The following is a 57,671-nucleotide window of genomic DNA, read 5'->3' on the forward strand; positions in this document are numbered from 1 at the left end:
CCCCGGCCCCATGAAGGGATACACCGCCTCCTCGATCTCCACCGCCTTCAAGAGGTGATTTCCCCGTACGCGATACTCCCGTACGAAGAGATTTCCGATCTGTGACAGCGCCGTCGGCGGTGCCGCGGGCGTGGCCGCAGAAGCAGTGGTCGGGGCCGCCGCCGGGGGTGTCGTGGCCGCGCCGCACACCGCGCCCAGCCCCGCCCAGCACAGCAGCACGCAGAGGCCGCATGAGGTGCTGGAATTGGAAATGAGTTGCAGGAACAAGGGCGGCATTGGCGCGAGTTTCAGAGCGATCTCTTTTTCCTTCGCCGCGGCCCTCTCACAAGCTGGCCGCTGTTACGAATGCGTCACACGCTGCACCCCATCCCCGCCCTCCAAGAGGGAACGTTGTGTTTTTAAGTGACAGTTATGTCACCTGGGCTTTTGAGACACCCGCAAACAAGCCCTGTTAGAATGTGGTATTTTATCCCAAAACGGCTGCGAAACCACCCGAGTGGCCGTCTGGCTCCGCGAGATGAGTCCAGGGCGTCCCCCGTCTTCCCACGGTTCGCATCGCACATCTCCACCGAAAGGTTACAACGCACGCTTCACCCCGGAGGGAGAGATGACGGCGGTCTCTTTCACGTGCTCATTCCTTATTGAAGCTGTGTCACAGACTGACACGAAGGGAAAACGGCCGGGAGAATGTCCCGGCTTGCTTCCCAGACAAATGCCGCTGTACCAGGGTAGCCTCGCCGAGGCTCGGCAACCCTTCGCTGTGATGCGGAAGGCCGTTGGCCTTCAAGGCGAGTGTGTCAGTCTATTGTGCAAAGTTTATACCAAGAACCGTTGAAAGCGGGTTTGTTCATGCGCCAAACGCAGGCTGGCTCTGAATGTGGTCCGCTCAGTCCGCTGAGTGGAGCGCAGGCGGCAAAGCTGACGCATGCCTGCCCCCTGACACTTACAGTCCGAATCTCTTCTTTTCTGGCTTGGTAGCCACACGCTCGCTCGTTCCGCTCAGGGGACTGAGCGGGCTACTTTGCTGGCGCTCTTGCGCTGCCATGGGGGGCTAGGCTCCCTGAGGATGGGTCTCTAGCGATTCGCGAAACTGATTTCCGGCCAGAGAGGCTGGCGTTGCCTGGTTATCTTGGGCTTCGGCGGCGGCGGGCTGAGGACAGCCACGCCCTACCCACTTGCGCTGGGCCGGCGCATGCCCGGCGCAGATAGGGAGCTTGGTCCTCCAAGCGCGTCGAACGTCGCCAGACACTCGCTTGCCGGAAATCCGTTTTGGAAAACGCTCAATCATCCCTCTCCGGCTCCCTGCCGATCCTATGCGGCGGGGACGAAGACTCGTTTCAACTGTTTATGGTATTAAGGTGAGGCAAACCTCACGACGCAGGCCCTTAACCGAGTGCCATTCATGCTTGGATTCAGGCTAAGGTGAAATTTTAATACTCCACTTCCTTTTCGAGCAGCAGTCGGGGTTCGCCACCTTTCCAAGCAGTGGCCGCCTCTGCGACCCTCCCACAGAAATTGACCTTCCCCGACCACCTCCCGCTCCGGATTATCTATTTGCTATAATTTTCATATTAAATAGGTTTTCCACCAAATGCGCGCACCTCCATTCCCGTACCGGGCGGCCCCCTCCTGCCTGGACGCCTCCTTCTTCCTTTCACGCTCCCCTCAGTTGCGGGTGGTATCGGCCATCCTGCTCTTCCTCGCCTCGCTCCTGGACCTGCGCGCTGCGGATCCGCCCCCCTCCGGCACGTCCTCCGTGGGCGACACCGTCACCAATCCTGTGACGGGCACCTCCATGACCGTGTCCGCCCTCATCAAAGACCCTGCCGGCACGCCCACGGCGGGCAGCACCGCCTTTGTGCTCATGGGCGCCGCCCCTGGCACCGTCTATGCGGTCCTCGTCAAAAACGTGGGCGACTACGTCTATAACAACGACACCCCGCCGCTCGGCTTCAAGATCCTCAGCAAGGACACGACCGCCCACACCGTGACCCTGCAGAATCCGGCGAACACCTCGCTCACCGCCACGCTGTCTTATCAGGGCACGGACAGCGCCATCCTCGGCAGCTTTCAGGGGGCAGACACGGCCGGGGCCACCACGGCGCCCACGGTGGTGTCTGGGGCCACGGGCGCGATTGAGATCCACATCGGCCAGAACGGCTCCAATGGCCGCGATGGCGCTCTCTTCGTGCCGCCCAGATCCGGTGGCGACGGCGCCGTCGGACCGAACTCCAGCTACACCACGGGTTTCAACATCAGCACCACCAACCAGATCGGTCTGGTGGTGGGCAGCCAGGGCGGAAAAGGCGGCAATGGCGGCGACTCCTACCTCTCCTTCTGGGACGGCAAGGACGGGGGCAATGGCGGTGCGGGCGGCACGGTGACGGCCGTCAATTCCACCGGCATTCAGATCGCCACCACCGGGGCCGACATGTTCGGCATCTACGCCTACAGCCGCAGCGGCCAGGCGGGGAATGGAGGCAGCGGGTTTGCCGCCCCCGGCGGCGGCACCGGCGGGCATTCCAGTGATGGCGGCAGCGTCACCGTCACCAACAACGGCACCATCATCACCACGGGAGCCGGCGCCTTCGGCATCTACGCGCTGAGCGTCAGCAACAACGGCGGCAACGGCGGCGACACGTGGGGTTTCGTGGGCACCAGCGGCGCCGGAAACTACGGCGGCAACGGCGGCACGGTCACCGTGACGAACAGCGCCACCGGCTCCATCTTTACCTCCGGCGCAAATGCCCACGGCATCGTGGCGCAGAGCATCGGCGGCAGCGGCGGCTCCTCCGGCACTTCGTCCAACCTCCTGCTCTCCCTCAACGGCGCGGCGGACAACGGCGGCAATGGCGGCCAGGTGAACGTGTACAATTCCGGGCTCATCTCCACCACCGGGGGTGGCGCGCGGGGCATCATGGCGCAGAGCATCGGCGGCGGCGGCGGCGCTGGCAGCACCTCCACGGGGCTCTTTGCCCTGGGCGGGGCCGGGTCCAATGGCGGCAGCGGCGGCGTGGTGACGGTGGAAAACCGCCTCGGCGGCGTCATTCACACCACCGGCGGCAAGGCGGACGGCATCATGGCCCAGTCCGTGGGCGGCAGCGGTGGCAGCGGCTCGAATTCCTTTGGCCTCCTGGCTCTCGGCGGGGGCGGCAGCAAGGCGGGAAATGCGGCGGCCGTGACGGTTTCCAACCTGGGCACCATCACCACGGAGCAGGACGGCGCGCGCGGCATCGTGGCGCAGTCCATCGGCGGCGGTGGCGGCGATGGCGGCTCCTCCGGCGGCCTGGTTTCCGTGGGCGGCACCGGCTCGGGCGGGGGAGACAGCGGCCTGGTCACGGTGATCCAGGGCGGCACAATCACCACCGGCGGCAAGGACGCGCAGGGCATCCTGGCGCAGTCCATCGGCGGCGGTGGTGGCAATGGCGGCAGCTCCGGCTCCATCGGCCTCATGGCCGGCGTCAGCGTGGGCGGCGACGGCGGGAAGGGCGGCAAAGGCGGCGACGTGGCCATCACGCTGCAAGGAAAGAGCGGCACGCTGGACTCCCTCATTGGCACCACGGGTGCGCGTTCCCAGGGCATTTTTGCGCAGTCTGTGGGCGGTGGTGGTGGCAATGGCGGCGGTGCGGTCACCGTGACGGCGGGCTTTGAAGCCTCCGCCTCCTTTGCCATCGGCGGGAAGGGCGGCAGCGCGGGGGACGGCGGCCTCGTCACCCTCGGCCGGGGCAACAGCGGCGCCAGCGATGTGACGACCTTTGGCGACAACTCCTCCGCCGTGTTTCTGCAGAGCGTGGGCGGTGGTGGCGGCAGCGGCGGCTTTGCCGTGGCTGTGGCGCTTTCCAGCGGCTACACCTCCGGCTCCCTGAGCGTGGCCGTGGGGGGAGATGGCGGTGGCGGCGGCAAGGGCGGCAATGTCACCGCGGGCACCTTCACTCCTGCGGGGGTGATGACAGCCAGCGGCTTCAAAGGCGACATCTACACCGGGGGAAATCAGTCCTTCGGCTTCCTGGCGCAGAGCGTGGGCGGCGGCGGCGGCAATGGCGGCCTGGCCGTCTCCGTGGCGGGCAGCACCAGCCTCGCGATGAGCGGATCGCTGGCCATCGGCCTCGGCGGCACGGGAGCGGGCGGCGGGGCAGGGGGCACGGTGCAGGCAGGCGTGGAGGGGACTATCACGACGATAGGCAACAACTCCACGGCCCTGCAGGCGCAGAGCATCGGCGGCGGTGGCGGCAATGGCGGCGGCAGCATCGCTGTGTCCCTGACTGCCAGCGGCGGCCCGGCTGGAGCCATGGGGCTTTCCATCGGGGGGGATGCCGGACCTGCCAGCAACGGTGGTGATGTGACCCTGGCCACGCGCAACAGCACCATTTTCACCCAGGGGGACAATTCCAAGGGCATCGTCGTCCAGTCCGTCGGTGGTGGCGGTGGCAATGGCGGCTATGCGATTTCCGCTGGCGCGGCGGGTTCCATCACCGATGCAGCGGCCGTGAATGTGGGCCTGGGCGGCAAAGGCGGTGGCGGCGGAAACGGCGGGACCGTGAAGGCCGACCTGCAGTCCAATGTGGAGACCTCCGATGTCGTGATCGCACGTGCGCAGGACCCTGTGACGGGCGAAGACATCCCGGCGCACTACGGCAAAAATGCCACGGGCATTCTCGTGCAATCCGTGGGCGGCGGCGGTGGTACGGGCGGCTTCAGCGTGGCGGCGGGCGGAGCGCTGGCGGGCACGGGCAGCGGTGCGGTCAGTGTGGGCCTGGGCGGCAGCGGGGGCACGGGTGGTACTGGCGGCTCCGTCACGGTGAGCTCGACGGGTACCATTCTTACCCGGGGCGACAGCTCCTCCGGCCTGGTGGCGCAGAGCATCGGCGGCGGCGGGGGCAGCGGTGGCTTCAGCATTTCCGTGGCAGGCGCGGGCTCCTCCACTGGCAGCGGAGCCATCCAGGTGGGGCTGGGGGGCAGCGGCGGTCCGGGGAACTTTGCCCAGGACGTGACCGTGAACACCTCCATCGGCAAGATCACGACCTACGGCAATGATTCCCTTGGCGTGCTGGCGCAGTCCATCGGCGGCGGTGGGGGAGCGGGCGGTTACAATGTGGGCGTGGCAGGCGCGGGAGCGGGCGGCGGCAGCGGGGCCATCAGTGTGGGCCTGGGTGGCAGCGGGGGCTCCGGCAGCTACGCGGGCACGGTGCGGCTCACGGTGAACAATGACGTCAGCACCGCGGGCAAAAACTCCTCGGGCGTGGTCGGGCAGTCCATCGGCGGCGGGGGTGGCGCGGGTGGGTATAATGTTTCGGCCTCCGGGGCGGGCTCCGGGTCCGGCAGCGGGGCCATCAGCGTGGGGCTGGGCGGCAGCGGGGGCTCGGGCAGCAACGGTGGCGAGGTCTATGTGACGGTGACCGGCAAGGTGGACACGCTGCTGGAGAATTCGTACGGCGTGCTGGCGCAGTCCATTGGCGGCGGCGGTGGCGCGGGCGGGTACAATGTCAGTGTGGCAGGAGCGGGTGGGACGGGCGCGGGGGCGGTCAGCGTTGGTCTGGGCGGCAGCGGAGCGGGTGGGGGGAATGGGATGAAGGTGGAGCTCAATTCTAGTGGGTACGTTCACACGATCGGCAAGGGGGCGGCGGGGCTTATGGCGCAGTCGATTGGCGGGGGTGGGGGCAGCGGGGGGTTTAATGTGAATGTGGCGCTGGCGGTTGGGGCGTCGGGAAGCGGGGCGATTTCTGTGGGGCTGGGTGGTTCTGGTGGGGTTGGTGGTAACGGTGGTGCAGTTACGCTTATCAGCGCCGGGAATGTTTTGACGGAAGGAGACGGGTCCATTGGCATTGGGGCTCAGTCGATTGGGGGCGGGGGTGGTAGCGGGGGTTTTGATGTGAATATTCCTGTGGCCATTGGTAACGGTGCCGGCTCTATCGGGGTCGGCTTGGGCGGCTCCGGAGGGGGTGGGGGAAGTGCCATTGGCACGGTGGATCTGCGGGTGACCAACAACGTTACGACCAAGGGCAAAAAGTCCATAGCCGTGCTGGCTCAGAGCATCGGCGGCGGCGGAGGCAATGGTGGCTTTGATCTCACTGTTCCCATTGCTGCGGCCGGCACGGGTTCGGGTGCCCTGGGCATCAGCATTGGTGGCAGTGCGACGGGTGGAGGAAACGCGGACGTCGTTATTTCAAATGTCACCGGCACCATCACCACGGAGCAGGAAGGCTCCATCGGCATCCTGGCGCAGAGCCTCGGCGGAGGTGGGGGCAGCGGTGGCATGGCCATCAGTGGCGCGGTGGCTCTCGCGGGTCAGGGCAGCGGCGCGGTGAGCATCGGCCTGGGTGGCAGCGGAGGCATCGGAGGTTACGCGGGAAGCGTTACCAATACTTTTACCGGAAGCCTTTATACGGTGGGCAAGGACAGCTCTGGTGTGGTGGCGCAGTCCATCGGGGGCGGCGGCGGCAGCGGCGGGATCAGCATCAGCGGGGCCATCGGCATGGCCAAGGATGGAGCGGGCGCGCTGGCTTTTGGTCTGGGCGGCAGCGGTGGCTCGGGTGGGGATGCCGGCGTGCTGGTCACGAACACCGTGATCGGCTACGTGCAGACCCAGGGGGACAACTCCTACGGCGTGCTCTCCCAGTCCATGGGCGGCGGCGGCGGCGCGGGCGGACTGAATGTTTCCGGCACCATCACCGCGGCCAAGACCGGCAGCGGCGGACTTGCCATCGGCATCGGCGGTTTGGGCGGGGATGGAGGTGACGGTAAAGAAGTTATCAGCAGCGTTACCGGCGGTGTCATCACGGCGGGCAAGGGCTCCATCGCCATCGCCGCGCAAAGCCTTGGTGGTGGGGGAGGTGCGGGGGGTTTAGACGTTGTGGGCAGCATCAATGTGAGCAAGGAAAACGGCGGCACTTTGGGCGTCGGGGTGGGTGGTTTTGGGGGTGATGGAGGTAACGCTGGAACCGTGACGAGCACGGTGGTGGCAACGAGTGCTTATAACAATCTTATTGGCACCATTGGGGACAACTCCACCGCCATCCTGGCGCAGAGCGTGGGCGGCGGCGGCGGTGCGGGCGGCATGAACGTGACGGGCGGCATTAACATCACCGGTAAAAGCGGAGCCTCCATTGGCGTCGGTCTCGGCGGCTTTGGCGGGGTGGCAGGAAACGGCGGTGTCGTTACTGCGAATGTCACCGGGAACATCATCACCCAGGGAAACAATTCCCACGGCATCGAGGCGCAGTCCATCGGCGGGGCGGGCGGTGACGGCGGCATCAATGTCACGGGGACCATGGCCTTTTCCCAAAGTCCGGCGACTTCAGCCGCCGTCTCGGTGGGTGTGGGCGGCTTCGGCGGCAACGGGGGCAGCAGCAGCGCCGTCACGGTGAACTACAGCGGCACGCTGACCGCGCGGCCCATGGCGCTGGTACCGGCCTCGGGCGGAAATCCGGCCCACTATGTGTATGTGGATGGAGCGGGCTCCAACGGCATCATGGCGCAGTCCATCGGTGGCGGCGGGGGCAATGGCGGCATGAACGTGAGCGGCGGCATCTCCTATGTGGGCGGCACCGGGCATGGTTATGGCATCGTGGTGGGCGTGGGCGGCTACGGCGGTGATGGCGGCGACGCAGGCACCTCCACCGTGACGGTGACCGGCGGCGACAGCATCACCGGCTACGGCACCGGCCATTCGGCGATCCTGGCGCAGTCCATCGGCGGCGGGGGCGGGACGGGGGCCATGAACGTGACCGGGGGCATCACCTCCGACTCCGGCCTGCTGTTTGGCGTGGGCGGCACGGGCGGAGACGCCGGCATCGCCAAGGCGGTGACGGTGAATGCGACCACCAATGTCTTCACCAGCACGATCAACAACGAAGACGGCCTCACCTCCGCGGGCGTGCTGGCGCAGTCCATCGGCGGCGGCGGCGGCAATGGCGGCCTCAACGTGACCGGCGGCATCGCGATTTCCAAGCAGGCCGGCGTGCCCTCCGTGAACTTCGGGATCGGCGGCAATGGCGGCGCGGGCGCGAGCAGCGGCGACGTGAATGTGACGCTCACCGGCAATGCCATCACCTCCGGCGACTGGGTGCACGGCATCATGGCGCAGAGCATCGCCGGCGGCGGCGGCAACGGCGGGATGAACGTGGGCGGCCAGCTCAACTTTGCCGACTCGGAACTGTCCGGCGGCAACACCGACGTGAGCATCATCGCGGGCGTGGGCGGCACGGCGGGAGACGGCGCGGTGGCGGGGAACGTCACGGTGAACAACAGCGGGATCGTGACCACGGCGGGCGACTACGCCCGCGGCGTGGCGGCGCAGTCCATCGGCGGCGGCGGCGGCACGGGCGGGATGAATGTGACGGCCATCTACGCCAAGAACAGCAACCCCATCACGGTGGGCGTGGGCGGCACCGGCGGCAGCGCCGGAGACGCCGGGAATGCCAGCGTGTTCCGCGGCACGGCCCTGCTGGCGGCGGGGAAAGTGACCACGGACGGCCTCAATGCGCACGGCATCGAGGCCTCCAGCATCGCCGGGGGGGGCGGGGATGCCGGGATGAACTTCAACGTGGGCTACAGCAGCGTCGGCGAGGCCTCGTCGAAGCCCGGCTTTGCGGCGGTCTTCGCCATCGGCGGCGGCGGCGGAGACGCGGCCAGCGGCAAGTCGGCCACGGTGATCAATTACAGCGCGATCGAGACCAAGCAGGACAACTCCTACGGCATCCTGGCGCAGTCCATCGGCGGCGGGGGCGGCAATGCGAACTTCAACATCGGCGTGACCCATGCCGGAGCCAGCACCACGGCGGGCAGCAATCTGTACAACAAGCCGAACCAGAACATGGCCTTCAGCCTGGCCGTGGGCGGCGCGACGGGCGACGGTGGTCACGGTGGCGACGTTACCGTGACGCAGGTGGGAGACCTCACCACCGTGGGCAAGCAGTCCATCGGCATTCTGGCGCAGTCCATCGGCGGCGGCGGGGGCAATGCGGGGCTGGACATCGGCTTTGTGAAGGCGGACGGCGGCAAGGCGGGCGTTACGATTGGCCGAGAAGGCGGCACCGGAGGTTACGGCGGCACCGTAACTCTGAACTACACCGGCACGCTCAACACGACGGGAGAGATGGCCTTCGGCCTGCTGGCGCAGTCCCTGGGCAATGGCGGCGGCAACAGCTCCTCCACCACGATCAGCGGCGAGGTGCCCAGCGGCCAGAACGACCTGGGCCAGACGCGGCCGCAGAGCGCCACGCTGGCGATCGGCCTGGCGGGGGGCACGGGAGGTTACGGCGGCAACGTGACCCTGAACTCGAACGGATTCATCACCACGCGGGGCAGGCGCGCCTACGGCGTCTTCGCGCAGAGCGTGGGCGGCGGCGGCGGCAACGGCGGCAATGCGAACTCCTTCGGCATCACCGCACCGATCATCGCGCTGACCCTGGGCGGCACCGGGGGCAACGGCGGCTACGGCGGCCAGGTGGACCTGACGAACACGGCCCAAGTGGAAACCTTTGGCGAGGAAGGCGTGGGCCTGCTGGCACAGTCCATCGGTGGCGGCGGCGGCAGCGGCGGCAGCACCTATGCGGGTGGTACCAAGACCGGGGACACGGGCATCACTGTGGGCATCGGCGGCGTGGGCGGGCCGGGGATGGACGGCGGCATCGTCAATGTGATCAATTACGGCATCATCGTGACGCATGACCTGGCGGCACACGGCATTCTGGCGCAGTCCATCGGCGGCGGTGGTGGCGACGGTGGCTCGGCGATCAGCGTGCTGGCCAGCATGCATCCGGCGAATCCGAACGGGAACAACACCACGCGCGTGGCGGTGAACGTGGGCGGCGCGGGCGGCACCGGCGGCGTGGGCAAGGCGGTGAACGTGACGAATTACGGCGGCATCGGTACGTACAAGGCGGCCTCGGTGGGCATCTTTGCGCAGTCCATCGGCGGCGGTGGCGGCAACGGCGGCTCCGTTTTGAGCGCTGCCCTGGCCGGAACCAGCGGCAACAACATCGGCATCAACATCGGCGGCAACGGCGGCACGGGAGGCACCGGCGGTGATGTGACGGTGAAGAACCTGACGACGTCTGATCCCGACAGCGGCAAGATCATCACGCTGGGTGACAAGGCCTACGGCATCCTGGCGATGAGCGTGGGCGGCGGCGGTGGCACGGGCAGCAATGTGGCCTCCATCAGCCGCGGCACCGGGGCCGGGGACGGCGCGACCTCCGTGGACCAGGTGCAGTTTGCCGTGGGCGGCAACGGCGGCGTGGGCGGCAGCGCCGGGGTGGTCGATGTGACCAATGCCGGGCTCATTTCAACGACGGGCAAAGGCGCGCACGGCATCGTGGCGCAGAGCGTGGGCGGCGGCGGCGGCAGCGGCGGCATGGCGATCTCCGGAGACCTGGCCTTTGGCTCGGACATTCCCACCGGCAATGACACCTTCAACATCGCCATCGGCGGGCAGGGCGATGACGGCGGCAAAGGCGGCGAGGTGAAGGTGCTGAACACCGGCACCATCCACGTGACCGGAGAAGGGGCCTACGGCATCTACGCCCAGAGCGTGGGCGGCGGCGGCGGCGACGGCGGCTTTGCGGTGGCGCTCTCGCGCAATCTGGCGAAGAACCCGAAGGAAACCTTTGGCGGCGCGACGTCCACCTTTGCGCTGGGCGGCTTCAATGGCAGCGGCGGCGACTCCGGAAACGTGACGGTGACCCACACCGGCTCGATCATTGCCGAGGGCGACAACGCCTACGGCATCTTTGCCCAGTCGGTGAGCGGCGGCGGCGGCAACTCGGCGATGTCCATCTCCAGCCCGGTGTGGATGGCGGCGAACCTGGGGCTGAAAACCATCATGGGGGGCAACTCCTCCGGCACGGCCGGCATTGTGACGATCAACACCACGGGGAACATCACCATGACCGGGAAGAACAGCGTGGCCTTCTTCTCCCAGAGCGTGAACGGCGGCGGGGGCAATGTGAACCAGTTCATGGACTTCAGCCAGCAGGCGCAGGGCCTGGGGGACAACGGCCTGCCGCTGCCGGGCAACGCCGGAGACATCGACACGGCGTACGCCTACCTGGACTCCGTGGTGCAGATGGGCTCCAACGCGATCTTTGGCACGGTGGCGGCGGCTGTGGACGCCACCCACATCGGCGATCTCTACTCCCATGGCGACAACAACGGCGGCGGCCTGCTGCAGTCCATCGGCGGCGGCGGCGGCCGCGGCTCGCAGAACATCAGCCTCGCGCAGGATTCGGACATCAACCTCGTGGTGGTTCTGGGCGGCAAGGATGTGGACGACAGCGGCGGCGGCGATGTGAAGTTTGACCAGACCGGCGGCGTGGATGTGGCGGGCACTCAAAGCGCGGGCGTGACGGTGCAGACCATCGGCGGCGGCGGCGGGGTGCAGTTCATCACGCTGCAGAAGGTGCCCACCACGCTCTCCGCCCCGGCTCCGCCCACGTTTGGGCTGTTCAGCCTGTTTGCCCTGCCGCTGACGGCGACGAATCTGACGCTGGGAGCGAACGGCGGTGTGAACAATGACGGCGGCACCATCAACAGCACCTACTCGGGCTCGCCCGTGACCACCAGCGGGGACCGCTCCCCTGCGCTGATCATGCAGTCCATCGGCGCGGGCGGCGGCATCACCTACACGACGCTGGCGGGCGTGTCGGGCCTGAATGTGGACCTCGGCGGGCAGAACGGCGCCTCCGGCAACGGCGGTGACATCACGATCGTGAACACACGCGACGTGGGCACGAACGGCGTGCTCTCCCACGGGATCGTGCTGCAGTCCATCGGCGGCGGGGGCGGCGCGGTGTTTACCGATCTGGACCCCTCGCTCATCGCGGTGACGCTGAACACGGACAACAACGGCAACGGCGGCCTCATCGACCTGACGCAGAATGGCAATGTGGTGGCGCTGGGAGACCGCTCCACGGCCGTGCTGCTGCAGAGCCTGGGCGGCGGCGGCGGGCTGGTGGACGACCTCTTTGCCGGCAATGCCGGCGGCACTGGAAACTCCGGCCCGATCACGCTGATCATGAACGGCAGCATCCAGGCCACGGGCCTCGGCGGCAGCGGCATCTTTGCGCAGTCCAAGGGCAGCGGCACGCAGGGGAACATCAACGTCACGCTCAGCAGCGGCAAGATCCTCTTCTTTGGCGATGGCGGCACGGGCGTGAAATTCTCCGGCGGCGCCACGAACCTCTTCACCAACAACGGCCTCGTCTTCGGCATGGAGGGCGTGGTCGGACAGGCCTTCGCGGGCGAGGAAGGGAACGACACGGTGCAGAACAACGGCTCCTTTGTGGGCAGCGCGAACTTTGGCAGCGGCGTGAACCAGTTTAACAACGCCGCGAATGCGATCCTCGCGCTGGGTCCGCAGTTCTACCTCGGCGCGGCGGGGAATCAGCTTTTCAACGACGGCATCCTGCTGCCCGGCGGCACCGGACTGGCGCAGCACACGGACATGACGGGCAGCTTCACGCAGAGCAGCGGCGGCACGACGTTTGCGGAGCTGGACTTCCAAACTGATCTGCTGGACCAGGTGTCGATGACGGGCATCGCGAAGCTGGCGGGACGCATCGACGTGGCCCTGCTGAATCCGCAGCTCGTGCCCATCGGCCATTTTGAAAAAACACTGTTTCATGGCGATGGCGGCGTCATCAATGACGGCGCGGTGCTGACCACGAAGCCCTCGGTGGTCATCACCTACGATCTGGGCTACCCCACGGGGAACGACGCGGTGCTCAGCTACGACGTGAACTTCAATCCGCCGGGCTCCAACTTCGGACGCAACCTGGTGGAGGTGGGAGGCTACTTTAACAACATCCAAATGGCCGGCAGCTCCCCCGCGCTGGCGCCCACGGTCATCGCGCTGCTCTATGCGCCTGACATCGAGACCTACCGCAATCTGCTGAGCCAGCTTGGCCCGGATTTCTACGGCGAGCAGCAGGCGGAGATGCTGCGCGGCACGCAGCGTTTTGGCGAGACTATTCTCAATGGCGGCAGCACGCGCTACGGGCTGAAGGAGCGCATGATCTGGTTTGACTTCCTGGGCACGAACACGGTGCACAGCGCGTATGACGACTACAAGACGGTGCGGATGCAGACGCTGGGCTTTGCGCTGGGCTTTGAAGACATGATCACCAGCCACTGGAGCGCGGGGCTGGCCGTCTCGTATGAAGACAACACCGCCAACGGCTACCAGGGCCGCTGGAACGCGAACGGCAGCACGGAGCGCTTTGGCGGCGTGCTGCGCTACAAGAACAGCGGCCACGAGCTCGCCGCCATGCTCTCCTTTGGCTGGAACAGCATGGACAGCACGCGCGCGGGATACGTGGCCTACCCCTTCAACACCAGCGTGAACCGCGACATGCAGGTGATCACCGCGATGCTGCGCTACGCCCATGAATTTGTGACCGATGACTTCTACCTCAAGCCGCAGGTGGACCTGGGTGTGACGCACCTGAGCGCCGGAGCCGCGCGCGAAAACGGCGGGGCCACCACGAACCTGGAAACGGGCGCGGTGAACGCAACGAACCTGGCGCTGCTGGGCTACTACGAAACCCATGCGTGGGTGCGGCCCGCCGTGACCATCCGCAAGGCGATCATCGTGACGAACACCACGCGCATCAGCCTGCACACGGAGATGGGCTTCCAGTATTACATCAACGGCAACGACACGTATGTGAAGGCGGGATTCATGGGCGCGCCGAACGTGGACGGGATGAACGTGCCGATCGGCCTGGGGTCCATGGCGAGCCTGAGCGTGGGGATGCAGGTGCTGATCATGAACGATCTTTCGTTTGGGCTGTACTACACGAAGGCGCTGTCGAAGCACTACCACCTGGATTTGTATAACTTCAGGTTTAACAAGAGTTTTTGATGCGGGGGAGGTGAGGGCGTGCGGTGGGCATGGGGACGCTCGAGTTTGCCGCAGAGGGGCGGAGGAGCAGAGGGGGCAGAGATGGTTTTCATTCTTTGCGTTCTTTGCCTCTCTGCTCCTCTGCGGCAGAGGCGAATGTCTCTGCTGTGTCGAAGCGGGTGCGTGCGGCGAGCGCAACTCTCCCTCTCTCCGCCCCTGGAAAACGTAAAAACGAATCGTGTGCTTCGGGGAGAGGGCTGGGGTGAGGGGCCGACCCTGCGCCTTCGCGAGCGTAGGGAGTCCCCCTCACCCAGCCTCTCCCCCAAGAATGCCTTTGCGCGATTGCCATGTCATGGAGGGGGAGAGGGGATCCACTTTACGTCCTACGCGATGTCATGAGCAAAAAAGGCCTCTCCCGATGCGACAAGCTGTGTTCGCCTTTTACAGGTCCTCCTCCCACCTTCAAAGCCCCATCACCTTCCGGATGATCCAGTCGCGCAGGCGGTCGGGCACCACTTTTACGAGCAGGGAGCCGCCGATGGAGTCGAGGCCGACGGGGTAGCGGGTGCGTGGGCGGCGGGACTCCAGTGCGTGCGTCACGGCTTTGGCCACGCGCTCGGGAGGGATGGCCATGGAGGGGACTTTTTCCACCATCTTGCGCAGCGCGGTGATCGGTGTGGCGTAGAGCTCCTCACACTGCGGCGGCATGCCGTCGAACAGGCGCTCGGCCGCTTCGCGGGACTTGCTCCAGATGGGCGTCTTGATCGCGCCGGGCTCGATGAGTGCGACCTCGATGCCCCAGGTGCGGAGCTCGATGCGGAGCGAGTCCGCGATGGCTTCGACCGCATGCTTCGTGGCGCCGTAGCCGGCGAGGAACGGCTCGCACATGAAGCCGGAATTGGAACCCATGAGCACGATGCGGCCGCGGCTGGCGCGGATCAGCGGCATGACGGCCTGCGTCACCGCCACGAGTCCGAGCACATTGACTTCAAACTGCTTTTGAAAAGCTTCCAGCGGCATGAACTCCAGCGGTCCCGCGAGGGCGATGCCGGCGTTGTTCACCACGCCCTGCAGGCCTGCGGCACCGCACTGGGCGCTGATTTCCTGCACCACGGTTTGGATCTGCTCGCGGTTGGTGACGTCGAGGATGACGGGTACAATTTGTCCAGTCGCTCCTGCGGCGAGGGCCTCGCCATCCTGCGTTTTGCGCACGCCGGCAAAGACGCGCCAGCCGCGGCCCGCGAGCGTGCGCACACAGGCCGCGCCGATGCCGGTGGAGGCTCCAGTGACGAGGACGGTGCGGGGCGCGGTGGGGGAAGGGGTGGGCATGGGGAAGGTCAAGAGGTCAAGGAATGGTCAAGAGGTCAAGGCTCGATGCTCGAGCTCCGGGCCATGACGGAAGTTTTTTCGTTGTTCACGCTTTATTGCCCTGCGGCGAAATCCCGCTAAGCATCTGCGCATGATTCTGCGCTGCCTTCTTTTCGTCTGCATGGCGGGCCTGCTTGCGGGCTGCACTGTCCGCTATGGCATGCCAACCCCTGGGTACGGGTACCCGTCCGCGCTCTCCGCCTTCGCGCCCCGCATGGGCAGTTCCGGCAACTACACCTACTACCCGCGCTACGAGGCCTACTACCACCACGGGACGCAGCAGTTTTATTATCCCAACGGCAAAAAGTGGGTGGTGCAGCCCACCGTGCTGAACAGCAGCGCCCAGGAAATCCGCGCCACACCCGGCGTGCCGTTTCAATTTCCCGATCATCCTGAAAAATACCACGCCGCGGTGAAGGAGGCCTTTCCCTCCACCTGGACTCCGGGCAAAGGGCGCTTCGACGAACCTTACCAGTTCGGCCACAGCGGCTGGGACATTGACCGGAGGTAGGAAATCACCAGCAGTGCATAAACGGATCAGCCGAAGAGCAGGCGGTCCACGCAGTGCAGGTCGTTGGTGTCGTAATAGGGCTGGGCCCAGTCGCTCGTGGTGGACAGAAACCAGCCGACGTTCGCAGCCTGATGCTGTTTGGATGAAGACTTGGTGGCGGCTTTAACCGTGGCCGCCGTCGCTTTCTTTGGCACCTTCCCCGCTGCCTTCGCATGCGTCGAAACACGGTCGAGGAATTCAAAGTGATCCACCAGCCCCAGGGCCTCGATGGCGAAGACTGTCGCAATATCGCTGTCATGGATGGCGATGAGATTGTCTCCGTTATTCTCCTCGCCACCCAGGGCCAGATTGGAGGAGCCGCAATAGACGACGGCGTCGGGGGTGTTGAAGCCGCAGATCACGAATTTATGATGCACCTGGTGGCCAAGCCCCACCGTGGGCACCTGGTCAAAAGGCGGAGGAAGGATGGATTTGGCGGGCTTGCCCGTCACCAGGACGCCTCCTTTTTTGCCAGGCTCGTAGAGGGCGATGCCATCCGTGGTATCGGTGATGCCGTAGCTGAAGATGCTCGTGATGCCGTGCAGCTTTTTCAGGGCGGGAAAGACCGGCCCGCTGCCTGAGCCCGTGTCCATGACCGCAAAGAGCACGCTGCCATTTTTGGTCTTGCCCTCCCTGGTGACGCGGTCGGCGATCTCCTGCAGAGCAGCCTGCGCCACCGGTTCCGTGTGCGGCGAAAACTGGACCTCCATGGGCGGCAGTTTTGCCCCGCTGAAGGAAAAGGCCTGCGCAGCCAGAGGGGACTTGGCAAACCCCACGCCTTTGGGCTCCTGGTCCCAGGCCAGGTTGAACACCTCCGAGTACTTTTTGGCGACGGTCCGGTCGTCAAAGACCAGCACATGATTGGAGTTCACATACATGCCGGTGACAGACATGTTCGTCGATCCTGTGAGCACCTTGAGCGGGCCCTTGGAGTCAGACACGATCAGCTCTTTGTCATGGGCAAAGCGGCCGAACTTGCCGCGTTTGATCTCGGCGGGCGCGACGGCGGCGCTGGTGAAAAGCTTTTCAAACCGGTCCTCCGGTGTCGGCTTGGTTTTGCTGGAGTGCAGGGCGGCATTGTCCAGGATGATGCGGATACGCCCCTGTTTGGCCAGTTCCAGAAAGATTTTGAGCACGTCCGGTTCATTGAGATCGTAGGCAAAAACATCCAGCGTGAGCCCGGGGTTGTTCAGCGCTTCGGTCAGGATGTCAAACACACGCTTCCGTGCGGTGAAACCCAGCCAGTGGTACTCGTCCGCATACGTGAAGGTCTCACCCTGGCTGTTTTTTCCCGCCTCCTGGGAGGTGTCAAACAGCAGGTCCTTCGGCCGCGTCAGAGCGCTGGGGCCGAAATGATGCACGAAGGCCTGGGACTGCATGAAGCCCCGTGCAAAGCCCAGCGCCACCCTGCCTTTTTGAAAGGGGCTGACATCCACCTTGAGAGTCACCCCCAGGGCCGGGTCGATGGCCTGGAGTGAACCGTGGGCATCAAAGTAGCGCGGTGTGACCGTGTAGGCATAAGTGCCGAAGAACGGATCCGTGCCCTGATTGTGGGAGCCTGGAACATGAATCCAGCGAAACTTGTGGATGGGAGCATTGAGGCTGGAGGTGGGCGGCTGCGTGGCGTCCTGCACATGCTGGGACGGGTCTTCAAAACGGAGTTTGTTTTGCAAATAGAAGGGGCCTTCGCCGCCGGCCAGATACTGCACTGTAAATCCCGCCAGGTTTTTGGTCTTCGCTTTCGAAAGATTGAAGGCGAGGAGTGTTCGGGCATCCCCCTGATAGGCTTTTACTGAGAAACCATTGTTTTGTGCGCTGATAGTCATTTGAGGACTCCTTTCGGATGTGTGTGAATAAAAAAGCTAGCACCTAATTTCAGATGCATATAAGCAAACAGTTTAAAATAGACAAGACGTTTAAAAAGGAGGTCCCGGTCTGCAGCCGGCCCCTGACGGTCAGCGACCGAGGCGGTGATCCACTCTGAGACGCGGAATGACGGGCGAGGACGCCCTGGAGTGTGTGGGGTGGCTCCTCGGGCGAGCTGAGCGCTTGACCACATCGCTGTGCTGACCCACTCTCGGCCCCATCATGTCCCGTCTCATCTGCCTTCTTGGTCTGGTCGTTTTCGTGGTGCTGGCCTGGGCGCTGTCTGAAAAACGCCGGCTGTTTCCGTGGCGGGTGGTGCTCTCGGGGCTGGCGCTGCAGCTTGTGTTTGGCGCGCTCATTCTCCGCACGCAGATGGGGCATGATGCCTTTGCGCTGCTGGACAAAATGTTTCGCCGCCTGCTGGAATTTGCGAATGAGGGCGTGGGGCTGGTGTTTGGGCCGCTGGGCGGGCGCACCACGCTGCAGGGCGCGTTTGGCGCGGACCACGGCTTTATCCTGGCGCTGACGATCACCGGCACCATCATCCTCGTTTCCGCGCTCTCCTCGTTTTGCTATCATTACGGACTGCTGCAGATGGTCGTGAAAGCGGCGGCGTGGGTGATGCGCCGTGTCATGCGCACCAGCGGCAGCGAGACCCTGGCGGCGGCGGCGAACATCTTCATGGGCCAGACCGAGGCCCCGCTCGTCATCAAGCCCTACCTGCTGCGCATGACGCGCAGCGAGCTGCTCTGCCTGATGGTCGGCGGCATGGCCACCATCGCGGGCGGTGTGCTGGCGGCCTACGTGTCGTTTGGCATTTCCGCCGGGCATCTGCTCACGGCGTCCGTCATCAGCGCTCCGGCGGCGCTGATGATGTCGAAAATTCTCATCCCCGAAACGGAGGCCAGCGAGACGGCGCACGGGGCGAACAAAGTCATCGAGCGTGAAACGGTGAACGGCATCGACGCGCTCTGCCAGGGCGCGAGCGATGGCATGAAGCTGGCCATCAATGTGGTGGCGATGCTCGTCGCCTTCGTCGCGGTAGTGGCGCTGTTTAACTACCTCCTCTCCCTGGGCCTGCGGGTCTTCGGGCAAAATGTGCCGCAGCCGCTGCAACTGGTTCTTGGCTGGCTCAATGCCCCCTGCGCCTGGCTGATGGGCGTGCCGTGGTCTGAGTGCGGCCAGGTGGGCACGCTGCTGGGGGAGCGCGTGGTGCTGAATGAATTCTTTGCCTACAAGCACCTCAGCGAGCAGGGCGCGGCGCTGGCACCACGCAGCGCGGCCATCGCCACCTACGCGCTGTGCGGCTTTGCAAACTTCGGCAGCATCGCCATTCAGATCGGCGGGATCGGCGCGCTGGTGCCGGAGCGCCGCGCGGATCTCGCGCAGCTCGGCCTCAAATCCATGCTCGGTGGTTTGCTGGCGTGCTATTGCACCGCTTGTATCGCGGGATTGCTGCTTTAAAGAGTAGGCCTGCATGTCCGCAGACACCGCCACAACCGCCGCAGGCCTTCAGGTCTCTGATCTCCGCTTCGCCTATTCCGGCGATGGCTTTCGCGTGCATGTGCCGCGGCTGGAACTCGCGGCGGGGAAGGCGCTGGCGCTGGCGGGGCCGAGCGGAGCAGGGAAGTCCACGCTGCTGCGGCTGCTCACCGGACTGCTGACTCCTGGTGCGGGAAAGGTGAGCCTGGGCGCGGCGGATCTCCATGCCATGAGCACGGAGGCGCGGCGCTCCTTCCGCCTGCAGCACATCGGGCTCGTGTTTCAGGACTTCGCGCTGCTGGACTACCTCACCGTCACGGAAAACATCCTGCTGCCGCATCAGTTTCGCGGGGAGGGAATGACCGCGGCCCGCAGCAAGATGCTGGAACTGACGCAGCGGCTGCACATTGACCGTTACCTGGGCAAGCGCGTCTCCCAGCTCTCGCAGGGGGAGCGGCAGCGCGTGGCTGTGGCGCGTGCGCTGGTGCATGAGCCGCAGTTTGTCTTTGCGGACGAGCCCACCGCCTCGCTGGATCCCGCGCGCGGGCGCATCGTGGTGGACATGCTGCTGGAAGACACGCGCCGGCGCGGCGCCTGCCTCGTGATGGTCACGCATGATCCGAATCTGCTGTCCTTCTTTGATCAAACCCTGCGCATGGAGGACCTCGCAGCCACCGCATGAAGGCCGCCTTTCAACTGGCCATGCGCTACGTGCTGCGGCACCGCCTGCAGAGCGCGCTGCTGGCCGGTGCGCTGGGGCTCGTGTTTGCGCTGCCGCTCTGCCTGCGCGTGCTCATCACCCATGCGCAGCAGGAGCTGCGCGCCCGCGCCGCCGCCACGCCGCAGATCGTGGGCACGCGCGGCAGCGCGCTGGACCTCATGATGACGGCGCTGTACTTCAAGCGCGAAAACCTGCTGCCACTGCCGTTTGGCGTGCTCTCCGAACTGCGGCACCACGAGGGGCCCGCGGCCACGGCCATCCCGCTGCATGTGCGCTACCAGGCGCAGGGCGCGCCCATCGTGGGCACGGAGCTGGAGTACTTCCCCTTTCGCGGGCTGAAGCTCGCCGCTGGCAAACAGCTCAGCCGGCTGGGCGACTGCGTGGTGGGCGCCGCCCTGGCAAAGCAGCGCGGACTCCAGCCCGGCGGGCATATCTTTTCCTCGCCGGAGCAGGCCTTTGACATGGCCGGTGTGTACCCGCTGAAGATGCGCGTGACGGGCATCCTCACGCCGAACGGCACGCCGGATGACGAGGCGCTGTTTGTCGATCTGAAAACCGCGTGGCTCATCGAAGGGCGCTCCCACGGCCACGACGACCTGAAAAAAGACGCGGCCGTGGTGCTGAAAAAAGAGGAGGATGGCACCCTCGTGGGCAACGCCGCGGTGCGCATGTTCAATGAGGTCACCGATGCGAACATCGCCTCCTTTCACTTCCATGGCGATGTCTCCACCTACCCCATCAGCGCGGTGATCCTCATACCGCAGGATGCGAAGGCCGAGGCCCTGCTGGCCGGGCAGTTTGCCCGCTCCAAGGAGCAGCAGCTCATCCGCCCGCGCGATGAGATGGAGGCGCTGCTGACGCAGCTCGTGCGTCTGGAAGGCTTCGCCGCCGGGACGCTGCTGCTCACCGCCACGGCCGCGCTGCTCGTCACCGCGCTGGTGTTTGCGCTCTCCTTCCGCCTGCGCCAGCGCGAATTTGCCACGCTGGAGGACGTGGGCGTGTCGCGTGTCTCGCTCATCAGCGTGAAGGTGCTCGAAGTGCTCATCATCGGCCTCGCCGCCGCCGGCATCGGGCTCGCCCTCCTCGCCTTTTCCTCCTTTGCCGCGCCGTACCTGCTGCGCATGGCGCTGTAGCGGGAGGAGGTTGCAGTCGGCTGTCGTTTGTGGGAGGATGCAGCATGCTTCTGGAGGAGATCAAACAGCGAATCACCGGGCTCAGCTCCGGTGAACTGAAGCAATTCACAGCTTGGTTTACTGAGTACCAGTCCGACCAATGGGACAAACAGATCGAGCAGGATGTGGCTGCGGGAAGGTTTGATAAAATCTGTGCGGAGATCGATGCAAACTTCGAGGCCGGCCTGTGCAAACCGCTGTGAAGCGTGACGAGCTTGCTTTGAAAGCGATGCTGGCGGTATGCTTCGGCAGCAAAAGGAAGATTATAGCGTTTTCCAAAACTCATTTCCGAAATGTGCGTGCTGTGCTGCGCAGCGTGTTGTAGCGCGGTATTCCGATACCGCGTCGGCACCGCATCGGTATCGGAATACCGATCTACATCGAGCTCCGCCGCTTCTACACCTCATATTCCAGAAATGAGTTTTGAGATTTGCTATATCTCCGCCCCTCACCCTTCCTCTCCCCGAAGGCGATGGTGAGCTTTGGTGTCCTCGACGGGGAGAGGGGAAACGCGTTGCAACTCCGATTCAGTTTCAAGCGTCCCAGCGCGAATCTCCTCTCCCCGCCCCGGATTTCGCAGTTCTGTGTTTGCTTCGGGGAGAGGCTGGGTGAGGGGGAGAGGGCGACGCCAGAATCGCTCCTGCGGGCATGGGCCGCCCTCTTTTCGCTTTCCAAGAGCATCCTTTCACCTTGCCCATTTCGGCGGGGAACTGAATAGTTATCTTTTACCTTTCTTCTGTGTCCCACGCCCTCGACGCCCTCATCTACGCCCTGGATGTCAATCCTGACATCAGCACCGAGGGCCGTGTGCTCTTTCTTCGTGCGCAGGAGCATCCCGCGCTGCAGCACTTTGAAGGCCGCCTGGTCTGCCAGCAGACCTGGAGGCCGCGGGCGGATCAGCTTCAGGCCGCCGGACACCGTGTGGAGCGCGAGGCGCACGGGCTCTTTGACCTCGTCCTGGTCCTTCCCGATCCGCAGCGCGACCTCATGGTGGCCGATCTCGCCCGTGCGCACGATCACCTGGCCCCGGGCGGCGTGCTGATGGCCGCCGTGCACAACGACGCCGGCAGCAAGCGCTGCGAGCAGTACCTGCGCGAAGTCGCCGCCGGCCCGGTGGACTCCCTCTCCAAGCACCACAGCCGCGTCTTCTGGGCCACGAAGCAGGAGGACAAACCCTGGAAGGCCGAGCTGCTGGAACGCTGGCGTCAGGGCGCGGTGATGCGCCGCATCCTGGACGGCCGCTTCTGGTCACGCCCCGGGCTTTTCAACTGGGACCGCATCGATGAAGGCTCGGCGCTTCTCGTCAAGCATCTGCCAGAAACGATTGCCGGACACGTGGCCGACTTCGGCTGCGGCTGGGGCTTCCTGAGCGACCACCTCCTGCGCCACTGCCACGACATCGACACCCTCGACATCTACGACGCCGATGCCGACTGCTTTGAATGCGCCCGGCGCAATCTCGGCCTGGTGCCCACCCGCGTGAAGGCGCACCCGCACTGGCAGGACATCACCCTCGGCTTTGACCGCACCAAGTTCGACGCCGTCGTCATGAATCCCCCCTTTCACGAAGGCAAGGACGCCGATCCCCTGATCGGGCTCAAATTCATCGCCGCCGCCGCGCAGGCCCTGCGCCCGGACGGGCAGCTCTGGATGGTGGCGAACCGCCAGCTTCCGTATGAGAACCTGCTCACGGAGACCTTTGCGCAGATGGAGAAGGTCGTGGAGACCGGCGGCTTCAAGGTGCTGCACGCCCGGAACCCCATCATCAAGCCCGTGCACCAGCGCCGCGGCAAACGCCGCCGCTGAGGAGAAGCGAAAGAAAGCAAAAAACACCGGAACAAAGCGTTTGCAAAGCAGGGCTACGACTCCATAATCGCGGCCCACTTCGAAAGGAGAATGGGTAGGTACCCGAGCGGTCAAAGGGGGCAGACTGTAAATCTGCTGGCTTACGCCTACGCTGGTTCGAATCCAGCCCTGCCCACCATCTTCTATTTTAAGTGAGTCAAGAAACAGGCCCCGCCTCACAGCGGGGCTTCTTTTTTGGAGTGCTCTTCGTGCAGATGAGCCTTTTTGGACGCTTTTGGCGCAGGAGTGCGAGATGCCTGGGCGTCACCCTTCGCTGGCTGACTGCAGTGTCTGGCATGGCTGCTGGCAGCTAAATGACAACAGGCGTTCTGATGGATGCCTGATGCTGTCAGGCAGAGACAGGGGCTGCCGCCGCCGCGCAGCCACATGCTTATGGTGACGGTGGAATGTTCTCAAACTGCACCGTGGCGCGCGCGGGCTTGCCGAAGCCGCGCTGGAAGACTTCCGAAAACCATAATGAAACGCCCAGTTGATGATTTGCGCCAGTCCTTGACTGCGAGGATGGACCGTTGCCGCCATCCGTTTTCTTGGTCAGGCCGTAGTCAATGCTCAGCGTCACAGACTCCTGCGGACCAATCTCGGTCACGCCATCGATGATCTCACGCGGACCTCCGAACATGCCATCGTACACCGAGTAGCCGTTGGGAAAGATCGCGCATTCAATGCCGCTCGCAGAAACGCATTTCAGGTGAGCGCCTGCCGCGGTGAACAAATCAGAGCCCTGGGGACTGGCGACGGAGAAATATTGAACTTCGGGTCTCAGCCAGTCATAACCCACTTTAAGAACTTTGTCCTTGGAGGTGTTCGTCACCTTCATCACCACGCTGGCCTGCACGTCTGACTGCTGCGTCAAAGAGACCAGCTCCGCCTGCAAGATGCCTTTGCTCCAGCGGACCGGTTTCTTCGCAGTGGCAGGCTGCGGGGCAGTGGGCGCGGGCTTCACCGTGGGCGGCGCGCTGGGCGTGACCACTGCTGGCGCCGGCACGCTGGGTGCAGGCACCATCGGCGCGCGTGTACCTTCCACGAAGGCAAAATCTCCCAGCACATCCAGGCTGATCCACGGCCGCTGCGCGCCCTTCGTCGTCTCAAATACGCGCCGCGCCACATTTTTGAAGACCTCCTCCAGCTTCAGCCCCGGCCGCAGCAGCTCCTGCGCCAGCGCCTGCGAGTAGGGGGAGTTGCTGCCTTCGCCATCACTCGCCGCCGTGCCCGGCGCGGTGGCGTAGCAGATCACCGTTTCCTGCGGCGCTTTCATCTCCGCCAGCCCCTTTGTGTTGCTGCGCCAGCCGCGCGCGAAGGGATTGTCCCGGCAGCAGTCGAGGATGACGATGTTGAGCTGGCTGCGGCTCTCTGCCATGGCATCCAGCACCAGGCCTGCCGACACGCTCCTGTGCTCCGCCTCATACTCCTTCATCCCCTGCGGTGCGTCCACCGGCACCAGAAAGTTCTCCCCCTTCACCTGCATGCCATGACCGGCGTAGAAAAACAGCGCCACATCCCCCGGCTTCAGCGCGTCTGAAAACTCGCGCACCGCCGTCGTCATTCCCTCACGGCCCAGGTCGGTTTTCTGGATCACCTGGAAGCCCGCCTGCGCCAGACCTTTCGCCACTAGAGCGGCATCGTTCGGCGGGTTCGGCAGCTTGTCGGCCGCATACCCGCCATTCCCGATCACCAGCGCCACGCGCGCGGCGGAGACCGGTGCGGTGAGCAGGCATGAAAAGCCGGCCAGGCAGAGCAGCATGCGCGGCAGCCTGCCGCTGACATGCCAGAGAAAAGCCATCGCCAGGAGAGCCGTGGGAGGCATGAGATGGAAAATCGTGAAGTGCAGCATGGGAGTTGTTTGATGGTAAAAAAGTACCCGCAAAGGCCAGACATGTGACAAGGCTGCTCGAACGCTGCTACGGAACCTCGGTTTCCTTACCTTGAATGAGTTCAAATTCCTTCCCCGAGACCGAGTCGAACACCTTCACCGTGTAAACATCCATGGCGCCGAGGGTTGGATTTGACTCAACCCGCCTACCTGTTGATGTGATTTTGTATCTTGGGGTGATGCTGTTTCGATTAAAATCGAATGTTTCTCCAAGTTGTTTGAAGCACGTGCTTTTCTGCGGTTTGAGCTGCTGAATCTGGAAAACCCCACCATCGCCCCCCCGGAGCAGCATCGTAATTTTTTCGGCATTGATTGAGGTCATTTGCACCGCTGTTCCGATAGGTTGAGTGGTATTCGTCACAGCACTCGGAATCGTGACTGGAATTGTGGATCCTTGAGGATCTTTCGAAAAATAAAACGCCCCGCTCACCTTGCTGTACTCCGCAGGCTCCTGCTGGTGCTGGTATTTTTCCGTGGCGATTTTTGAAACTTCCTCGCGCGTCTGAATGAAAATGTCCTCCAACCGCAGGCCGGGCGTTTTCATTTTTTCAAACAGCACGCTGCCGTACAAGCCGATGCTGCCGTGGTCATCCCAGGCCTGCTGGTTTGCATCCGCTGCGTAGGCGATGAAGGTGCCCTTCGGTGCATTGGCCACCGCCGCCATGCCGCGCACGCCGCCCACATTCCGCCCGCGGGTGGGCAGCGGATTGTCACGGCAGCAGTCCAGGATGAAGAGGTTCAGGCGCGAGCCGGAGCCTTCCAGGTCCGTCAGCACGCGGCCCAGCGGCAGCGCCTTGTAGGCTAGCTGGCTGCTGGTGGCGGGGTCGCTGTCCACACCCAGGAGGTAGTTTTCCCCGCCTGCCTGAATGGCGTGACCGCCGTAGAAAAACAGCGCCACCTCCGCTCCGGCCGTCTTTGCGGCAAAGGTGTCCACGGCCTCCGTCATCTTTGCGGTGGTGGCATCCGTGACCACGGTGATGTGTCCGGCAAAGCCCAGGCCCGCGAGGGTCTTCTCCGCCTCCCGCGCCTCCGCCAGCGTGGTGCGCAGCGGGCCGATGGCCTGGTAGTTCTGATTGCATAGAATCAGCGCATGGCGCCCGCCTCCCGACGGCTGCGCCCAGGCGGTGGCACAGAGGGCGGTGAAAAGAATGAGGTGAGAGAGCGGGTGAAAAACTGCCTTCATGGCCTCTGCTGCAGGAAAGGGGAAGGGGAGGTGGAGATGCGGGCGAATGAAAGGGGTCCGCCTGCTTGCCATCAATCAAATATCCTGGCTCAAATCGTCCAGCAAATCCTCCTCCGAGTCCACGTAGGCGTGGCGCGGGTCTTGTGGGTGAATGAGCGGCGGGCCGGTGCGCTCTCGCAGCGCAGGAGGAGCACCCTTTTTTTCAGCGAGGGATTTCCGCAGGGCGGCTGCTTCCTGGAGGAGTTCTTCAAAGCAGTCCATCAGCCACCAGCTATGGGCCAGACAGGGCAGGGGCATCCATGTGGCGTTCCAGAGGCAAAGCACGGCCAGGCTTTCGTCTTCGATCTCCGTGCTGAGTTCTGCCTCAAAGGCGGGCTCATGCAGGGGGCCAAAGGGTGCCACCAGCGCGCGGTCCCGCCCGGCTTCCACAGTGAGCACCAGCACGTGCACCGGGCGCGTCCACGCGGGTTTGAGCTCGGGGTTGAGCTGGCGGACCTGCCCGCGCTGGATGGGCACGAGGCCTTTTCCAGGCGTGGTCACCGCCACGGTAAATTTCTCTCCCTGCAGGGCGCGCTGGGCGTCGTCCAGGGCTATGGCCGAGTTCAGCCTGTCCAGCAGGGTGCCGGGAATGTCTCCGATGCCGACGGTGAAAAAGCCGCCGCCTTTCTCCGCGTCTGCTGCGGCTGGGTCGGGCGGGGCGGGTGCATGGACTGGGGTGGCGGCCATGGAACGGTACGCGGTCCATTCCTCGGACCACGAGCGCAGGCGTTGTTTTGAATTCATAAAAGGATGTTGGATGGCTTTCTTTTTCTAACGGCGATGGTTCTGACGGGCCGTTTCCAATGTCATAAAGAGAGGCTGCATTTCTTTTTCCGAGAGCAATGCGCCGGACTCCAGCAGGCGCTCCCGCAGCAGGTCTGCAAAGGCCGCCAGCCGCTCCACGGCGGCGGCGCCGCCGCTGCCGTGGGATTCGATGATCTCCTTCACGCAGGCCGCCGCCCACACCCAGACCTCCGTGTGGTCAAACAGGAAGAGGGTGGCATGATTGCCGAAATAGCATTTGCCCGCCAGGTCCAGCTCCTGGCACACGGGCAGCGCCGCCACATGCTGGATCAGCGCTGTCAGCGAGTCCACCGCCCCCTGGGCAAACACCGCCCTGCCGACACCGGCGGCGGCCACCACGATGGGGTCCCCCACGGAAATGATGACGCCACGGCGGCGGCGCAGGGCGCGGAGAAAGAGGCTGAGCTTAAACGGGGCGCGCACCCCGGGGAAGAAGCCCGTGGCCGCCTCCTGCGCCAGCGCCTGGATCTCGCGGCGCTCCATTTCGGTGCCCCAGTCTTCATCCACGCTTTCCAGCACATCCAGCAGGGTGCGCTCTCCCGCGCTGTCATCGCCCCCGGGGGCCAGCGGTTTGTCGCTGGAGGTGGTGCTGCCCTGCAGGCTGCCGGTGCCGTACTCGCGTGCGTAGGCGCGCACGGCGTCGCGCATGCGCATTTCAAACTGGTTCAAGATCCAGCCCATCTGCTGCTTCAGCTCCTCCAGGTGGCTCAGGCCCGGGGTGAGCTGGGCCTTCTGGCGCGCCCTGAGAAAAATGTCATCGAGCACGCGCAGCCGCGCCCGCGGCCGCTTGGCCACCAGGTAGTGGAAGACGTGGGCCCAGGCCTCCTCGCCGCCGCGCATGCGCGGCACGCCTTCGTAGCACTGCCCGCGCTGGTCCAGCAGCTCGTTGAAGAGGGAGAAGCATAGATTTTGGAAGTAGGCCGTGGCCGCGTCAGACAGGGCGGGCATCGGCTCGCCTTCCTGCCACTTTCCCCAGGCGGTTTTCAGCTCCAGCCAGTACGTGGCTGTTTTCAAGACGTCTTGATGATTTTTTCCCATGCGGGCGCGAGATTAGGAGGATGACGTGGGGTGCGCAATAGCGGAAAATGCACGGCGGCTTGTCTTTTCCTTGGGGAACCACCACCCTGATACCGTAAATGAACCCGCTCCTCATGCCCCAAGATACACCCGCATCCACCCAGCCGGAGGCACTGCACCGCAAGCGGACCGCCCTCATCCTGGCGGGTGCCTGCGGCAGCCTTCTGCTGCTCGCCTTCATCCTGGGAGGCAGCCCGGGCGCCCCCGCGGCCAAACAGCAGGAAAAAGATTTCGTGATCGCTCCCATCCATCCAGATCCAGTGCATCCGATCGACAGCGGCAGCGCGCCTGAAGGCTGGTACGACGGCATGGAGGGAACCGGGGAAGAGCGCACGCCAGCGCCGGTGCCATCGCTGCCTCCAGCTTCTGATAGGCGCGAAGTTTCTGCGGCCACCGTGGCGGCAAACACGCCCGCGCCGCGGGTTTCCGCCCCCGTGCATGCGGCTGCCCCGCAGGCATCAGCGGGGCGCGGCAGGCGTCTCGCGGCAGGCAAGTCCGGTGGCGCGCGCAGCACCAGCACCGAGACTTCCGTTCTGGCCCAGACTGACGGCAGCCATGCAGCCCGGCCCGTGGCGGGTGGCCGCCAAAGCTCGCGTGAGGACGGCAGGCGCGCCTCACGCGGAGAGCGCCACCCGTTTGGCCTCGTGGCGGCGCAGGAAGTTCCCTCATTCACCCCGGAAGGCATTCCCCTGCGCACAGACCTCCGCGCCGGCGTCTCCGCCCTGGAAAAAACCGGTGCGGACAAGCCCCTGTGGAAGCGTCCGGAATCTCTCACCGAATAGATCACTCACCTTCTCCTCACTGCCTGCCATGCACCCGCGTTCTTTGATGTTGTCTTTGTTTCTCCTCGGCTCCTGCGTCCTCGGCGCGGCGGAGCGCGTCGCACTCGTCATCGGCAATGATGCCTATGCATCCGGGGGACGGCTGCCGGTGCTGAAAAACTGCGTGGCAGACGCGCGCCTCATCGCCGCCACGCTGAGGCAGCAGCTTGGTTTCAAGGTCATCACCGTCGAAAACGCATCCCGCGCCGAGATGGAGGCCGCGCTGGGGCAGTTGGAAGATGCGCTGCATCCCGGAGACACCGCCGTCGCCTACTTTGCGGGGCACGGCATCGAGTTTGAGCGCGAGAACTATCTTCTGGGCTGCAATGCGAAGCTGGAACGCCGCAGCCTCATCGGTGAGGAAGCCATCAAGGCCGAGACCCTCACCACCACCCTGCTGCAGAGCGGCGCCGCGCACTCCTTTGTCTTTCTGGACTGCTGCCGGGAGAAGCCGGATGACTCATGGGCCACGCGTGGCGTGCGTGGCGCGGGCCTGGCGGAAATGAACATCCGCGGAGATCTCATCGTGGCCTTTGCCGCTGCTCCGGGCGCTGCCGCGCAGGATCAGCCGCTCGCCGCGGGTGCAGGCGGCCTTGCCGGGCATTCTCCTTTTGCGCAGGCCCTGGCGAAATTTCTGCCCGCCGGACAGAAGCACACCGACCTGCTGCAAAGCGTGCGCACGGAGGTGGCCCGGCTGACCCAGGGCTCCCAGCGGACCTGGGACAGCGGCAGTTTTTTGGAGCCCTTTTATTTTTCGCAGGCCTCCGCCCCGGCTGCCGTAGCTGCCACCATGCCGCCGGCTGCGGCGCCGACTCCCGCTGCTCCAGCAGCCACGCCAGCTCCGCCGCCAGGCGATGACGGGCGCATCGTGCGCAGCCAGTACCTCACGGCGCGCTTCACCAAGCTTCTGCTGCTGAAGTCAGGGCAGGTCGAGGTCACTTTCAGCCTCACCAGCAAGCCGCCGCCCAATGAAGAGCTGTACGCCTCCCTGGTGCAGACGGACCCCGGGCATACAAACATGTCCATCCCTGAGCACATGAGCCACGTGGTGGCCAGCCTGCGCACGGATGAAGGAGATGAGTTCAAACTCACCGGCGTGGAGGGCCTGTGGTTCAAAAACGCCAACATTCGCGACAGCCGCCCCACGAACATCCGCCATGAAGGCTCCGGCAGCAGCAATGTCACCTTCCGCTTTTCTCCCGCAGGCTCGCGGGCGGGCGCTGGCGCCACCTTCACCTTTGACACCACGCTCACGATCGACGCGGTGACGCCCGGCTATTCGGTGCCCAATGGCAGCGGCCCCTGGCCCGTGCAGTTCACCGGCCTGCGCGCCACCGTGCCCCAGCGCAAGTAGCCGCGGCAGAAGCAGGCAGCGGAGCACGTGGCAGGCGGCATCACCGCAGCACCTGCTCAAAACTCTTGGGCAGGTGTAAGCAGCGCGCGCCCACGGCTGGGCAGGCGCGTTTTTTTCTTCAAAAAACGGCGGGCTCCGGCCGGATAAAGTCCGGCGGTCTTGCTTCAAGAGGCATGAACACAACTGCCCACTTTTTGCAAAACCCCGCCGGGATCAATCAAGTGCTCACGATTCTGCCCGGCCATGTCTCCATCAACTACAACCCGCCTCCGGCCTGGATGGAGCCGCTCGGCTCGTTTCCGGGGGAAACCATGCTCATCCTGGCAGGGCAGGGGTTCAGCCTGCGCGGAGATTTCCGCCGCCAGTATGAGAAGGTCCTCGCGTCCGGGGGCATCGAGGCCTGCGTGCAGTTTTACCTGGATGCGAAAGCCCGCCATGGCACCTCCAGCACCTCTCCCCGGGACCCGTGGCAGATGACCGCCTGGGCCTTCACCAATGCCCTGCGCGAGGCCCCGGCCTATCTCCCGCTGGCGCCAGCCCGCGTGCGCCATGAGGTGGCGCTGGCGGTGTGAGAGGGGAGGGGGCAGTGCTCAGTTCGCGAAGTCCAGCAGCAGGATGCGCCCGTTGTCCGTCCCGGCGGCGATCCGGGTGCTGAGATTGTTCCAGACCAGCGTGTTCACCTGGCTGCCCACGTGGCTGTTGAAGAGGTTTGTGCTCGTGTCAAAGCTCTTCACTCTCGTCGCGTTTTTGATGTCCCACACCTCCACGGAGTGCTTGCCCCGGATGCCATAGCCTTCACTGAAGGCCACGGCCATGAACTGGCTGTTTGGGCTCATGGCCACCTGCGTCGCGTCCTTGCACCGGGAACCTTCGATCACGGTTTTGAAAAGGCTGGCGGTATAGCCGGCATTCCACACGCAGATGCGGGAACTCTCCGCCACCGCGAGCTGCTTCTCAGGTCCCCAGGCCAGGCAGTGTGCATTCACCGGCAGGGTCACGTCAGCCGTGCTGGTGGTGCTGCTGTCCATTTCCCAGATGTTCACCTGGCCTGGGGCTGCCTCGGCCACATACCGCCCGTCCCAGCTATGCGCATGGACTTCTGCGAGGCGGATGGCCCCGCGGTCCTTGCTCTCGTACTCACCTGAGGTGTTCAGGAGATAAATTCCCGAAGTTGTCACAACGGTGGCCCTCTTGTCTGTGCCGCCCCAGCCGACCGATTTCACAGTGCCTGAGGGCGACCGATATTCATGGAGAATTTCCCAGGTGTTGGGGTTGATCAGTCTTACCTCTGAGCGATCAGCCATCAGCATGCGGTCATTTTCCGGGGACCAAACCAAAGACCCGCTGCCATAGAACGAATAGTCTTTAGGCTTGGAGCCTTCGCCGGTGGTGGAGTTCCAGATGCTGGGCAGGTTTGAGCCACTCAATGCCAGGCGTGTGTCATCGGCTGACCAGCTAAGGCAGGCGACGGGCCCCCTGCCTCCGTCAAAAAGAAAAGCGTGCGCTCCGCGCATCTTCCACGAGCCCAGTCCCAGCAGGAGCACCAAGCCTCCCATCAGGCTGCGGGGGCGTTTCAGGTAGCCGTGTGCCATGCCCAGCAGCAGCCCACCCGCCAGCATGGTGTAGAGCCAGTGGGCTCCCTGCATCCACAACGCTGCATCATTGGCTGGGTGCGCGAAAAGCAGGAACAGGGTCAGGATGACCGGCCCGGCAGCGATGCAGGCCACGGACACCACGCCAAACACCACGGAGCGCCTGAACAAGCGGCTGGCGCCGATGATGCCCAGAAGCGGGAGAACCAGCACGGGCACCCACGCATCTCCCACCGACATCCATGCCAGCACGATAATCACCATCAGCGTTATCATGATCAGCGACAGCAGCACTTCCCCACGCCGGCCCGCCATCCCCGGTGGCGTTTCCGCCAGATCAGCGGCTACCACCGGCAGATGCTTCCATCCCAGGGCCATTGCTCCCAGCAGTCCGGTGCAGAGAACGATGTCAACGACACAACACAGCGTTCCATACTGCAAATTGCCCTCGCTGAAATTGCATTTCATCGCCATGCCAATCATCGAGATCGCGGCTGCGCTGCCGGCCGCGCTGATCCACCACCACCTCCTGGAGCAGCGGAAAAAGCGGCGGAGGCCGATCCCACCCAAGATGAGAAGGGCGCCTGCGGGAACGCTGGCTGCGGCGGCGTGAAAATAGGCACAAATCCCGGCAACCAGCGTCATGACCATCATCAGAGGCACCAGAGCAAGGCCGCGCCGCAGCCTGGCCTGGTAAGGATCTGGCTGCTGCATCCAGCCGCGCACTATGCCGAAAGCCAGGCCGGCGGAGACCGCCCCCGTGATCCAGGCCATCAAACTAGGAGAGACGAGAGCCGTCCGCGGGCCGTTTACCTGGATGATTCCCATGGTCAGCAGCACCCCGCCGTACACCAGAGCCGAAATGCTGGTCCATTGCCAGATTCCAGCTCCCCGCAGCAAACCGCAGGAGCCCGAGAGACCGAGCGGGATCAGGACAATCGACGCCAGCCCCGCCCAAATAAAACAAAGCTCCTCATCTTGTCCCCGCACGGCAAACAAAAGTGGAATCATTAGCACGGTGGCCAGGATCAGCGGCATCAGCACATAGCCTCGCTGGCGCACAATGCCGGCCACCGTCAAGACTGAGGCGGCAGGCTTGCTGGCCGTCCCCTCCGCAGGCTTCGCGCTTGCGGTCCAGGCCTTCGTCAGTGGCTTCGCCCAGCGCACGCTTTTCACTCCTAGCTCCGCCACCCACCGCGCCAGCGTAGCGAGCTTCCCACGCAGCGTCTCCAGGCGCTGGCGCAGCGTGGGCCCTGGCGGTTTGGGCGGGGCTTCTTGTTTCGGAGCAGCGGCGCTTCTGGCCTCACGCTTTGCCTCGCTCTTCGTCTGTGTCCCTGAACCGGCCTTCCTGTCAAACAGCACTGCTTTAAACTCCGCCGCGCTGGAAAGGCGTTCCTCACGCTTTTTGGCCAGGCATTGAAGCACGGCTTTTTCCCAGGATGGACTGATTGGATTGCCGGTGCTCGCGTTGGTGCCTTCCTCCACCAGCTCCTGGCGCCGCTCGGTCATGGACACGGGCGGCTCGTGTTTGATCTGGTCGCGGATGAGCTCCACATCTCCGCGGAAGAACGGGGGCGTTCCGGTGAGCATTTCGTACAGCGTGGCCGCCAGGCTGTAGAGATCGTCCGCGGCATTGGTGGGGCGGCCGCTGAGCTGCTGAGGGCTGGCGTAGGGCAGGGTGAAGCTGCTCGCGCCGCCGTCCGCCCCCGCGCCGCCGCCCCCTTCGGTCTTGCTGTATTTGGACACGCTCTGCTGGATGCGGTGGCTGATGCCGAAGTCCATGAGCAGCGCGCGCCCCTGGGAGTCCACGATGATGTTGGAGGGCTTGATGTCCCGGTGCGCGCGGCTGGCCTCCTCGTGCAGGTAGGTCAGCGCATCGCACAGGTCGCGCATCCAGGAGGAGACCTCCTCGGGCTCAAAGAAGGCGCGCTGCTCCTCCTCCAGGTGGTGCAGCAGCTCCTTCAGCGTGCGCCCGTCCACGTATTCCATCACGATCGCTGCGATGCCCTCCTCCTTTTCCAGGCCGTAGGTGCCCACGATGCGTGCATGGCGCAGCTTCTTGCCCGCGCTCACCTCCTCACGCAGGCGCTTCATCTCCGCCTCCTGCAGCACCAGGACGGTGGGCAGAAACTTCAGCGCCACCTCCGTCTCCTCCGTGTGGTCCACGGAGAGCCACACCACGCCCATGCCGCCGGCGCCCAGCGGCTGCTTGAGCTCATAGCGCTGGTTGAAAAGCCGCTGGCCGCCCTTGAGCTGCGGCATGCGCGGCCCCCCGTGGTCTTGAGACTGGTTTAGAAAAGGGTCCGGAGACATGGGGCGCAGCAGCGAAGAAAAAAAGAGAGCGGACGAGAAACAATGTCGAAGGAAAAATCAGGGATGATACGCGATCGGCATCACCCCGCGCTTGCGCGCGTCCCGGATCTCGATCAGACCCGCCAGGCCTTTTTCCTGGATGATTTTGTCCTTGTGCTCCGCAAACTCCCGGGCGGCCACGCCCACCGCCTTTTTGAAAGACTCGGCGGAGGCGGACATCTGCGCCTTCTGCTGCTCGGACATCGCCTTGCCGATCACCTGGTCCACGCCTGATTGAATGCTCGACTGCGTGTCCTGCTTCATCCCCTTGAAGCTTGAGATTTCGCTCAGGTCGGTGCTTCCCATCATCGTGGTTTCCAGAAAAGCCAGCGAATCCCGGTCGCCTTCTTTGAGATAGAATCCCACAAACATGTGCCCCGGCACCACCACCAGCACGGGCTCGATGCCGATCTGCCTGAGGATGGAGGCAAAGATGATGGAGCCGTCCACGCAGTTTGCCTGGGAGCTGCTGATGGTCTGGTCCACAAAGCGCACCTGCTGAGCATGCACTCTTTCGTTGCTGCCGGAGATGGTGGTCACATTGCTGTAGCGCACGCCGCGCTGCTGCAGCACGTTCCAGATGGCAAAAACCTGGAGAGCCACGCCGTCCTCGCCGCTCTGGTAGCCGTCAAACTGCGAGACCGCGCCGCTCTTGAGCGCCTCCTTGCGGATCTCCTCTGAAAACGGGTGGTTTTCATTCACATACGCCGCAAACATCCACGTGCAGCGCTCTCCCTCATCCTTGTCGTCAGAGGCATTGCTGCCCACCACAAACGGGCAGTCATTGATGGAGCACACCCGCACCGTCAGCGCTTTGCTGTCTTTCACGCCGTCGATCTCGGTTTTCGCCACCAGCGTCAGGGGAACCGCCTGCCGTACTTTGAGCAGGGCGTCATAGTGGTAGTCCATCTTGGGGTAGATGCGATAGGTCTCTCCTGCCTGGGGGAGCTCCACCTCGATGCTCCCGCCTTTGATCATCGCGTTCGGCTCCACCTCCACGCTGACTTTCGCATGGTCCCTGGGGCTGGTCACTTCCACGCAGATGATGCCTCCCGGGTCTCCCAGCCGGTTCGGCGCTTTGGCATTGGGCAGCTCCGTCTGTTTCATGGTGGCGATGGCGACGAGGTAGGAGGGGAAAATCTGGCCGCCCATGTCCACCTTCGGCTCCCATTCCACCGAGCCGGAGGCCACCGGCGGGGCTTTTTTGGGGGTGCCGCTGAGGAAGAAAAAGCCCCCGCCTGCCAGCACCGCCACCGCTGCGGCGATGGCCAGCCACTTGCCGGCACCGCCTCCGGCAGAGGGCGCGCCCGCACGTGATGGGGCCCGGCCTCCGCCCTCGGCCACGGCAGGAAGCACGGCCTCCACCTTTGGGCCGTTTTGCCCCAGCTCGATGACGGTGGAGCCGCCCACTTTGCGCTTCAGGGTCACGCGCTGTCCGTTCACAAAGGTCCCCGTGCTGCTGCCGGCATCCTGCAGCCACCACGCGCCGCCCTCGTCCCGCCACAGCCGTGCATGCGAAGGCGCCACGCCGCGGTCCCAGGTGGGGTCATAGCGCACCGTGTTGTGCGGGCCGGTGCCAAAGGAGATTTCCTGAGTGGCGAGGTTCTCCTCCTTGCCTTTGCCAGTGCCGGTGATTCTGCGGATAAGGATGCTGGTGCTCATGGGCGGTGATTAAGTTTCCTGTGTTTCATTAATGGATAAAGCGGCTGCGTTCCAAGCAACAATTCTCATGGCGGCGTAAATAAACACCCCGGTGGAAAGAAACGGGCTCTCTCAGTGGTTTTCCGCCATGGCCAGCGGGCTGGCAGGGAGGGCCGCGCTCCATGCGATCTGCGTCCCTTTTCCCACCAGGGTGGCCAGGCGCACGATGTCCCAGTTTGCCAGGCGCACGCAGCCGCTGCTGTGGTTGCGGCCGATGTGGCCCGGGTCGGAGGTGCCGTGGATGCCGATGTGCGCCACCGGACCGCCCACCGGCTGGATGTTCATCCACAAAATGCCCACGGGGTTGTTCGGCCCGTGCGGGAGCATGAACTGCTTTTCACCCTTGCGGCCTTCCTTGAGCAGGGTGTCGTCCCAGGTGAAGGTGGGGTTGGGCACCAGGGAGCGGATCTCCCAGGCGCCTGAGCGGCGGTGCTCAGGCTTGGCGCCGACGGTGATGGGAAACGTGGCGCGCAGCGTACCGTCCGCGCACAGCACCTCCAGCATGCGCTCGTCATAGGCGATGTGAAGGCGCAGGCCCTTCGGCGCCTTCTGGCTGAGCAGCCCCGGCGTCTGCCAGGATTCAATGAGGAAGGGCGCCGCCACGGCGGGCACCTGCAGGGTGTCTCCCGTTTTCAGAGTGGTCAGGTCCAGGCCGGGATTTAGCCGGCGCAGTGTGGAAAGGTCCGTATGAAAACGCTCCGCCGTGTATTCGGCCAGTGTTTCATACAGCAGCGTCTTCGCCGCGGCCTTCTCCTCCAACGTGGCTGGCATGGGACCGACAAAACTCCCTGCGGACTCCGGCAGGGTGAAGGCCATCTGCGTCTTGGTGATCTGCTCCCGCGCGGCCTGCAGCAGCGCGTTGAGGCCGCGCTGCTTCTTCGCGGCCAGCCAGCGTTCGGCCGCTTTCACGGTAAACTCGCCCAGAAGGCCGTCCACCTTCCCGGGGGCAAAGAGTTCACGATCGAGAAAGAGATGAATTTTCCAGCGGTCTGCCGCAGCGAGTTTCTTGAAGCCTTCAGCCAGCGTGGCGGGGGCTTTCGGAGCCGGGTTCGGGGGAGGAGTCGGATTTGGGGTGGGAGCCGGGGCAGGGGAGGGGATTGGAGCGGGTACGGGGGGCGGAGCTGGAGCTGGCACTTCGACCGCGGCTTCTGGCAGTTTCAGACTCTGCCCCACGCGGATGAGGTCGCTCTTCAGGCCATTCACTTCCTTGAGCGCCGCCACCTTGCAATGGTGCTGTCGTGCGATGCTGTTGAGCGTGTCTCCTTTCACCACCAGGTGAAGGCTGGCCGCTGACGCGGAGTTCAGGCAAAACAAAAAGAGAAGGGACAGTTTCATGGGATGGGGTGCGGTGATGACCCCGATGGAAGAGAACCGCCGGAAGAAGTTCCGGAACTTTTTCCATTCAGTAAAAAAAATTCGCTACCGCCGGAAAACCTCCTCCCGCCTTCCTTTTATTGGGTGATTGACGATCTGCCCGGCACGCTGCAATAACTCGGATTACCCAGGGCATGCTTACAGATTAGTCTGTTTCACCCCACCTCTCCTTCCCGAAGAATCATGAGCACCACAGGCGCAAATCCGAATCTCGACTATCAGGCCACCCGCATCGGACTGGGGGAGGGCTCCGTGGTCTTCAGCCGCTTTTGTCTCAAGCGCATCCTGGGCCGCGGCGGCATGGGCGTCGTATGGCTGGCGAAGGATCAGCAGCTCGACCGCGATGTGGCCGTGAAATTCATGCCGGACCTTGTGGCCGGAGATCAAAACGTCCTGCAGGATCTCCGCCGCGAGACCCGCAACGGCATGCGCCTCACGCACCAGAATGTCGTCACCATGTTTGATCTGGTGGAGGAAAACCAGAGCGCCGCCATCGTGATGGAGTTCGTCAACGGCCCGCACCTCGACGCCATGCGGCGCAGCCAGCCGAACCAGGTCTTTGAAGCCTCCAGCCTGGGCCGCTACGTCTCGCAACTGCTGGACGCCCTGGAGTACGCACACCAGACCGCGGGCATGGTGCACCGGGATCTCAAGCCCGTGAACCTGATGGTCAACCAGGATGACGTGCTGAAGGTGACGGACTTCGGCATCGCGCGCAATCTGCAGGACACCATGAGCCGCGTCAGCGTGAAGCTGAACTCCGCGGGCACGCTGGTTTACATGAGTCCGCAGCAGCTCATGGGGGAGGCGCCCTCCGCCTCTGACGACATCTACGCTTTTGGCGCCACGGTTTATGAGCTGCTCACCGGAAAGCCGCCCTTTCACACCGGAGACATCGCCACCCAGGTGGAGTCCCGCGTCCCCCCGCGCATGAGCGAGCGGCGCCAGGAGTTCGGCATTCAGGGAGAGGCCATTCCCGAGGCCTGGGAGCAGGTGGTGGCCGCCTGTCTGGAAAAGAACCCGCGCGAACGCCCGGCGGACATCCAGGCCATCCGCGACGGGCTGCGCGGCCAGCGCTTCAAGCGCGGCTCCGGAGATACCCGGGCGCGGCGCACCACCCGGAAAAAGACCGCCGCGGGAGAGGCCGCGCCCGGCACTTTCACCTTCACCCAGATCGCCATCACCGCCGCCGCCGTCATCGCCGTGGGGGGCTGGTACTTTGGCAGCCACCTGCCCGCGCAGGAGCGCCACCTGCGGGAGATGCACGCCGCGCAAAACACGGCCGCCGAGGAGGCGCAGGCGCAGAAAAAAGCCAGGGCGCGCGAAGATCTGGAAGGCTCCGCGCAGCTCATCGCCAAGGCGAAGAGCATGGACCCGCAGCAGTTCTCCTCCGCGAAGGCGCGCAAAGAAATCTGGGAGCAGATGTCCGCCGGCCTGCGGGAGGTGGCCGTGGCGGGAGATGCCGAGTGGGAGCAACTGGAGCGCGAGGCCAACCGCCAGAAGCGCCTGGCGGAGGATGAGGAAAACAAAGAGCGCGCCGACTACGAGCAGGGGCTCATCCGCCTGCAGGGAGCCATCGTCGTGCCGCGCGAGGCCTCCCGGCAGAGCGACCTCAACTCCACGGCCAAGAAGCAGGCCTGGGAAAAGTTTCTTACCGAAGTGCAGGCCACCGAATTTAACGACGACTACGGCACCAAGCACAAGGCCCTGGAGGAAGAGGCCGCCATGGAGTACAACATGTGGGCGCTCAAGGCCCTCTCGGAAAGCCCCGCCACCATGGTCTCCCCCAATCTCGTCGTGGCCTCCAAGGACATGGTGAACTGGAACTCCGCTGAGAAGGAGCAGATCATCAAGCGCGTGCAGACCGCGCTCACCAGCGCCGGCTACTTCCATGGCAAGGTGGACGGCAAGCACAGCAAAGATCTGCATGAGGCGCTCATCGCTTATCAGCAGAAGGAGCAGATGCCCGCCACCGGCCTCATTGATGAAAGCCTCGTCACCCGCCTCAAGGTGGATGCCTCACGCCCGGTCATCGCCATCGCTTCTCCGTCGCGCCAGTATGCCAGCGCGGACTCCGCTCCCGTCCGCCGCTCACAGCCGCCGCCGCCGCCCCCTCAGAACAGCAAGCTGCAGGGCCTCTCCAACCTCCTGGATATCGGCATCAAAGGCGGACAGTTTTACCACTCCATCAAGGGCCGCTGATCTCTCTCCTGACCACTCCTATGAGCACTCCTCACGATCTTGACTCCGGAGCCACCATTCTGGCCTTCACCCCCGGCGCGCGGCTGTTTGACCGCTACGTGCTTCAGCGCCTGCTGGGCAGCGGCCGCAAAGGAGACGTCTGGCTGGCCCGGGATGACAAGCTGGGCATGGACGTGGCGGTGAAGCTGCTCAAAAACTACCCGCACTTCCACGAGCTGCGCTCCCAGATCGGCCGGCTCATGGACCTTTCTCATCAGAGCATCATCCGCGTCATCGACCTGGCAGGAGATGAAAAGCTCGCCGGGTTTGTGATGGAGTACTTCGAGTCCCGCAATCTGGCCACCCTGCTGGCGGAGAAAAACGGCCGCCCGTTTGAAACCACGGAGATCCAGCGCTGGATGCGCGACCTCTACGCCGCGCTGGAGTTTGCCTCCAGCCGCTCCGGTCTGGTGCACAAGGACCTCCGCCTGGCGAATCTGCTCGTCAGCCCCGCGGGCCAGCTCAAGGTGGCGGAGTTTGGCCTGGTGCCCGAGCGGCCCGCCGGCTCTGAGGCCGCGCCCACGGACACCGAATATGTGTCCCTGCCGGCGCTCAGCCCGCAGGTGCTCGCGGGGGAGACGCCCACGCCGCAGGATGACCTGTACTCCGCCGCCGCCTGCGTCTATGAGCTGCTCACCGGCAAGCCCGTTTTCCCCGGCGGAAACATCGTGCTGCAGATTCAGAAAAAGGTGCCGCCAAAGATCGCGGAGCGCCGCGCCGAGCTGGGTCTGAAAGGCGACGCCGTGCCCAAGGCCTGGGAGCAGTGGATCGCCCAGAGCCTGGAGAAGGAGCGCGAGAAGCGCCCTGCCTCCGCCTCCGCCATCGTGGAGGCTTTGCAGTCTGGCACCTCGCTGGACACCCGGCGCACCACCTCCGCCGCCAATGTGCTCGCCAGTACTGTGTCCAAGGCCATCGACGGCATCCGCGAGCAGGATCACTCCTGGATGGGCTCCCTCCTCAAGGCCGCGGCGGTTCTGGGGCTGCTGGGCGGCGCCTTCTGGTACTTCTGGGTGCTGCCCGCGCGGGAAAAGAGCGCCGAGCTCCGTACCGCCTTTTCCACCCTGCGGGAGCAGGATGCCGAGATTGAAGATAAAGGCGGCGATGCCGCGCAGGCGGACAAGATGCAGAAAGCCTGGCAGAAGTTCATCCGCGCCCATCAGTTTGACGACATCGCCTTCACCGATGAGGAGCGCGTGGTGCTCACCCAGGCCAACGACCGCCTCGCCTTCTGGAAGGAGCGCGAAGAGGAGCTCGAAAAGGAGGCGCAGCGCCTGCGCCAGGTCCACCGCGATCTTGTGGCGCGGCTGGAGAGCGAGGTCAAACGTGAGCAGGATGCTGACAAGGAGGCGGACTCCCCCACCGCCACCTCCATCTCCCGCGCCGCCGCCATTCCCGGCCGCGTGGAGGCCTGGCAGCACCTCATCGACAAATACAACAAGGACGACGCCTCCGCGGCCGAAGACTACCAGGCGCCGCTGCTCATCGCCCGCCGAAGCCTCGCCACCTGGCAGGCACGCCAGAAGGCCACCGAGGAGGCCTCGAAAAAATGGATCACCGAGTCCGAGCTCGCCTTCTCAGGCCTGGGGGCTTTTCTCAAGCTCGGAGACAAAGGCGCGCAGGCCAAGCTCAACCGCCTCACCACATTCATCGAAGGGCTGCGCAAAAACCCGCCACCGGGAACTGCCGCCAAGACCCAGGAGTACACCGCCGCCATCAGCCAGATGCAGGCCGAGTGGGGCCGCAAGCTCGACCAGGAGCGCGCCACGCCGCCCGCCAAAACGCTTGGCGAGTTCTTCGCCGGCACGCCCCTCGCGGATGCGGACGAAAACAGCCAGAAGGCGGCGCTCAAGCTGCTGCAAAGCGAGCTCAAGAACGACGGCTGTTTCACCCAGGAGCCGAACGGCGTTCTGGGGGATGCCACCGTCACGGCTTTCAAGGACTGGCAGACCAAGAAAGACCTCCCTGCCGACGGCCGCATCTCCTCCGCAAGCTGGGCCGCCACCGATCTCGGCAAAATGGACCCGGGCACCCTCACCACCCAGCTCACAGACCTGGCCAAGAAAGCCGGGGAAGAAGCCAAGAAGGCCGTCGCCACCACCACCAAAAAATACACCGGCTCTGGAAAGGGTAAGCCGGCGTCCAAGGAGGAGCCTGGGAAGGTGAAACAGGCGGTCACTGCCGTCGGCGGCGCATTAAAGAACGGGTTCAATGGAGTGAAAAACTTTGTCACTGGGGGGGACTCCAAAAAATCCAGCTCCAAAAAGAAGAAATAGTCGGTCTTCCATTTCACACACCGTGTCCTCCTCCGTCACCCTCCAGCTTGCCTTCCCCAAGGTCTTTGTCGCCGGCTTCGGCAGCTTCTTCCACGCGCGTCTGGTGAATGACGATTCGGAGCCGCTGCGCTCCCCGGTGCTGACCTTCAGCTGCCCGGACTTCGACCCGCCGGAGGTCTCAGTGCCGTTTGACGTCATCGCCCCCGGAGGCGGATACCAGGACGTGACGGTTTCTGTCAGCCCGGTGCGCGCCGGGAGCCGGCCGCTCGGCGTCGTGGTGGAGTTCTCGGACAAAGACCTCGGCAGCGCGCGCATCGCCACCTGGGAGGGGCTCACCATCTTTGAAAAGCCTGCGAACGAGATCAACGTCACCAACATCATCCGGGATGTGCAGAGCCACCGCAGCAGCGGGGACAAGGCCGAATTTGGCGCGGTGAAGGGGGATGTCAGCATCAACGTCACCAACAGCATGGGGGATGTCCGCACGCTGAACGACCTTCTCGCCGCCACGTTTCCCGCCCAGTTTGTCTCCGTGCGCCTGCGCGGCTTTGGCACCACGGACATGTTTGTGGTGTCCGAGCGCCGGCGCATTCCCCCGGCGCTGCTGCGTGTGTTTGAGCCCGCCTCGGTGCTCTCCCTCACGCCGCGCGTCCCCGCGGGCTCCGCGCCCGCTGCCGCGCCCCTGGGCTGGCGTCTCAAAGGCGGCGGCCAGCCCCTCGTCCTCGGACGCAGCTCGCAGGATGTGGACCTCGTGACTCGTTTCATGCCGGCAAATCCGTCCAATGACTCCATGTCCGCCGGCATGAGCCGCAGGCATGCCCGCCTCTCCGTCTGCAGGGAAGGGCGCCTGCAGGTGGAAAATCTGACCAGTGGAAACGTGGTCGTGGTGGGCTCCCAGTTTGTGCCGTCCGGCGCGCTGATGCAGGTGAACCCCGGACAGCAGATCAGCCTGGGCACGGTGCCCGCGGACCTGCGCCTGGCCGTCAAGCTGCTGCCCCCGCCGCATCAGGAGATTCGCGTCATCAACATTCACGAATGGAGCGGAAACACCGCCACCGCCCACCATGCCGAGGTGCAGCACCCCGCCTGGGGGCACGCCGTCTTCACCTGGCCAAACTCCGCCCCCAGCTTCTGGCGCACTGCCTGGTTCACCCGGCAGGTCTCCTTCGGTTCCGGCGGGGAGGTGGCCATCCAGCTCGCGGATGATCCCGCCGAAGACCTGCTCTCCCCCTGCCACGGCTTCTTCCACTACCTGCGAGGCTGCTACTGGCTGGAGGTCATATCCTCCCGCGGCAACGTCACCCTCAGCGACCCCCATGTCCTCGACGGCCAGCCTTTCCCCGTCCTCCCCGGCCAGATCGCGCCCCTGCGCGGCGGCATGACCCTCACCCTCGGCCGCAACGTCCTCGATGTGGCCCGGGTGGCGTGACCCCCTGCGCGGGCCGCTCTCCGCGCGCCAGCCTGCACCGTGGTGTTCACGGAGGGCTGTCATGGTATTAAATGGGAGGATCAAATACCATGCGGACCGTTACGCCACCGCGTGAGCGCCGGGGTTCAAGGCTTCTGCTCCTGACTGATCAGGACGGACTTCACCCGGGGGCCGCCGTCCTCAAAGACGATCCGGGTCACCTGCATGTGGCTGGTCGGAACGGGTGCAGACGACGGGGATTTGTCGTTGCCCAGCACGGTGGCCCAGACCAGCCGCTTCACCGTCACCTCGGGGCTCTCGTAAGCCCCCTTTATCACCTCAAACCCGCTGTTGGAATCCCATTCGTAGTGCCGCATTTGGTTGCGTCGGTTTGCTTCATCTTCAATGTTTAGAATGATCTCGGGTGTAACCGAAGGCCTGGCGAAAAAGGTTTCCACTGAGTCCGAATAATAGTGCTGGATGAGGCCGAGGCTCAGTTGTGTCTGAGCGCCGGGCTTTGAGGATTTTTCGCCGATGGTCAGGAGCTCCTCCAGGAACTTTTTCAAGGCGGTCTCGCTCATGCCTGGGTAAACAGTCTTCCCATGAATGGATTCGATCAGCAGGCGCTGTCCATGGCTGCTCAGGATCACCGTGTCTTCATGGAATGCCTTTTCAGGGGTGCTCTTCCCTTTGGGAACCTTTGAAAACATGATGATGACGCTGACCTGAAAGCGCCCTTTGCCCAGGGGGCTTGCCTCCATGTGGGTCACCACATACTTCTCGTCGCCATTTCTCTTCCTCTCATTGACTTCGATCGCCGAGACTTCCTCCGGCGTGTGGGTGCCTTCGTTGAAGTAGTCCACCGCGGGCGCCCACAGGGGGATGCGCTTCTTCTGCCAGTCCGCCTGGCCGGCGGCGTCGTAGTACTGGCGCACCACGTCCTCGGCATTTTTTGCGGTGAAGATGACAGGGCGCACCGGTGGTTCAGGCTTTGGAGCGGACGCTGGCTGCTGCTTTCGCTCAGGCTGTGACTGCGTCGTCTCCGTGCGCTTCTCACTCGGCCGCTGCGGTGTGACGGGAGGCTCCGGCCGGGTCCAGAAATAGGCGATGAAGCCGAGCGCCACGACGGTGAGCCCCAGGCACAGCCTCACGCAGAGCCGCGCGCAGCCGCCCTGCGGAGCGGGGGCTGGATCGTAACCGGCACTCAGTCCCGCGATGTGCTGTGGCTGGGGTGTGAGAAATGCCTGCGGCGCCCGGGCTGGCGGCTCTTCTTCGTCTTCGTCTTCGTCTTCGTCTTGCTCAAATTCCTCCTCTTGCACGTGCACCTCTGGTTCGGGAGCGGGTGCCGCCCGTGCGGTAGTGTTTCTGATCCCCGGCGAATTTTTGATGGAGTCAAGCACGGTGGGAGGTGCGGGGGGCGAGGCTGCTGCCTTTGCAGGTGCTGATGCCGGGGCAGGGGCGGGGGCAGGCTGGGGCGTGGTGTAGTCCCGATCGTTGAAAAAATCGTCCAGCTCATCCAGCGTCGGACGCTCATAGGGCTCCTTGGCCAGGCACTCAAACACCAGCTTCTGCCATTTCATGGCCACCTGTGGCAGGGGGCCGCGCAGCACTTCCTCACGCAGCAGCTCAGTGCGCCTTTTTTCAAAATTTGCCGGAGCTTCATTGCGGATCTGGTAGCCCACGGCGTCCGCATTTCCGCGGAAGAAGGGCGGCCTGCCCGTCAGCAGCTCATAGAGCAGCGCGCCCAGGCTGTAGATGTCGTCCGTCTCCGCCGCCGGCTCCCCGCGGAGCTGCTGCGGACTGGCGCAGGAGAGCGTGTGGCTGCTGCTCCCGGAGGGCGTGGCGGCCACGTGCTGGCTCAGCGTGTGCCGTACATTTTCACTGATGCCAAAGTCCAGCAGCTTCAGCCGCCCCTGCCGCGTGATCATCACATTCGCCGTCTTCAGATCCCGGTGGATGCGGCAGGCCGTGCCGTGCAGGTACTTCAGTGCCGCCACCAGGGAGAGCATCCAGCCCCGCACCTCCTCCGGCTCAAAGCAGCCGTGTTCGCTTTCCTCCAGGGCCTGCTTCAGCGTGCGCCCGTCCACGTGCTCCATCACCATGGCCGCGTAGGGCGGATCGTACTCAAAACCATAGGTGGCCGCCAGGTGTACATCTCTGAGTTCCTGCGAGGCCAGCACCTCCTTGCGCAGCCGCGTCAGGTCGCCATCCGTCCAGGCCCGGACCCCCGGCAGAAACTTCAGGGCAAAAAGCTTGTCATTCAGGTGGCGGTCCTTCGCCAGCCACACCACGCCCATCCCGCCGCCGCCCAGCAGCTTCACCAGTTCATAGCGCTGGTGAAAAAGCTGCAGGCCGGGCTGCAGCGGCGCGTCTGAACGGCCTTCGATGGTGACTTGATTCAGCGGATGGTTCATTTCAGTTAATACTTAGGCAGTATTAAGCAGCAATCGCATAAATCGCAAGGGCGGCTGCCGTGCGGCCTCCGTTCAGCGCACCTTCGTAGGGTGTGATCCCAGCCTCAGCGTGTCAGCGCATGCCCCAGCACCACGCGGAAGCCCACGCGGCCGGAGCGCCTGTCCGGCGGCGCAAACTGCCGTGCCGAGGCGCGGGCATGAACGGCCGGGTCCTGGTAGCTGCCGCCCCGCACCACCCGGCTCACCGCCTGGTTCAGCGGGCCGGAGGGCGCGGCCTCGTTCAGCGGGTCCACCGTCATCAGCGGCAGGTAGGGCGCATACACATCCTGGCACCACTCGTACACCAGCCCCAGCATGTCGTGCAGCCCCCAGGCATTCGGCGTGCGCAGGCCGGTGTCTGCAAACTGGTTTCCCGTCTCCGCCACCAGGGCGATTTTTTCCAGCGCCTCATAGCGTGCGCCGCGAGTGCCCGCGCGGCAGGCCAGCTCCCACTCCGCCTCCGTGGGCAGCCGGTAGGCAAAGCCCGCCGGCAGCGCATTCGCTTCCCGCTCGATCTGCGTGAGCCGCTCGCAAAACACCCGTGCCTCATCCCACGAGACTTTGGTCACCGGCTTGTCATGCCCCACATGGCTGGCAAATCCCGGGTCAGGCACGGTGCCCATCGTGGCGCGGTACTGCGCCTGCGTCACCGGCGTGCGGCCCATCCAGAAGCATTTTTTCATCGTCACCTCACGCACTCGCTCGCTCTCCACGTTTGCCTCCGCATCCCCTTCGGACGCGCCCATGCGGAATTTTCCCGCGGGCACCGCCTGCAGCGCCATGCCCGTGTGGCTGGTCCAGGAGCGGCAGTTTTCCTCCACGGCGGAAGGCGGCACCGTCTGCATCTCCCCCAGCGCCTCTGCGTCCGCCCGGCTCAGCGCCGCCTCCAGCGCCTGGTCAAAGCTGTCTGCATTCACCGTGATCTTCGGGCCGATGTGCACATTCGCATCGCTCACGAGCTGGCCGTAGAGAGCCTTTTCCCCGAGGGACATGCTCACCCCGTTCAGCATCCCCTGCAGATCCCGCGCGCTGCGTGGCAGCGGGCGCACCACCATGGGCAGGTCCGTGCGCCAGCGCTGCGTGAGGATGCCCGGCACTGCCGCGCTCACCTCCACCACCAGCCGGAAGTGCCCCGCCTTCACCGGGGTGATCGTCAGCGGAAAAGGCTCCGAGGCCTGGCCCGCATGCGCGCTTTGGATGTGCAGCTCGCAGCCTCCGTCTGGAAACGCATCGCTGCTCAGCTTCACCCGCACCTGATGCACATCCGCTCCCGGCGAGCACACCGCCTGCATGCGCGGGCTCCGAGCCTGCCCGGCAAACCACAGCGAAGGCAGCGCCGCCTTGATCGAGACCAGAGTGGAGGGAGCATTCAAAGACATGCCCACCCCGATACACGCCACCCTTCCGTACATCAACGCCGGGTTGGAGAGCTGCAAAGAGTCCTGCGCTGGTTCACCGTCACGGCGCTCTTCATTCCCGCGCCAGCACCACGCGGAAGCCCACGCGGTGGGAGGCGCTCTGCGGCGCGCGGCCATAGCGCGCGGAGGCCCGCGCAAACTCATCCGGCCCCTGGTAGCAGCCGCCGCGGATGACGCGGTGCAGCGGCTGCCCGCCCGGCGCATTCCAGCACACCGGGTCCGTCGTCTCGCCCATCTGGTACGGCGCATGCGCGTCCAGGCACCATTCAAACACCAGCCCCAGCATATCATGCAGGCCCCACGCATTCGGCTCAAAGGAGCCCGCCTCCTTCATGTGTCCGCCATTCGCCTGCACGGAGCCTATTTTGGCCAGCGGCCCGTAGCGCGGCGCGGCGCATCCCGCGCGGCAGGCATACTCCCACTCCGCCTCCGTGGGCAGGCGGTAGGCATAGCCGGGCGGCAGCGTGCCCGCGTCTCTTTCCAGCTTTGTCAGGCGCGCGCAGAAGTCCACCGCCTGGCCCCACGTCAGGTTTGCCACCGGCATGCGGTCTGCCATGTGGCCCTTCAGCGTCACCGGCGTGGCGGTCTGCATCACCGCCGCCCACTGCGCATTCGTCACCGGGTGCCTGCCCATCCAGAAGCTGCGCGTCAGGCAGACCTCCCGCCGGCTCTTCTCCTCCGGCCTTGCCGCCGCGTCCGCGGCCGCCGCACCCATGGTGAACTCACCGCGCCCCAGACCCGCCAGCTCCATCTCGTGCGCGTTGGTCCAGGACTGGCAGGTCTCCTGCGCGATGTACAGCGCCACCGGCCGCATCTCCCTCGCCGCCGCATCCGCGGCCAGCCAGTTCTCAAACTCCTCCGCCACATTGACGCCGTGCACATGCACCTGGTGCCCCACCACCGCAGGGCCTTCAGCCGCCATCATGCCAAAGCCCGCCTTGGCGCCGATGTCGGCATTGAGCACCACATTCACCGGTCCTCCCGCGCCTGGCCGCGGCCGCGCCTGCACATCCACCTGCGCGCTGCGCAGCTCCTGCAGCAGATGCGGCGCGGCCCGCACCTGCACCTCCACATGAAAGTGATCCTCGCGCCCGGCGGGGGCCGGCACCCGCAGCAGCTCCACCCCCTGCATCCCGCGCCGCAGGAAGGGAATGGTGTGCCACTCCGCCGCCGCCGCCCCCCACCACGCCCCGCGCATGCGCAGATTCTTCAGATCCACCGCCCCGTCATTCCGAAGCCGCAGCCTCACCGCCCGCCCCTCCTCCCCCAGCGCCCACCGCGTGGGCATCTGGAGTTCCAGGGAGAGGAGATTGGAGGGCGGGTGGATCATGGGATTGGAAATACGAAACAGCGAAAAGCCGAAGGAAAATTCGGTCGCAAAACGAGCATGGAATAGCAACAATGTTTTAATCGCCGGTCATAAAAGAGGCGAGAATGAATTATTTCCGGCGTTCGGAAAGAAAAATTTGGCCCAGTCATTCATCTTGAAGGACTGAATGAACTTTCCCGAGATGGGAATGTGCTGCACGCGCGAACATTGTCAGGCGCATGAATCTGAGAATGTTTAAGCGCGGACGGGTGATGTGATCACTTTTCCGTTGTGAAAGACAGCGGCTGAATTCCCTTAAGACGGGCCTCCTTGATGGAGATTAAAGAGTAGGTTGGGTTTTTTTGCATCAATTGCCTGACAGCGCTTTGAAATGTTTTATCGCCATTGATTTCAGCTTCGATAAAAGAGTTGACCGAAGGTATCATTTCTTTTGATTGTTCGTTATCGGAAAGAAATTCTATTTTTTTACTCCCGGTCAACTTATTGAGTCCAAGATCCGTTGTCTCCAAACTCGTTGGCATGGCTGCGCTATTCTTGCTCAGGTCGAAAGCGAGGAGGTAGTGTCCTGGAACACGTACTATATAGGAATGAATTCCTATTTTTTCCAGTACTGACGCCATCAAGATGGTTCCATCTAGGCAGTTTGCTTGTCTGCTGATCGATTCACTGATGAAACGGACATTTTGAAAGATTACTCTGTCATCCGGAGAGGTATCTACCATTTTACTAAATTTGAAACCCAGACGCTGAAGTGCTGCCCAGACGGCTAATACCTGGCGCTTGACTTGCGATGGGTCTCCCGATTGATATCCGTCGAACATGCTTACAAGCCCAGAAGCCATCGCTTCTTTAAGAATGTGTTGAACTTCTGGATGGTTCTCGTTGACGTATGCGGCAAGCAGGACGGAGAGATCAACTGCATCCTTGCCATTTTCATTGATGACCCACAAGGGGCAGTCGTTGAGCGATTTTAACGTGAATGTCGCGGTAACCTCCTGAAGTGCATCGCCATCGACTGATGCCGAAAAAATGATGTTGATTGGTTGCTGCTGGCGAATTTTTGACAGTTCTTCGTAGTTCCACAGGATTTTTGGCCGGATCAAAGCCCCACCATCGCTACCTAAAATTTCGAGGGGCCCCTGCCATGTGGATAACTTTATGAATTTGTCAGCAGTAATTTTGACGCTGACTTGGGCCCCCTTTTTCACGCCTTCCATTTCAATGCCGAGCCAGCCATTTTCGTCGCCGTAAATCGGAAGCCTGGGTTCCATTGCATTTTCATCTTTGCCATCACTAATCAGATCCAGCGTGGCGGTGGAGATGATCGCGCTGGGATAAATCTCCTTGCCAGTGAAACAGTAGGGGAGGAATTTTCTTTGCTGCGGGTTTCCTGACGGAGCTTGGCCGGCAGGCTCCTTTTGAGGTGGGTTCTGACTCTCCTGATGCGGGCTCTCTCCCTTCTGGCTCGGGTTCTCAGACACGGGCTGCGGAGACTTTGGCAGCACGCTCCAGATCACCAGTGGTACGGAGATGAAGACCGCCGCCAGCAGGATGATTTGCTCCCGCCAGCGCGGGCGCGGAGTGCGCTTTAACTGAGCGCTTGGCCGCACGTCTGCTGGCTGTCGTGCAGGTGGTGGCGACGGTATTGATGGCCGCGCGGATGCTGGGCCTTGTTCCGGCTTCGGTTGCGGCACTGTTGTCCGGCCCGCCACAGTGGATGCCGCCGGGGCGTAAGCACCCGCTACATCAACCGCAGAGGTGCTCTCGGTGCTTCTCGTCACCTGCTTGATCGCCTCTGACACCCCTGAGTAAACGAGTGAGCGAAAGCCCTGTGCCACTTCATCACCTGCAGGCCGCACGTCACGCTCTTTGCCCAGACAATTGGTGACGGTCTGTTCAATTCGGGCCGCGACCTGCCCGCCCACGCCCGCATTCAGTCCTTCGTCCACCAGTTCCTGCCGCCGCTCCATGATCGGCGTCACAGGTTGCGTGGCGATTTGAAAGCCCACCACATGGGCGTCTCCCCGGAAAAACGGCGGGGTGCCCGTCAGCAGTTCGTACAGCGTCGCTCCCAGGCTGTAAATGTCGTCCGCCTTGTGGCTGGGTTTGCCGGTGATCTGCTGCGGGCTGGCATAGGCCAGCGTGCTGCTGCTGGAGCCCGCCGCGCTCTCGTTCGTCTTGCTGTGCTTCGAGACACCTTCCTTGATCCGGTGGCTGATGCCAAAGTCCATCAGCTTCGCGCGCTCGTCTGTGCCGATCATCACATTCGCCGGTTTCAGGTCACGGTGAATGCGCCTGGCTTCCTCATGCAGATACTTCAGGCCATCGGTCATGTCCTTCACCCACGCGCTGATTTCTTCCGGCTCAAAGAAGCCTCGTTCCTGCGTCTCCAGCTTCTCCTTCAGCGTCTGCCCCGGCACATACTCCATCACAATGGCGGCGACGCCGTTTTCCACCTCCATGCCATAGGTGGCCACCAGCCGCGGGTGACGCAGCTCCTTGACCGCGCGCACTTCCTCGCGCAGGCGCTTCATCTCGCCCTCCTGCAGCACCAGCACGGAGGGCAGAAACTTCAGCGCCACATCCAGCTCCTCCGTGTGATCCCGCGCCAGCCACACCACGCCCATGCCGCCGGCACCGAGTGCGCGCAGCAGCTCATAGCGCCTGTTGAAAAGCCGCTGCCCCGCCTGCAACTGCGGCATCTGCGGTCCGCCGCGGTCCTGGGAATGCTGGAGGAATGGGTCGTGAGACATACAGGGAAAGAGAGTTCTGGAAAGAAGTGTTGCAGTGCTGAAGATAAAAAACGGATTGTGTTCTTTCGGAGAAGCAGGGTGGTCGACGATTACTTCTGACGAGGTCTGTTGTCTTTGTAGTTTTTAGTCGATGGTGCTGATGGTGGGGCTTTGTGTTGGGATTCACCCGCCGTAAGCACGCAGCGGAAGCCGTTGGTGCAAAAACGAAAATCCGGAGAACCGCAGAAGCGGGAAGGTAAAAGAAGGCCTTCTTTACAAGAAAGCCAGGAGCCTCCGCGCTGTACCCGATCATCCTTCTTGAATTCATAAAGAGAACTTGTCCACTCTCCAACATTGCCACTGAGGTCGAAGATGCCCAGTGTGTTTGCTTTGAAGCTGCCCACTGGCGCGGTCAACGCGTAACCATCGGTGTAATCACCGTAATAATTTGCCACCTTACCTGAAAGTAATTGGATGGAAAAATCTTCGGGGGGGGCACGTTTCAAAAGCTCTTTAAGCTCTTTGACTTCGTCATCATCGCCTACAATGATCGGAGCAAAAGCAGGGGGGCGCACAGCATTGGGCAGTCCTGTTGCAGTGCCGTAAGTGAGATCTGCGTAGTTTCCGCTGCCCTCAGGGGGGGCGGATTCTGTTCCCCACGGGTATGTCCGAGTCTTCCAATTTTGGTCTCTCTCCTTCGGGCTGGCGAGGCTATCTTCTTGGTCTCCAATGCCGATGGCGTAGCTCCATTCAAGATCGGTGGGAAGGCGATATTCGTCATAGGGGCCAATGAACCCTGCCGCTCGGTCTTTCTGCGTGAGCCAGATGCAGAAGGCCACGGCGTCGTAGTAGTTCACATTTGCTACCGGGTAGATGCTGTCTTCCATACGTTCTCCAATGCCACATCCGACCCGCAGGCGTATGCTATCCTCCAATCTGAGCCGTATGCCGAGAGTGCTGCCTTTCTTCCACCCTTCGCCAGCATCGTAGCCCGTGGCTTTGACAAACTCCGCATAGTCCTTGCTTCGCGTCTCCCAAATGCTGAAGAGCACGCTCTGTCCTTTCGACGGCCCCGCACCGATGGACACGGGCACAAACGGCATCCCCAGGCTGTTGATGAAGGGGCGCTCTTTCTGCGCAGCGGCCGGGGTGGTTTTCGCGGCGGAAGGCCCTGAGGGATACAAGACTTTTTCGATGGCAGCAAAACGCTCTTCAAGTGTCGGTGTCTTACCGGGTCCGACCTTGATCAAATCGAGCGTCCACAGTTCCGTCTCCATCGCGTGGACGCGCTGGTCGAGAGTGTCTCCCGCCACGGCGGGCTTGAACAAGGAGAACCGCTGTTTGCAGATTGTCTCCGCGGAGGTGATGCGCTGTTCCAGCGTCGCCGTGACGGGCGCAGGTGCGGGAGCGGGCGCCGCAGGTTTTGGCTGCGCATGCGCCTGGGGTGCTGCCTTTGTTTCAGACCCAGCCGGAGAGTTCTTTTTCGGCGGAAGAAAAAACAGCCATGCTCCGACGCCTAGCAGAGCGGGCAGCACCAGCGCAGCCAGAACCTTTGAACTGCCCGCTAGAGGGGAAGGGGAAAACGAATGAGCGGACTCCGGCGTGGGATGAAAGCTCTGTTCGATCTTCCCGGCCCCGGGCCGCTTCTCACGCTCCTTGCTCAGGCAACTCGCGACAATCTGTTCAATGCGTGCCGACGCCTGCGCACCCACGCCCACATTCAGCCCCTCATCCACCAGCTCCTGCCGCCGCTCCTGAATCGGCGTCACCGGCTCATCTTTGATCTGTCCGCGCACCGCATCCACTCCACCCCGAAAAAACGGCGGCGTGCCCGTCAGCAGTTCGTACAGCGTCGCCCCTAGGCTGTAGATGTCATCGGCCTTGTGGCTGGGTTTGCCGGTGATCTGCTGCGGGCTGGCATAGGCCAGCGTGCTGCTGCTGGAGCCCGCCGTGCCCTCGTTCGTCTTGCTGTGCTTCGAGACACCTTCCTTGATGCGGTGGCTGATGCCAAAGTCCATCAGCTTCGCACGCGCGTCCGCGCCGATCATCACATTGGCAGGTTTCAGGTCACGGTGAATGCGCCTGGCCTCTTCATGCAGATAGCCAAGGCCATCGGTCATGTCCTTCACCCACGCGCTGATCTCCTCCGGCTCAAAGAAGCCGCGCTCCTGCGTCTCCAGCTTCTCCTTCAGCGTCTGCCCCGGCACAAACTCCATCACAATGGCGGCGATGCCGTTTTCCACCTCCATGCCATACGTGGCCACCAGCCGTGGGTGGCGCAGTTCCTTGCCCGCGCGCACCTCCTCGCGCAGGCGCTTCATCTCAACCTCCTGCAGCACCAGCACGGAGGGCAGAAACTTCAGCGCCACATCCAGCTCCTCCGTGTGGTCCCGCGCCAGCCACACCACGCCCATGCCGCCGGCGCCCAGCATGCGCAGCAGCTCGTAGCGCCCGTTGAAAAGGCGCTGCCCCGTTTTCAAAGACGGCATCTGCAGGCCATCGCCGGCATCCATCGACTGATTCAAAAAGGGATCGCGGGACATGCGGGGAAAATCTTGATCATTTCACAGTGATGACGCCATTCATGATGGCCACGTGGCCGGGAAAGGTGCAGAAGTAGGGATACTCGCCCGCGGCGGGCAGGATGAATTCAATAGTCTCACTTTTGCCCGGCTGGACCAAAGATGTGTGAGCCAGGATGTCGGTTGATTCAGGGATGAAGCCTTTGTCCACCAGCGTCATGCCGCTCATGGCAATGTCCATCATCTTGTCCCTGGTGCCAAGTTTGCCGATCACGACATTGTGCGAGAGCGCCTGGGTGGTGGAGTTTTCGAAGGTCAGCCTCACCTTCTGGCCCACCTGGGCGCTGATCGTCTTGGTGTCGTAGGCCAGGGAACTGGTTGCACTTGTCCTAAGGGTGATTTCAAGCACTGGCACCGACGGCTGCGGTGGAGCGTCCACCTTCAGCGTGCAGCGGAAGCCGCTGGCGTGAAGGGTGTTCTCATCGGCCCTGCGGTACGAGGAGAGCAGCATGGTCGGGGAGGCATTCATCCACGAGGCGCCGCGCAGCACGTGGTTGCGGCTGCCAGGCTCCCAGGGCGTGCTGGTCCACTCCCAGAGATTGCCGCCGATGTCGTAGAGGCCGAGGAAGTTGGCCTCGAAGGTGCCCACCGGCGCGGTGGTGGGGTAGCCGTCCATGTAGTTTTCGATTTCTTCATTGCCGCCCACTCGGGATTTGAACGAGGCATCGGCATAGTTGCCGCCGCGTTCGGATGGCGGAAAATTCTGACCCCATGGGTAGATGCCTTTCACCTTCACGTCCTTGAGCCTGGGGGCGGCGGTGGGATCCTCCCTTTCGCCAAGGCCGGCGACAATGCTCCAGTCATCATCTGAGGGCAGGAGATACTCGTCCTCCGGACCGATGCTGCCCGAGGCGCGCTCTTTCTGCGTGAGCCACTTGCAGAAGGCCGTGGCGTCTTCATACCGCACATTCGCCACGGGGTGGTTGCTGACGTCCACGGCCTCGCCTGTGGCACGTCCCACAGGCCAGCCATGGGTCTCATAGGTGCGCCAGTCTTCGCCCGCATTGTGGCCGGTGGCTTTCACAAAGGCGGCGAAGTCTTTGCTGCGCGTCTCCCAGATGCAGAAGTGTACCTTGCGGGAGACAGTGCCGTCCTTCCTTTTGTAGAGGACGCCCGGCACGAACTTCATGCCCAGGCTGTTGATGAAGGGTGCATCCTTGGTCAAATTCCACAGCGGGGAGCCAGAGACGGGATTCAGGCTCACGCTCATCCCTGCGGTCACTCCTTCGGCGACCTCCACCTCTTTTTCCACGGGGATGTAGCCCGGCAGGGTGAAGGTGGCCCTCCACCTGCCTGCGGCCAGCGAGGGTGAAGTGGCCGGTGTGGTCAGCGTGTGGGACACCTGCTGGTGCGAGAGGCGGCACTCCGCCCCGGGCGGCGTGCTTTGCACCTGTACCGCGCCGCCCTGGAACACGGCCCGGTAGCTCGAAGGCGTGGCGACTCCTTGATTGCTCACCCTCACGGTGAAACGCTGCGGGGTGCCATCCGGGGAGCGCACGATGAGATCGTGAACACCCGGCGTCAGCGTAAACTTCAGCGGCGTGATGCCGATCTTCTGCTTGTCAGCCCAGACTTCGGCGCCGGCCACATTGCTCGTCACCTCATACATGGCGTTGACCGCTGGCGGCGGCGGTTTTGGCACCGTGGGCTCAGTCCGTGGCGTCAGCGGCTCGAATTTGCGCACCTCGACAGTGATGCCATCTTCCGTATAGATCTGTGCTTTTCGCACGAGGGCGGGACGGAACCCCACCTGGCTATTGCCGTGCTCTGGCACAGCCCAGTAGCGGCTGGCTGAGCGGGAGCGAGAGGCACTGCTGCCCCAGGATCCACCACGATGCACGCGCGCGCTCGATGTGTCAGGCCCGGTGGGATTCGTGCCGCCAAGAAGTTCGTCCGAGTAGGCATCGGCGCACCATTCGCTCACGTTTCCATGCATGTCGTGCAGGCCCCAGGCATTTGGGGCGTAGCTGCCCACCGGGGCTGTCTTTTGCAGGGATGGCCCCTTGCTGGTGGTGCCATATGGAACCGTGCCATCGCAGTTGGCCTCTTCGCCATTGAGCACAGCGCCAAAGCTGAAGGGCGTGCTCGTGCCTGCGCGGCAGCCGTACTCCCATTGCGCCTCAGTAGGCAGAGCCCACACCCAGTCTTTTAGCGGCACTTTGGCATTAAGCTCGGCGATGCATGCCTGCGCAGCTTCCCAGCTGATGGTATCCGCTGGCATGTTATCTCCTTTAAAGTGACTTCCATTGGCCCCCAGGATCGCCCGCCACTGGGCCTGCGTGAACTCTGTGCGCGCCAGCCAGAATGCCTGTGTCAGATTCACCTTCACCTGATTTTCGACGTTGGTCCGTTCGGCTTCCGCCGCAGGGCTGCCCATTGTAAAACTGCCATGCGGGCAGAAGCAGAGCTGGATCTTTACACCACCTGGCAGGGAGACCTCGGCGGTTTTTCCCACGCTGCCATTTGCGAGCTGATGCAGCAGAGCGGAGGTATCCTGCGGCTGCCTGTGTTTCGCAAACAGGGTCCAGATGCCGGCCACAGCCGCGGAGGCCAGCGTCATGACCGTCAGCGCAGTGACCACCCGCAGCCAGGGAGAGCGCTGCGGGTGCTCTTCCTCCTGCCGCGTGGGGGGCGGCCCCCACCGGCGCTCCTCGGCCGTGGCGGCCTTGCCGCGGCGGATTTTAGCCAGGGGAGAATCCGCCTGCGGCACGGCTGCTTCGGGCAGAGGCGCCGCCTTCGTTGGCGCAGGTTTATCGTCCGGCGGGCTCTGCGGCGCGGCTGCAGGCCCCAGCCACACGCCGTAGTTTGACTCCACGGGGTCCGCGATGGGCGGAGGCGCGGGCTCAGGGGGCTCCGGCGTTTCGAAAAGGAAGTCCGCCAACGCGCCGCTCCCGGCCGCCGCCGCGCGGGCGGGCGCGGACTCCGCCTGCGCTTGTGCCTGCGCAGAGGCAGAGGGGCCGCCGCGTTCTTCCTGGCCGGATGGCAAAGAAGAAAAGCCCTCCACGACTCTGCCAGCATCCGCAGGCCGCGCCTCGCGTTCCTTCGCCAGGCAACTGAGCACGGTGCTTTCCACCGCTGCAGGCACGCGCTGGCCGGTGTCCGCATTGATGCCCTCATTCATCAGCTCGTGCCGGCGCTCCATCATGGGCGTCACCGGCTCATGCTTGATCTGCCCGCGCACCAAATCAGCATCGCCCCGGTAAAACGGCGGTGTGCCCGTGAGCAGCTCGTAGAGCACGGCGCCCAGGCTGTAGAGATCATCCGCAGGCGCGGCCGATTTTCCCGCCAGTTGCTGCGGGCTGGCGTAGGCCAGCGTGGCGCTGCTGGCGGCGGCCTGCCCATGGCCCGTCTTGCTGTGGCGCGTCACGCTTTCCTCGATGCGGCGGCTGATGCCGAAGTCCATGAGGCGCGCGCGGCCTTGAGCATCCACGATGATGTTGGCGGGCTTCAGATCGCGGTGGATGCGCTTTGCCTCACCGTGCAGGTACTCGATGGCGCTGCCCGCATCCTTCACCCAGGAAGCAATTTCAGCGGGCTCAAAGAAGCCGCGCTCCTGCGTCTCCAGCTTCTCCTTCAGCGTCTGCCCCGGCACAAACTCCATGATGATGGCGGCGATGCCGTTTTCCACCTCCATGCCATAGGTGGCCACCAGCCGTGGGTGGCGCAGTTCTTTGCCCGCGCGCACTTCCTCGCGCAGGCGTTTCATCTCACCCTCCTGCAGCACCAGCACGGACGGGAGAAACTTCAGCGCCACATCCAGTTCCTCCGTACGGTCCCGCGCCAGCCACACCACGCCCATGCCGCCGGCGCCCAGCATGCGCAGCAGCTCGTAGCGGCCGTTGAATAAACGCTGCCCTGTCTGCAACTGCGGCATCTGCGGACCTCCGCGGTCCTGGGAATGCTGGAGGAATGGGTCGTGAGACATGACTAGGAAAAAGTGGCGCGGGCAGAGCGGCGGAATGTTTAGCGTCTGCCTTTAAAGAGGCCAGCGGGAAGTTTTTCCGGCGCGGAATCCTTCAAAAAATTCACAGACTCAAACGCATGGCGCATGCCTCGCCGGCGGGGGAGGTGGGGCAGGCGGGAGCCGGAACTCCAAAAAAACCGGGCAGATCCCGGAAAACGGCGCGCCGCATTTCTTTCCAGCAGCGGCGCGGGCTGGCGGCCTGCCATTCCCGCCGAGACGCAAAAACAAACTGACGCAC

At 63.9% G+C, this 57,671-nt stretch carries 29 protein-coding genes and 1 tRNA gene (1 of these 30 only partly in view); 14 read left to right on the forward strand and 16 right to left on the reverse strand.

Features of this window, described 5'->3' with window-relative positions; translation table 11 throughout:
- Positions 1–276, reverse strand: partial view of a ShlB/FhaC/HecB family hemolysin secretion/activation protein gene (locus ACILSQ_RS15225; protein WP_395744506.1) — the beginning only. The gene continues 1,392 nt to the left of window position 1, outside the view; only the first 276 of its 1,668 coding nucleotides appear in the window; it begins with the start codon at positions 274–276; its stop codon lies off the left edge, out of view.
- Positions 277–1,591: 1,315 nt separating this feature from the next.
- Here ACILSQ_RS15225 and ACILSQ_RS15230 point away from each other — a divergent pair.
- Positions 1,592–13,861 (forward strand): hypothetical protein, encoded by a 12,270-nt coding sequence (locus ACILSQ_RS15230; protein ID WP_395744507.1) that lies wholly within the window; start codon positions 1,592–1,594, stop codon positions 13,859–13,861.
- A gap of 441 nt (positions 13,862–14,302) precedes the next feature.
- Here the strand turns inward: ACILSQ_RS15230 and ACILSQ_RS15235 are convergent, their stop codons facing one another.
- A complete protein-coding gene (locus ACILSQ_RS15235) occupies positions 14,303–15,169 on the reverse strand; it encodes an SDR family oxidoreductase (protein ID WP_395744508.1) in 867 nt (288 codons plus the stop codon).
- 130 nt (positions 15,170–15,299) lie between these two features.
- On the opposite strand from ACILSQ_RS15235, the gene ACILSQ_RS15240 reads away from it, so the two are divergent.
- Entirely contained in the window at positions 15,300–15,719 is a 420-nt protein-coding gene (locus ACILSQ_RS15240) for a hypothetical protein (RefSeq protein WP_395744509.1), read from the forward strand.
- 26 nt (positions 15,720–15,745) lie between these two features.
- On the opposite strand, the gene ACILSQ_RS15245 is transcribed toward ACILSQ_RS15240, so the two are convergent.
- A complete protein-coding gene (locus ACILSQ_RS15245; RefSeq protein WP_395744510.1) occupies positions 15,746–17,584 on the reverse strand; it encodes a phospholipase D-like domain-containing protein in 1,839 nt (612 codons plus the stop codon).
- Positions 17,585–17,846: 262 nt separating this feature from the next.
- Between ACILSQ_RS15245 and ACILSQ_RS15250 the strand changes: the two genes are divergently transcribed.
- The 6 genes from ACILSQ_RS15250 (at position 17,847) to ACILSQ_RS15275 (ending at position 22,983) form a co-directional block, all read left to right on the forward strand.
- Positions 17,847–19,088: a NupC/NupG family nucleoside CNT transporter gene (locus tag ACILSQ_RS15250; RefSeq protein ID WP_395744511.1), complete on the forward strand. Its 1,242-nt coding sequence runs from the start codon at positions 17,847–17,849 to the stop codon at positions 19,086–19,088.
- Positions 19,089–19,101: 13 nt separating this feature from the next.
- On the forward strand, positions 19,102–19,788 hold the full coding sequence (locus ACILSQ_RS15255; protein WP_395744512.1) for an ABC transporter ATP-binding protein: 687 nt from the start codon (positions 19,102–19,104) through the stop codon (positions 19,786–19,788).
- Complete coding sequence (locus ACILSQ_RS15260) at positions 19,785–20,960, forward strand: FtsX-like permease family protein (protein WP_395744513.1); 1,176 nt, start codon at positions 19,785–19,787, stop codon at positions 20,958–20,960. Before ACILSQ_RS15255 ends, ACILSQ_RS15260 begins: the two co-directional genes overlap by 4 nt.
- 44 nt (positions 20,961–21,004) lie before the next feature.
- Positions 21,005–21,202, forward strand: coding sequence for a hypothetical protein (locus tag ACILSQ_RS15265; RefSeq protein ID WP_395744514.1), 198 nt, complete (start codon positions 21,005–21,007; stop codon positions 21,200–21,202).
- A gap of 535 nt (positions 21,203–21,737) precedes the next feature.
- Positions 21,738–22,805 (forward strand): class I SAM-dependent methyltransferase, encoded by a 1,068-nt coding sequence (locus ACILSQ_RS15270; protein ID WP_395744515.1) that lies wholly within the window; start codon positions 21,738–21,740, stop codon positions 22,803–22,805.
- A gap of 92 nt (positions 22,806–22,897) precedes the next feature.
- Positions 22,898–22,983, forward strand: a tRNA-Tyr gene (locus ACILSQ_RS15275).
- 252 nt (positions 22,984–23,235) lie between these two features.
- Here ACILSQ_RS15275 and ACILSQ_RS15280 read toward each other — a convergent pair.
- From ACILSQ_RS15280 to ACILSQ_RS15295, 4 genes are all read right to left on the reverse strand, one after another.
- Positions 23,236–24,669 carry a caspase family protein gene (locus ACILSQ_RS15280; RefSeq protein ID WP_395744516.1) on the reverse strand — a complete coding sequence of 478 codons (1,434 nt, stop codon included), beginning with the start codon at positions 24,667–24,669 and terminating at the stop codon, positions 23,236–23,238.
- Positions 24,670–24,763: 94 nt separating this feature from the next.
- A complete protein-coding gene (locus tag ACILSQ_RS15285; RefSeq protein ID WP_395744517.1) occupies positions 24,764–25,918 on the reverse strand; it encodes a caspase domain-containing protein in 1,155 nt (384 codons plus the stop codon).
- 75 nt (positions 25,919–25,993) lie between these two features.
- Positions 25,994–26,701 carry a hypothetical protein gene (locus ACILSQ_RS15290; protein ID WP_395744518.1) on the reverse strand — a complete coding sequence of 236 codons (708 nt, stop codon included), beginning with the start codon at positions 26,699–26,701 and terminating at the stop codon, positions 25,994–25,996.
- A gap of 27 nt (positions 26,702–26,728) precedes the next feature.
- The gene (locus ACILSQ_RS15295) at positions 26,729–27,775 is read right to left on the reverse strand and encodes a hypothetical protein (protein ID WP_395744519.1); all 1,047 of its coding nucleotides are present in this window, start codon (positions 27,773–27,775) and stop codon (positions 26,729–26,731) included.
- 122 nt (positions 27,776–27,897) lie between these two features.
- Here ACILSQ_RS15295 and ACILSQ_RS15300 point away from each other — a divergent pair, with 122 nt between their 5' ends.
- From ACILSQ_RS15300 to ACILSQ_RS15310, 3 genes are all read left to right on the forward strand, one after another.
- Positions 27,898–28,620, forward strand: coding sequence for a hypothetical protein (locus tag ACILSQ_RS15300; protein ID WP_395744520.1), 723 nt, complete (start codon positions 27,898–27,900; stop codon positions 28,618–28,620).
- A gap of 28 nt (positions 28,621–28,648) precedes the next feature.
- A complete protein-coding gene (locus tag ACILSQ_RS15305; RefSeq protein ID WP_395744521.1) occupies positions 28,649–30,013 on the forward strand; it encodes a caspase domain-containing protein in 1,365 nt (454 codons plus the stop codon).
- Positions 30,014–30,186: 173 nt separating this feature from the next.
- A complete protein-coding gene (locus ACILSQ_RS15310; RefSeq protein WP_395744522.1) occupies positions 30,187–30,585 on the forward strand; it encodes a hypothetical protein in 399 nt (132 codons plus the stop codon).
- Positions 30,586–30,603: 18 nt separating this feature from the next.
- Here the strand turns inward: ACILSQ_RS15310 and ACILSQ_RS15315 are convergent, their stop codons facing one another.
- From ACILSQ_RS15315 to ACILSQ_RS15325, 3 genes are all read right to left on the reverse strand, one after another.
- Positions 30,604–33,918 (reverse strand): protein kinase domain-containing protein, encoded by a 3,315-nt coding sequence (locus tag ACILSQ_RS15315; protein WP_395744523.1) that lies wholly within the window; start codon positions 33,916–33,918, stop codon positions 30,604–30,606.
- 57 nt (positions 33,919–33,975) lie between these two features.
- A complete protein-coding gene (locus ACILSQ_RS15320; RefSeq protein ID WP_395744524.1) occupies positions 33,976–35,619 on the reverse strand; it encodes an FHA domain-containing protein in 1,644 nt (547 codons plus the stop codon).
- A 111-nt stretch (positions 35,620–35,730) separates the two neighbouring features.
- Positions 35,731–36,993, reverse strand: coding sequence for a LysM peptidoglycan-binding domain-containing protein (locus tag ACILSQ_RS15325; RefSeq protein ID WP_395744525.1), 1,263 nt, complete (start codon positions 36,991–36,993; stop codon positions 35,731–35,733).
- 222 nt (positions 36,994–37,215) lie between these two features.
- On the opposite strand from ACILSQ_RS15325, the gene ACILSQ_RS15330 reads away from it, so the two are divergent.
- The 3 genes from ACILSQ_RS15330 to ACILSQ_RS15340 are packed head-to-tail and all read left to right on the forward strand — an operon-like array spanning position 37,216 to position 42,975.
- Positions 37,216–39,234: a protein kinase domain-containing protein gene (locus ACILSQ_RS15330; RefSeq protein ID WP_395744526.1), complete on the forward strand. Its 2,019-nt coding sequence runs from the start codon at positions 37,216–37,218 to the stop codon at positions 39,232–39,234.
- Positions 39,235–39,254: 20 nt separating this feature from the next.
- A complete protein-coding gene (locus ACILSQ_RS15335) occupies positions 39,255–41,546 on the forward strand; it encodes a protein kinase domain-containing protein (protein WP_395744527.1) in 2,292 nt (763 codons plus the stop codon).
- 22 nt (positions 41,547–41,568) lie between these two features.
- Positions 41,569–42,975 (forward strand): FHA domain-containing protein, encoded by a 1,407-nt coding sequence (locus ACILSQ_RS15340; RefSeq protein WP_395744528.1) that lies wholly within the window; start codon positions 41,569–41,571, stop codon positions 42,973–42,975.
- A 125-nt stretch (positions 42,976–43,100) separates the two neighbouring features.
- Here the strand turns inward: ACILSQ_RS15340 and ACILSQ_RS15345 are convergent, their stop codons facing one another.
- The 6 genes from ACILSQ_RS15345 to ACILSQ_RS15370 form a co-directional block, all read right to left on the reverse strand.
- Positions 43,101–45,368, reverse strand: coding sequence for a serine/threonine protein kinase (locus ACILSQ_RS15345; protein ID WP_395744529.1), 2,268 nt, complete (start codon positions 45,366–45,368; stop codon positions 43,101–43,103).
- 104 nt (positions 45,369–45,472) lie between these two features.
- Positions 45,473–46,786: a formylglycine-generating enzyme family protein gene (locus tag ACILSQ_RS15350; protein ID WP_395744530.1), complete on the reverse strand. Its 1,314-nt coding sequence runs from the start codon at positions 46,784–46,786 to the stop codon at positions 45,473–45,475.
- A 91-nt stretch (positions 46,787–46,877) separates the two neighbouring features.
- Positions 46,878–48,155, reverse strand: coding sequence for a formylglycine-generating enzyme family protein (locus ACILSQ_RS15355; RefSeq protein WP_395744531.1), 1,278 nt, complete (start codon positions 48,153–48,155; stop codon positions 46,878–46,880).
- 257 nt (positions 48,156–48,412) lie between these two features.
- On the reverse strand, positions 48,413–50,857 hold the full coding sequence (locus tag ACILSQ_RS15360; protein WP_395744532.1) for a serine/threonine protein kinase: 2,445 nt from the start codon (positions 50,855–50,857) through the stop codon (positions 48,413–48,415).
- 140 nt (positions 50,858–50,997) lie between these two features.
- Entirely contained in the window at positions 50,998–53,430 is a 2,433-nt protein-coding gene (locus ACILSQ_RS15365; protein ID WP_395744533.1) for a bifunctional serine/threonine-protein kinase/formylglycine-generating enzyme family protein, read from the reverse strand.
- 16 nt (positions 53,431–53,446) lie between these two features.
- Positions 53,447–57,394, reverse strand: coding sequence for an SUMF1/EgtB/PvdO family nonheme iron enzyme (locus ACILSQ_RS15370; protein ID WP_395744534.1), 3,948 nt, complete (start codon positions 57,392–57,394; stop codon positions 53,447–53,449).
- Positions 57,395–57,671: the final 277 nt, after the last annotated feature.

The organism is Prosthecobacter sp. (genome assembly GCF_044227185.1).
Classification (GTDB): domain Bacteria; phylum Verrucomicrobiota; class Verrucomicrobiia; order Verrucomicrobiales; family Verrucomicrobiaceae; genus Prosthecobacter.

What these genes read in the sequence shown, in the direction of transcription:
- ACILSQ_RS15370 (WP_395744534.1), bottom strand. Translation starts at nt 57,394, where the DNA reads ATGTCTCACGACCCATTCCTCCAGCATTCCCAGGACCGCGGAGGTCCG.
- ACILSQ_RS15360 (WP_395744532.1), bottom strand. Translation starts at nt 50,857, where the DNA reads ATGCCGCAGTTGCAGGCGGGGCAGCGGCTTTTCAACAGGCGCTATGAG.
- ACILSQ_RS15330 (WP_395744526.1), top strand. Translation starts at nt 37,216, where the DNA reads ATGAGCACCACAGGCGCAAATCCGAATCTCGACTATCAGGCCACCCGC.
- ACILSQ_RS15260 (WP_395744513.1), top strand. Translation starts at nt 19,785, where the DNA reads ATGAAGGCCGCCTTTCAACTGGCCATGCGCTACGTGCTGCGGCACCGC.
- ACILSQ_RS15345 (WP_395744529.1), bottom strand. Translation starts at nt 45,368, where the DNA reads ATGAACCATCCGCTGAATCAAGTCACCATCGAAGGCCGTTCAGACGCG.
- ACILSQ_RS15235 (WP_395744508.1), bottom strand. Translation starts at nt 15,169, where the DNA reads ATGCCCACCCCTTCCCCCACCGCGCCCCGCACCGTCCTCGTCACTGGA.
- ACILSQ_RS15335 (WP_395744527.1), top strand. Translation starts at nt 39,255, where the DNA reads ATGAGCACTCCTCACGATCTTGACTCCGGAGCCACCATTCTGGCCTTC.
- ACILSQ_RS15265 (WP_395744514.1), top strand. Translation starts at nt 21,005, where the DNA reads ATGCTTCTGGAGGAGATCAAACAGCGAATCACCGGGCTCAGCTCCGGT.
- ACILSQ_RS15300 (WP_395744520.1), top strand. Translation starts at nt 27,898, where the DNA reads ATGAACCCGCTCCTCATGCCCCAAGATACACCCGCATCCACCCAGCCG.
- ACILSQ_RS15245 (WP_395744510.1), bottom strand. Translation starts at nt 17,584, where the DNA reads ATGACTATCAGCGCACAAAACAATGGTTTCTCAGTAAAAGCCTATCAG.
- ACILSQ_RS15325 (WP_395744525.1), bottom strand. Translation starts at nt 36,993, where the DNA reads ATGAAACTGTCCCTTCTCTTTTTGTTTTGCCTGAACTCCGCGTCAGCG.
- ACILSQ_RS15305 (WP_395744521.1), top strand. Translation starts at nt 28,649, where the DNA reads ATGCACCCGCGTTCTTTGATGTTGTCTTTGTTTCTCCTCGGCTCCTGC.
- ACILSQ_RS15255 (WP_395744512.1), top strand. Translation starts at nt 19,102, where the DNA reads ATGTCCGCAGACACCGCCACAACCGCCGCAGGCCTTCAGGTCTCTGAT.
- ACILSQ_RS15320 (WP_395744524.1), bottom strand. Translation starts at nt 35,619, where the DNA reads ATGAGCACCAGCATCCTTATCCGCAGAATCACCGGCACTGGCAAAGGC.
- ACILSQ_RS15310 (WP_395744522.1), top strand. Translation starts at nt 30,187, where the DNA reads ATGAACACAACTGCCCACTTTTTGCAAAACCCCGCCGGGATCAATCAA.
- ACILSQ_RS15250 (WP_395744511.1), top strand. Translation starts at nt 17,847, where the DNA reads ATGTCCCGTCTCATCTGCCTTCTTGGTCTGGTCGTTTTCGTGGTGCTG.
- ACILSQ_RS15230 (WP_395744507.1), top strand. Translation starts at nt 1,592, where the DNA reads ATGCGCGCACCTCCATTCCCGTACCGGGCGGCCCCCTCCTGCCTGGAC.
- ACILSQ_RS15315 (WP_395744523.1), bottom strand. Translation starts at nt 33,918, where the DNA reads ATGTCTCCGGACCCTTTTCTAAACCAGTCTCAAGACCACGGGGGGCCG.
- ACILSQ_RS15355 (WP_395744531.1), bottom strand. Translation starts at nt 48,155, where the DNA reads ATGATCCACCCGCCCTCCAATCTCCTCTCCCTGGAACTCCAGATGCCC.
- ACILSQ_RS15290 (WP_395744518.1), bottom strand. Translation starts at nt 26,701, where the DNA reads ATGAATTCAAAACAACGCCTGCGCTCGTGGTCCGAGGAATGGACCGCG.
- ACILSQ_RS15240 (WP_395744509.1), top strand. Translation starts at nt 15,300, where the DNA reads ATGATTCTGCGCTGCCTTCTTTTCGTCTGCATGGCGGGCCTGCTTGCG.
- ACILSQ_RS15365 (WP_395744533.1), bottom strand. Translation starts at nt 53,430, where the DNA reads ATGTCCCGCGATCCCTTTTTGAATCAGTCGATGGATGCCGGCGATGGC.
- ACILSQ_RS15280 (WP_395744516.1), bottom strand. Translation starts at nt 24,669, where the DNA reads ATGCCTCCCACGGCTCTCCTGGCGATGGCTTTTCTCTGGCATGTCAGC.
- ACILSQ_RS15285 (WP_395744517.1), bottom strand. Translation starts at nt 25,918, where the DNA reads ATGAAGGCAGTTTTTCACCCGCTCTCTCACCTCATTCTTTTCACCGCC.
- ACILSQ_RS15350 (WP_395744530.1), bottom strand. Translation starts at nt 46,786, where the DNA reads ATGTCTTTGAATGCTCCCTCCACTCTGGTCTCGATCAAGGCGGCGCTG.